Genomic DNA, 56431 nt, shown 5'->3' with positions numbered 1-56431 from the left:
ATACCGCATCCATGGCCTGACCAACGTGACCCGGCATGGTGGCCGGTTCACTGCCGCCTCCACCGCCGCCATGACGGTCGTTTCCGGTGAGCCCGGCCAGGGTGGCTTCCACGTAAAGCAGCGCGCCGGCGATATCCATCAGCAGGTCACGGTCGGCGGGACGTTTGCCGCCAACAATGTCTTCCATCACGCCGAGCTGTTCTTCCACCAGTTTGCGGGGCTGGCCGAGGCCGAGCACGGCTACGGTATCGGCCACCTGCTTGAGGGTCACGGTCTGTGGCTGCAGCTGGCTGGCATCCTGCTCGCCGTTGTGGACGAAGGTTTCCAGTGCGTCCTTGACAGTGGTGATCTCTTCGGAAAGCGCCATCACCACAGAGTTCATGGCTTCGGCATCCGGGCCGGTCATGCGCTCGCGTTCGGCGGTGACCAGGTCATCAGAAGGCAGTGCATCCTCAAGGCGGAATCGGGCCTTCACATCCTTGATGCGCGGGCTTTCCACTTCGGCCTTGGCGACGTAGTACAGCAGGTTCTTGAGCAGGTCGGTGGGGGCCGGCTCATTGAGGCTGGCGGCGCCGTTGGTGGTCAGTTCACGCAGGGTGCGGTCCACCTGGCCGAGCATCATTTTTACCGAGGTGCCGAGCACGATGGCGTCTTCGGCGAGACCTTCCACCAGGGCGTTGCTGATGCTCCACAGCGGTGCCCGGGGGGCATCGCCGGTGACCTGTTCCAGCTTGGTGAAGACCTTGGCCATGTAGCCCAGGTTTTCGCCCATGCGATCGTTGCGCAGTACGCCCAACAGGGCGATCTGGAACATCTGCCGGATCTTCTTTGCCAGAGCAGCAAAGCGGGGGTCGTTAAGAAGGGCTGGTGGGATCTGGCCACGACCGGTGGCGTCGGTAAGATCCGGTTTGAACAGGGAGGTTTCGGAGAGCAGTGATTCGCCACGGGCGGCACGCAGGTCATTGAGCAGCGGCAGCAGCACTACCGGCAGATCGCGTCGGTTGCTGGCGACACGGTCCAGATAGGGTGGCAGCTGCAGCAGGGCACGCATGAGCGTTTCCTGGCCATCGGCCACATTGCCGACACGGCCTTCCAGCAGGGCCTGGGCGAGCTTTTCCATTTCTTCGGCGAGCAGGGCTGCACCGTAGAATTCGACCATCTGCAAGGTGCCATACACCTGATGCAGGTGCGCCTGGCAAAAACGCATACGGGTGGCGTCGTTCGGGTTTTCCACGAACGCTTCCAGAGCCTGCTGCGCCTGGTTCAGGGTCTCCTGGATTTCCCCGCGAACCCAGTCCAGAGCCAGATAGTCGTGACGGTCACTCATGACGTCTCCTGTCATACATCAACCTGCCTTCTTTGTCGGGCAGGAATAAATACGCAACACGTAACATGTAGCAGGCTGCGGGCTGATCAGGGCTGGCAGGTGCTACAGGGCATTGTTGTTCTCGCGAGCCGCTTGTTGCGTGCAGCATGTTGCGTTCTTCTATTTCACGCGTCGGAATGCCAGCGTGTCGGCAAAATGCACCCGCTCCAGATCTGGGTGCTGCCAGTCGGTGACTTCGCCGGGGCCCAGTACCATCATGCCCCCGAGAGCCAGCCGCTCCGCCAGACGGTTAACAATCTGGCGTTTTCGCCAGCGGCGAAAGTAAATCAGCATGTTCTGACAAAAGATCAAATCCATGTTGTTCATGGGCGCATTGCCCAGGTCGAGCACATTGAGGCGGGCGAAACAGATGTGTTGCTTCAGTTCCGGTGCCACCATTACGGTCTGCCCGCTTTCCCCGGGCATGAAGTACTTTTCCCGCAATACCGGGTCCACCTGCAGGGCGCGTCGGGCCGCATATTCCCCTTTACGGGCCTTGGCCAGGGTGGGCAGGCTGATGTCGGTAGCAGTAATGCCGTAGAACATCTTGCGGCTGTTATCCGCCAGCTGCTCGTTGATCAGCATGGCCAGTGAGTAGGCTTCCTCGCCGGTGGAGCAGCCCACGCTCCAGACATCCAGATTGGCGCCCTCCGGCTGTTCAGCCACAAAGCCCTGGACGTACTCCTCCACCAGGGCATAGGAGCTCTGATGACGGAAAAAGCTGGTTTCCTGAACGGTGAGCCGATCCACCAGGATGGACCATTCCATGGCCCGGGATTCGGTGGTGCCCACCATCAGGTGTTCGTAATAGGTCTCGTATTCCTCGAAGCCCAGCTCGCGCATGCGGATGCTCAAGCTGGTCTCCAGGAAACTCTTGCGCGCATCGGACAGGGTCATGCCGGTACGATCTTCCAGTAGTGCCTGCCACAGCTGGAATTGCTCCGCATCCATGGCGGGCGTGCTTCTGATGGACCATCGGTCTGTCATTGCCACACCCATCTCCCTGTATCCCTAGCCGGCGCAGGCCGGATCAGGAATGCTCCGGCAGACGGAAGCCGGCAACGGAATTACGCATTTCCTGAGCCATCTCGGCGAGGTTACCAATGGACCGCGCAGTGGCGGTGGTACCGGCAGAGGTCTGAGAAGTAATTTCCTGGATCACGTTCATGGTGTTGGAAATGTGACCCGCGGAAGCCGCCTGCTGACGCGCCGCGTTGGAAATGTTCTGGATCAGGTCCGCCAAGGTTTTCGATACGTTCTCAATTTCTTCCAGTGCCACACCAGCGTCCTGCGCCAGGCGGGCCCCTTTCACTACCTCAGCGGTGGTCGCCTCCATGGAGATTACCGCTTCGTTGGTATCGGTCTGAATCGTCTTAACCAGGGTCTCGATCTGCTTGGTCGCAGCGGCGGAACGTTCCGCCAGTCGCTGTACTTCATCCGCAACCACCGCGAAGCCGCGGCCCGCTTCACCCGCCATGGACGCCTGAATCGCGGCGTTCAAGGCGAGGATGTTGGTCTGGTCAGCAATGTCGTTAATCAGGGATACGATGTCACCAATCTCCTGGGAGGATTCACCCAGACGCTTGATCCGCTTGGAGGTTTCCTGAATCTGTTCGCGGATGGTGTCCATGCCGTGGATGGTTGCCTGTACCACTTCGGCGCCCTTGTTGGCAATGGCTACCGCTCGTTCCGCTACCGCCGCCGATTCGGAGGCGTTGGCAGATACCTGGTCAATGGAGACCGCCATTTCGTTCACAGCGGCAGACGCCCCGGCAATTTCCTGGGCCTGATGCTCGGAGGCCTCGGCCAGATGCATCGCCGTGGACTGGGTTTCCTGGGCGGCCGATGCCACCTGTACCGCCGAGTTGTTGATGGTCTGTACCAGGCTGCGCAGCTGGTCAATGGAGTAGTTGATGGAGTCAGCGATGGCACCGGTGAAGTCCTCGGTTACCGTCGCCTGTACGGTCAGGTCACCGTCAGCCAGGTCGCCCAGTTCGTCGAGCAGACGCAGAATCGCGGCCTGGTTTCGCTGGTTCTCACTTTCCAGTTCGTCTTTCTTCTTGGCTTCCTGACGGTTCCGCTGGGCCATGATCAGGAAGAACAGCAATATCGCAATGGCGCCACACAGTGCCCCGAGGCCTACCGAGGGGAACAGGCTACCGGTGGAGCTTTCGAACTGCAGGTTGAGGTTGGTGGATTCCTGCAGCAGATCCTGAGAGCGGCGGAAGATGGTGTCAGCCGCGTTCCGCACCTGGAACAGTTCCGGGGCGGTTTCCAGGATCTCATCCACGGACTGGTTTACGAATTCGTCAAACAGGTCGGCAATCTCGGCCAGGTAATCCAGGGCGTCCGGGTCGTTCACCTGGTCGATGCCCATGGCGCTGTCGCCTTCGATCATGCCATTCATGACACGGCCGAACTGGCTGGCGTCACGGCCGAAGGAGTCCGCCGCGATGACCGCACCGTCGCCCCCTTCCAGTACTTTGGAGATAGATCGCACGATACGCTCGGCCAGCCAGGATTGGCGCTGCGCAAAGGCGATCTGCTCCGGATCGGCGCCGGTCATTACCAGAATTTCCACAACGCCTTCGTATTCGGCCTGGAGGGCAGGAATGGTCTGGGCCAGGGTGTCTGCCACTTCGTGCAGATCCAGAACCGTATCTTCCCCTTTCAGAATGGTACCGGTGTTCTGGTCAACCTCTTTCCAGAGGGTTTCCAGACGCTGGATCACCTGGGGATCGGCGACTTTTTCGTCCTTCACCTGATCCCAGGCTTCCTGGAAGCTCTTGCGGGAATTGTCCAGCAGCTCGAAGGCGTCGGCGTTACCCGCCGCGGCTTCAAGGGAGTTCTTGGCAATCTGCTGGGAGACAACGCGCATTTCCGAGGCAAAGGTAATGTTTTCCTGGGCCTGGTTCGCGGTGGTCGCAGAGAGAAGGAAGTTGACCAGTGCCAGTACGATAAAGATGGCAAGGCCGAAATACAGTGCAATATTCAGCGAATTGCCGCCGCTGCTCGCACCCCCCCGCAGTTTTTCAACAAATGCTCCCGGATTGAACTTCATAGTCTGGCTCCTGGCCTGGCGTTCACTCTTCTTATGTACCCCACGTACGCGTTCTGCGGTCAGCCGGTTCGGGCTACCTGCATGAAACGCGGGTCCTCTGCCAGCCGGGACAGGCTGAACACGGACCAGTACTCCCCGTCGCGCCGATAGGCCCCGCGCACATAACCTGTGACGCTGGGATCACTGACTGGCAGTGATTCGACAAACTCATCAATAGGGAAATGCTGCATCCCCATTACCTCATCAACGGTCAGGCCGGTGTAGAGGTCGTCCTGATCCAGTACCAGCAGCCGGCGGCGCTTTTCCTGAATCGGTGAACTTTTTTCCAGAAAGCCGCTGAGATCCATCACGGTCATCAAGCGGCCCCGTACGTTGGCGATACCTTTCATCCAGCTTTGTGCGCCGGGAATCCGGGTATAAGCCGGCACCGTGAGGATTTCGGAAACCTCATCCAGCGGTGCCACGTATTTCTTGCCATCGAGCACAAAGCCCACGCCACTCCAATAGCTGACCGCATCCTGCTGCATGGGCAGGTCTTTGGCCTGCTCCCGGCAACGCTGATGGTATTCGGCAAGCTTGATGTAGGCGGCGGAGGCGCTAGCGCTCATTCATGGCTCCTTGCAGTTCAGCTGTCGGCCAGCAGGCGGTCGACGGTTTGCAGGAGCAGATCTTCATCCACCGGCTTGGTCAGGTAGTCCTTGGCGCCCTGGCGTTTGCCCCAGACACGGTCAGTCTCCTGATCCTTGGTGGTAACGATCACGATGGGAATATGTGCGGTGTCCGGCCCCTTGGTCAGCTGGCGAGTGGCCTGGAAGCCATTCAGGCCCGGCATCACCACGTCCATGAGCACCAGTTCTGGCAGTTCGGAGCGGGCCGTAGCCACGCCGTCGGCACCGTTGGCGGCCTCGATTACCTCGTGGCCATGCTTTTCCAGAATCTCCCGCAACTTGTAGGTTTCGGTGGGAGAGTCATCAACAATCAGAATTCGAGCCATTTTTTCCTCTATCCGGTCAGCATGCGTGCTGCCTAACCTGCCATGTGCTGGCGAATGGCGCCGAGCAGTTCGTCCTTGGAGAACGGTTTGGTCAGGTATTCATCAGAACCCACGATTCGTCCCTTGGCCTTGTCGAACAGGCCATCCTTGGAGGACAGCATGATCACAGGGGTGGACTTGAAGGCACTGTTGTTCTTGATAAGCGCACAGGTCTGATACCCATCCAGTCGCGGCATCATGATGTCCACGAAGATGATATTGGGCTTGGTATCGGCGATTTTGGCCAAGGCGTCGAAGCCATCAGTGGCGGTGATCACTTCACAACCTGCTTTTTTCAACAAGGTTTCCGCGGTCCGACGAATCGTTTTTGAGTCGTCGATAACCATCACCTTGAGGTCTTGGAAATTGTCAGTCATGGAAACTGCCTTTAACCGTGAACCGTAATTGGCCGCAACTTGTTGTAATTTTTGGCCTTTCTAATAATACGATGGGCGGGGCCTGTGGCGGTGTCAGCCCAAGGAAAGTTTTTAACACAGATTCTACAATCAATCTATAAGGCCCTATGAAACTTGGGAAAACTCCTCCGCGCCAGGCGGAGGTTTCCCGCGTGGCGATCCCCTGCCGGCGCTGCTAATATTGCCCGGCCCACCCCTATGTCTGTGGAGATCCCATGAGCCTGAAAATCGGCGTGGTGATGGACCCCATCGCCAAGATCAAACCCTGGAAAGACAGTACTTTCGCCATGATGCTGGAGGCCCAGCGACGAGGCTGGTCGCTCTATTACATGGAGCCAGGTGATCTCTACGTGCGCGATGGTCGCAGCTTTGCGGCCACACGGGCAGTCACAGTGACCGACAATAACGACGATTGGTACCGTCTGGCCGATACCGTGAACCAGGACCTGGCCGATTTTGACATTATCCTCATGCGCCAGGATCCGCCGTTCAACACGGAATACATCTACGCCACCTATCTGCTGGAGAAAGCAGAGCGGGAAGGTGTGCTGGTGGTAAACCGCCCCGGCAGTGTGCGTGACAGCAATGAAAAGCTGTTCGCCACGGACTTTCCCCAGTGCTGCACCCCGACCCTGGTGTCCAGCCAGGCCGGCCTGTTGCGGGATTTTGTACGGGAGTTCGATGACACTGTCATGAAGCCCCTGGACGGTATGGGCGGCAGCAACATCTTCCGGGTGCGCAAGGACAGCCCGAATATCTCGGTGGTGATCGAAGTGCTGACCCAGCACGGCAAGACCCCGATCATGGCGCAGCGTTACGTGCCGGAGATCAAGGATGGGGACAAGCGCATCCTGATGATCAATGGTGAGCCCGTGCCGTATGCGTTGGCACGGATCCCCAAAGAGGGTGAATTGCGGGGTAATCTGGCGGCCGGTGGCACCGGTCAGGGACGGGAATTGACCGATCGCGATCGCTGGATCTGCGAACAGGTAGGTCCCACCCTGAAGCGCAAGGGACTATATTTCGTGGGGCTGGACGTGATTGGTGATTATCTCACCGAGATCAACGTGACCAGCCCCACCTGCATCCGTGAGCTGGATGCGATATTTGATATCAACATTGCGGGGCAGCTGTTCGATGCCTTGCTGGCGGTACGGGACGAGTCCTGACCGCCTCTACCGTAGGAGCCCTGCGTGCCCTTCAGGGTATGCCTGCAGGCGATAAGAAGTAACGAAAAGAAAGTAACGAGTCACGAGAAGCGAGTTTCGAAAGGCAAAACCGGGTGCCGGGAAGGTCAGGTTTTCGCAACTCGTGACTCGAAACTCGCTTTCACCAGCGTATTCTCATGTGATGGTATGCCCGGGGCACGGAGAGTACCCTCGGAAAAAACACAATAAGCAGTAGTGAAAAGAAGAATTCATGGCAGCCAATTCACCCGTCAGTGCTTCAGATCGCCTTACCTTTACCGTGTTTCTGGCGCTGGCCTTCCACGGCATCCTGATCTTCGGGGTTAATTTCGCCCCGGAAAAGCAGCGCGCCGCGCCACACACCCTGGAGGTGACCCTGTCCCAGTTCCGCAGCGATGAGGAGCCGGACGAGGCGGATTTTATTGCCCAGAGCAACCAGCAGGGCTCCGGGGATCTGGCCGAAAAGCAGGAGCTAACCACCACCGAGCAGGCCGACTTTGCCGACAGCAAGCTGGAAAACGTCCAGCTCAAGGAAAAGACCACCCTGCAGCAGCGTGATCGTCAGTCGCAGTTGCTGGTAATCACCACCGCCCGGGAAAGTGAGCAGAAGGTACAGGCCGAACAAAAGGAAAAGACTGAGCAGAAGCCGCTCAAGGTGGCCAAGCAGGAGAATCTGCTCGACATGAGCCAGCAGATCGCCAGCCTGCAGGCCCGTCTGGCCGAGCAGAAGCAGGCGTATGCCAAGCGCCCGCGCATTCGCCGTCTCACCTCGGTGTCCGCCAAGGCTCACTACGAGGCCCAGTACATTGATACCTTCCGCCGCGAAGTGGAAACCATGGGCACACGCAACTTCCCGGCCCAGGCCCTGAACAGCAATACCTTCGGAGCCGTGCGCCTGTTGGTGGCGATCCAGAAGGACGGCTCACTCAAGGAAGTGCGCGTGCTGAAGTCCTCCGGCCACAAGTTCCTCGACCAGGCGGCCATCCAGAGCGTGCGCATGGCGGCGCCGTTTGACAACTTCACCCCGGAAATGCGCAAGCATATGGATGTGCTGGAAATCATCCGCACCTGGAAATTCGACAGCAGCCGCAAGGTGTCGTCGAAATAACGCAGCACGCTTCACGCTTCACGCAACACGCCAGAACCGAAGCCGCCGTAGGAGAGCCAACTTGTTGGCCGAACCCGGGCCCTGGCGAGAAAATGGCGTAACGGCAGAGGCAAGCTTCAAGCTACAAGCTGCAACGCGAAGCCAGGGCGGAGCGGATTGCCAGATTGGCACTCCGCGTTGAAATGTCCAAAGACCGGAACATGGCGGCGGCGCGGCCCATGCGTTTGAGGAATGGCTCCAGATCCTTCCCCGCGTTGCAGCTTGTAGCTTGAAGCTTGCAGCTCTCCCCCCGTCCCCCGATACTGTGCCCATGGACAACACAAGCCTGAAACACCAGTTGCTGGTGGCCATGCCGCAGATGGCCGACCCCAACTTCGAACATTCCGTCACCTATGTCGTTGAGCACAGCAGCGAGGGCGCCATGGGCCTGACCCTCAATCGCCCCGTGCAGATCAGTCTCGGCGACATTCTTGCTGACATGGATATCGAGATCGAAGTGCCGCCGTCCGAGCGACATCGGGTGGTGGCCGGTGGTCCGGTGCAGCAGGAAGCCGGGTTCATCATTCATGCGGCGTCCACGCACTGGGATTCCAGCATCCTGCTCAGCGATGGCCTGATGCTCACCACCAGCCGTGACATCCTCGAAGCCATCGCCGTGGGCGAAGGCCCGGAACAGTCCCTGGTGTGTCTCGGCTACGCCGGCTGGGAAGCCGGCCAGCTGGAACAGGAACTGGTAGACAATGCCTGGCTCAGCACCCCAGCCAGCCGCGAACTGGTCCTCGACACCCCCTTCGAACAATCCTGGCACGCCGCCGCCGCGCGTATCGGCGTGGACATCAACCTGATTGCGGGTCAGGCGGGGCACAGCTAAAAACAGTTAATAGTGAATAGTTAACAGTGAACAGTTACGCGGGATTAGTTGGTTCTTTCTTCAAGGTGGCAGGCCGCGCCCGGAGTTTGTACGCGGCGGATATGCTTTCAAAAACACCATTAGCTTGTCGCGTCGCTGTTCACTATTCACTGTTAACTGTTCACTGCCCCTCATGATTCTCGCCTTCGACTACGGCACCCAGAAAATCGGTGTGGCCAGCGGTAATGAGCTGCTGGGCACTGCCTCTCCGCTGAAAGCCCTGCCCTGCAAAAACACCCAGCCCAATTGGGATGACATTGCCGCCCTGTTGAAAGAATGGCAGCCGGAGGCGCTGGTGGTGGGCTTGCCGTTGAACATGGACGGGACGGAAAGTGAATCCACGGCCCGCGCCAAGAAATTTGCCGGCCGCTTGAAAGGCCGTTTCGGAATGAAAGTCTGGCTGGTGGATGAGCGCCTCAGCACCCGGGAAGCGCGTGAGCGTACCGGTATTCAGAAGGCTGATCCGCGGGTGGATTCCATGGCAGCGGTGATTATTGCTGAAGGCTTTTTAGCCGGTGATGCACAGTGTTTTTGATGAAAAAATGTGGGTCTCGTTTTGCATAATACAAGAAGCTTTAAATTTTTAGTCTCTCCTTTGGTCTTTATGTTTATGGCTGTAGGGTGTGGTGGTGGTGGCAATAATAGCGGTGCATCAGGCTCCTATGAGCCCGTCCCTGCCACAGTTGAGTATCGCGAAGGTGGTGTTGTCAAAGGGATGCAGGTCTTTGATTACGGTACAAGCAATATGGTGCGTTCTCGCTTTGTCGTTGGCCCAGGCAGCGATGGTCAATGGAATACCCTGGATGATGTGCGTAAAGGTGGGCTGACCTGTAAGTATCAACAAGCGGATAACCCTGTTCCGCCAGCATTGCTGTCAGTAGTGCAGAATATGGGTACCAATGGGGATGGGAGTTTTGCGCTCCGGCAGTTGGGTCTGGAGAGCGATGGTCGGATTTCTATTTGTCCTTTTCTGCCAGGCAAGCAGTTGGTAAAAGAAGAGGTGCTCTGTAAAGGTGATTTTTGCCCGGCGAGATATCAGTTTGGCTACAGCATAACCATTAAAAATATCCCCGGTGAAGATGGTTGGTCGCAGACTCAGCATGTGGTTTTTTATGATGACAATGACCTGATTACTAGCGCCCCTCCTTTTCCTTCCCATATACAGACTACGACCCTTACCGGCGATGCGGAAACCGGGTTTGAGTTTCTTGTTACGGTAGATCCTTCCCCGGAATATTCAGATAGCGTTAGCCCGGTTGGGGCTTTTTGGTATGCGGGTAACGGTTACCAGAAAAAAGTTGTGCAGTGGCTGCCGGGTGAGCTTGAGAGTCGGATGGTGATGGACCGCTATGGTGAAAATGAAAGCTATGTAGATACTCGGTACCGCACCATGACGTGGCTTCCTGAAAAGGGTGAGCTGCTGGATAGTGATGCCAGCCAGAATCCGCCAGCGCTATACCCGCTTATGCGGCTTTATAAGTTTGATGAGGAAGGAAGACCTGCTGGGGAAGTGGTTCTTATGACCGGTGAGGATAATGCCTGGTTTACTGCTGACGATGCGGTATATGGGTTTCCGGAGTTTATTTATGATGAAGGCGGCTTGCTTAAGGAAATGAAAGATCCCGAGGGTAATACCGCAAGATCCTTTGATTATCAGGAGGGTCAATTGATCAGCGATATTGCTGTATTTGGAGAAAAACGAAGGGAATATCGTCATCTAAGTGGGAAAATCAAAAAAGTGAATTTGATTGCTTCTGATCCTGAAAAAGGGGTTGTTGAGCAGCGGATCACATTTCGGGATGACATCCCGGGTGTGGTTACTTTTATTCCGGATCGTCGCTTGCCGAGAGATGAAGAGGGAAGGTTCCTCGATCCGCTGATACCCAAAGAGAAAGACGAGATTATGCATCTGGCGCACCCCTTCTGATTGCTGGCCCCCTTCCGCAGGAATAAAAACCACCTCGGCACCTGGGTCGGGCGCAGGCCCTGCTTCTGAGAAATGGGAGGCCTGACCCTCGTTGCGTTGTTCGTAATTTATAGGCGTTACAACAGTGATTAATATATTGATTGCATTAATGTTTTTTTGTTTTGGCATTTTCCTAATTTATGCTGCCCTCATCATTAATAGCGTTACAAAATGCCTGGATGAGGAAATGTCATTCTGGAGGGTTTGGCATTTGACAGGAAAAATGACAGCGCTTGGAGCGATTTTGGTCCATGAAAAAAGCATAAAGGATCAAAAGTTGCTTATTGACGCGCATATAAAAATTAAGCGGGGAGTTATGATTTTTACAGGTTTCTTGCTCATTGTTTCGGTGGTTTCAACAGAAGTTCTATAAATGAATCTGAAGAAATCGAAGCGTTATTGGAGGGTGAATGAGCGTATTGAATGGGGCTAGGTCTTGCATTCTGGATATCGATGAAAGAATGTCATTATCCCGCATCGACGAACTAAGACTAATTGAGTCGTAGGGCGGAAATGGGCGTGAGCCCATCTCCGCCGTAACACAAACGCAATTACTTCTTGATACCTTCCACCGAAATAATAATGTCTACGGTTTCAGAGGCCGGGCCCAGATTCTTGGTGATGCCGAAGTCTGCCAGTTTCAGGCTGGTGCTGGCTTCCAGGCCCATGCGGTAGCCGCCCCACGGGTCGTCACCGTAACCAATCATTTTCGCGTCCAGTGTCACCGGCTTGGTGACACCGTGCAGGGTGAAGTTGCCGGTGATTTTGGCGGTGTCGTCGCCGGTCTGTTCGATGCTGGTGCTCTTGAAGGTGGCGGTGGGGTACTTGTCTACGTCCAGGAAGTCATCGCTGCGCAGGTGCTTGTCACGCTCGGCGTGGTTGGAGTCCACGCTGGCGGTCTGGATGGTGGCTTCTACCTTGCTGTTTTCCGGGTTGTCGGCATCCACGGTGAAGGTGCCGTTGAAATCATTGAAGCGACCATACAGCCAGCTGTAACCCAGGTGGGAAATCTTGAACATCACAAACTGGTGGGCGCCCTGCTTGTCGAACTGGTAGGTGCCTGCCGGTTCGGCAAAGGCCATGTTGCTGAGCAGCAGCGCGGCGGCAGCAATGCCGGTTTTTTTCATCAGGTTCATCATGGTGTCTTTCCTCAAGGGTTACAGGTGCATGTTCAAGGGGTTTGACGGGGTGACAGGCCCAGCATGCGGCGCAGGGTGTCATCCCGATCGAGAAAGTGGTGTTTTAGTGCCGCCAGGCCGTGCAGGCTGGCGAGGATGATGATGCTCCAGACCGCGATTTCGTGGATGTCGCCGGCGGTGTCTTCCAGGCCGGATTGATGACCGGTGATGGAGGGCACAGCAAACCAGTCGAACACGGAGACCGATGAGCCATCAGCACTGCTGATCAGATAGCCGCTGACCATGGCGATGAACAACAGGGCGTAGAGTGCCCAATGGGCCAGATGCGCCAGAATCACTTCCCAGCGCTGGTGGCTGGGCAGGGCTGAGGGAGGCGGCGAAAGCAGGCGCCAGGCGAGCCGGAACAGCATGGTCATAAACAGCAGGATGCCGATGCTGCGATGCAGGTCAGGACCTTTGCGATACCAGGCATCGTAATAGCCCAGATCCACCATCCACAGTCCGAGCGCAAACAGACTGAGCACGGTGGCGGCCACCAGCCAGTGCAGGCTGATGCTGAGCCATCCATAGCGTTGTTTGTCGTTGCGCAGCGGCATTCCGGATCCCTTGTTTATGCCCGTCACAATTTAGAGTCGCAGCGACCGGACAAGTTTCATCACTGTACAAAACTTACAGCGAGGGCCGGGATGACTCCCATCCCAAAAAACTGAAAGGTTTGATCGGATTGTTTGGTAAAGAGCGTAGCTGACTGTTGTGGGAGCGTGCCTGCACGCGATGGGGGTATCGTAGAAGATTGGTCTCCAGTGAGATTCGGTGTGGAGGTCATGGCCTGATCGCCCTGCGGTCGATTCCGCGCTGACGCGCGGTTCGCACCTCGAGAGATACTCCTACAGTCAGCACAAAAAGGCGCTTCTGGAATCCTTACCTCGCTTAGGCTCGGATCGCGAGCAGGCTCGCTCCTACAGCGGCTTCGTAGAAACCGCTAATTGAGGACATGCATGCCCCCCCGCCTTCACTCGCTTAGCCATGAAAACGTACCAATGCCATCAGCAAGTAGCTTCCCCGTTAGAGTGAGTCGAGGAACGGAGCCCTGTGACGGCGTAGAGCAAAAAACCTGTCTGAGCGGAGCGAGTCTTTTTTGCGTCCGTCACAGGGCGAGTACCGGAGTGTGCCTGCGGAGCAGGCCGAACGGAGTCGGGGTGGCGGGGAGTCCAGAGGGGGAGCCAGTTCCCCCTTTGGGCCCGTCCGGCGAGGACAAGCACGTATCATGGTGCGATGGCATCTCAGCAGATGCGGAGTCACCCAGGTGGGGACCACAATCACCGCAGGTTCGCACTTCACCGAGCGGAGGAATGCCTGCAAGGCGGCCCCGAAGGGGTGCGCGAAGCGAATAACTGGTGTACCTACAGCTGCCAGATCAAACGCGAGATGTGCCTGAGAGGCTTTATTCTTGGCACAACAGACGCCATGCTTGGTGTTTCGCCATGCGAGCATGGCGCCTACCGTGGAATGATGACTGGAGAACAGCCTTGAGCTGGGACGAACAACAATTGCAGACCCATCTGCAGGCCATGGCCGCAGCCCTGGATGAGCGCTTTGCCGATCAATCGCCGGTGCTGGTGGGGATCGAATCCGGTGGTGCCTGGGTTGCCGAGGCCCTGAACAGCAAGCTGGCGGCACCGTTGTCGCTGGGCACACTGAATCCGGCCTTCTACCGGGATGACTTCGATACCCGCGGTCTCAAGGCCACGGTGACGCCGTCGAAGCTGCCTTTCGAGATCGATGGCAAGCATATCGTGCTGGTGGATGATGTGCTGATGACTGGCCGGACCATCCGCGCGGCCATGAACGAGCTGTTCGATTTTGGTCGGCCAGCCTCCATCACTCTGGTGGTGCTGTTCGACATCGGCCACCGGGAATTGCCGATTCGTGCCGATATTTGTGGCGAAACTTTGGCATTGCCCCCCCATCAGCGGGTAGAATTACGCGGGCCCGCCCCCCTTGTGGCGGAGATACGAGACACAAGGCCTGAAGAATGACGCTCGCGCCATCCTCCCGCGTACAACTGACCGACGACGGCAAGCTCCGTCACTTCCTCACTACTGAGCACCTTCCCCGTTCCCTTCTGGAAGACATTCTCGACACCGCCGCCAGCTTTGTGGACGTGGGTGGCCGGTCGATCAAGAAGGTGCCGCTGCTGCGCGGCAAGACGGTGGTGAACCTGTTCTTCGAATCCAGTACCCGCACCCGCAGCACCTTCGAGCTGGCGGCCCAGCGTCTCAGTGCGGACGTGCTCAATCTGGATATCGCCAAATCGGCCACCAGCAAGGGCGAGACCCTGCTGGATACCCTGCGTAACCTGGAAGCCATGGCGGCGGACATGTTTGTGGTGCGCCACCAGGACTCCGGGGCGCCGTTCTTCATTGCCAATGAAGTGACCCCCAACGTGGCGGTGATCAACGCCGGTGACGGGCGCCACGCCCACCCCACCCAGGCCATGCTCGACATGTACACCATCCGTCACTACAAGGGCGGCTTCGAGGGGCTCAAGGTGGCCATCGTGGGTGACATCCTGCACTCGCGGGTGGCTCGCTCCCAGGTCCATGCCCTCAATACCCTGGGCGCCGGGGAAGTGCGATTGATTGCGCCGAAGACCCTGTTGCCGGTGGATGCCGAGGCGCTGGGTGCCACTGTCTTTACTGACATGGCCCACGGCCTGAAAGACGTGGATGTGGTGATCATGCTGCGCCTTCAGAAAGAGCGTATGGATTCCGCCCTGCTGCCCAGCGAAGGCGAGTTCTTCCGCCTTTACGGGCTCAACAACGAAAAACTGCAATACGCCAAAGAGGACGCCATCGTGATGCACCCGGGTCCCATCAACCGCGGTGTGGAGATCGCCTCGGAAGTGGCCGATGGCCCCCGCTCGGTGATCCTCAATCAGGTGACCTTCGGCATTGCCGTGCGCATGGCGGTGATGTCCATGGCCATCAGCGGCCAGGACAGCGCTCCGGCGGGAGGTGCTCATGGCAGCTAAGGCCCATATCCTGATTCGCAAGGGCCGGGTGATCGACCCGGCCTCCGGCCGCGACGACGTGGCCGACCTGCTGATCGAAAACGGCAGACTGGTGCGCATTGGTGCCAGCCTGGATGCCCCCGGCGCGGACATCATCGAAGCGGAAGGCCACTGGGTGCTGCCGGGGTTGGTGGATGCCTGTGTGCATTTGTCCCTGCCTGGCAGTGGCCGTACCGGTGACATTACCAGCGAGACCCGTGCGGCGGCGGCCGGCGGTATCACCCACATGGCCGCGCAGCCGGATTGTGGTCCGGTGGATTCTACTGCGGTGGTGCGGCTGATTCGTGAGCAGGCTGGTCAGGCCGGGTTCGCCCGTATCCTGCCTATCGCGGCCATGACCCAGGGCCTGAAAGGTGAGCAGCTGGCGGAAATGGCCACCCTGGCCAAGGCCGGTTGTATTGCCGTGGGCAATGCCGGAGGCAAGGTAGCTGATGCCCTGGTGCTGAAGCGTTGTCTGGAATACGCCGCCACCTTCGATATGCCGGTGATGTTCCGTCCCCAGGATGCGGCCCTGAGTGCCGGTGGCTGTGCCCACGAGGGGCCGGTGGCCACCCGCCTCGGCCTGCCGGGCATTCCGGCAGTGGCTGAAAGCGTGGACCTGTCCCGCGACCTGCTGCTGGTGGAGGCCACGGGCGTGCGCGCCCACTTCCAGCAGATTTCCAGCCGTGACTCCCTGCGCCTGCTGCGCGCGGCCAAGAAGCGCGGCCTGCCGGTGACGGCGGACGTGAGTATCCAGCACCTGTTGCTGGACGAATCCGCACTGGAAGGCTTCAACAGCCACTGCCATGTGATTCCGCCGCTGCGCAGTAGCGACGATCGCGAGGCTCTGCTGGAAGCGGTGGCAGATGGCACCATCGATGCCATCTGTTCCCAGCACACCCCGATTGGTTCCTCCAGCAAGGCCGCCCCGTTCCCGGCCACCAAGCCGGGTATGGCCGGGGTGGATACCCTGCTGTCACTGGTGCTGGGTCTGGTGGACGAAGGCAAACTGGATCTGGCGCGGGCGCTGGACGCGGTCACTGCCGCCCCGGCCCGCTGCCTCGGCATCCAGGCCGGCCAGCTGGAAACCGGCCGTCCGGCCAGCCTCTGCGTGCTGGATGCCAGCGCCGAAAAAGACTACGCCGAACACTGGCTCTCCGCCGGCAGCAACTCCCCCTGGCGCCGCAGCGTGCTCAAGGGCAGCGTCAAGCTGACGGTGTGTCAGGGGAAGGTGAGTTGGCTAACCGACTAGCAGTTAACAGTTAACAGTTAACAGTGAATAGTGAACAGCTCGCGATAGCGGGCTTCTGTTCCCGCAAAGCATTGGACCGCGGCAATCGCACTACAACACTGCCGGCGTTAGTTAACTGATCCCAACAAAAAGGCCGCACCCTGATCCTGGCGCGGCCTCCTGCCTTTCAGTAATCCCAATGCGCTACCGCGCACTGTTCACTATTCACTGTTAACTGTTCACTGAAGTCGAAACACTTTCTCCCGCAAATCCCCCTCACTGATTACCCCTGACGCGCTGTACCACTTGCCGCTGCGGCCGGGGTAGAACAGGGTCGGGGTGCCGCGCAGGCCGAGGGTGATCATCAGGCCGGTGTTGCTGTGGATCTGGCTGCGTACTGCCGGCGGCACCGGTTCCAGTGGGCGGATGCCGCCCTGCTGGAATTGCGTTTCGTGACGCGCCAGGGCATCGGCCGGGTTGCGGGCGGCGAGCACGGCGGCGCCCTGGGTGAAACTGCGTTTCGGGTGAATCAGGCCGACGATGATATGGCGTACCTGCAGGGTGTTGTCGGGGTCGTTCACCATCGGCTGCATGTTCTGCCACAGGCTTGCACAGTACGGGCAGGCCATGTCAGTGAACAGGTAGGCTACCCGCTCGGGCTTTTTCGGCCCCTCTGCCACCCACTGGCTCGCCTCAAGGCGTTCCAGCAAGGCATCCATGTCGGGTTCGCTGCTGGCCTGAGCCAGTAATGGCAGCAACAACAACATCAGCAGCAGGCGAGCAGGGGTCATCGAATGTCTCCGGGCAGATGGGGCAGGATAAAGTGATGCAGGCTGGCGGCGGACAGTGGTCCGAAGTGGCGCGCCAGTTCGTTGCCGTTGGCATCTACCAATAGTGTCAATGGCAGGCCGCTGCTGCCGGCATACTGGCCTAGCAGGGTCTGGGGGTCCATTAGCAAAAAATTGAATTGTAGCCCCTGCTCGGTCAGATAGCGGCGTACCAGGTCAGTTTCTTCGCCCTGATTGGCCAGTAGCACGCGTAGCTCGGGGTAACGTTGCTGGGCGGCCTGCAGTACCGGCATTTCCCGCCGGCAGGGTGGGCACCAGCTGGCCCACAGGTTGATCAGGGTAAGTTGGCCGGTGGTGAGGCTGTGCAGGCTGGCAGGCTCACCCTGCAGATTGTAGAGCGTAACGTCGGGAAGGGGCGCTGACGGCGAGCGCAAGGTCAGCAGCACGCCGGTGACCAGGGTGGCGCTGGCTACGGAAGCGCCCAGTGCGGTCAGCAGCCCAGGCCGCTGCTGCGGTCTTTTCCACAGCCACCAGCCCATGACGGGCAAAGCCAGCAGGACGCCGGGCCACCACCAGCCACCATCACGCACATCCAGCATGGCTCCCAAGCCGTCATACTGATCCTGATAGCGCCACAGGAAGGCCAGGCGCGCGCCCAGCAGGCCGCTCAGCGCGGTCAGCCAGAGAATCCCGTCACCCTGTTCTTCACGCTGGCGTTTTTGCCACCATTGCCAGGCCAGCAGGGCAGCGAACAGGGCAATCAGAGTGATAAAGGCGGGGGCAGGCAGGGCCAGGGGCCCGATGATTACGGCGTCCAAACGGGCTCCTAGGAAAAACAAGATATCGAGTTGAGTCGGCGCAGAGCTTACTGAAAGCGTTCGAACATGTCCTTCACGGCCTTATCGATGTGGGCCTGGCGCCGCTCACTGCTCATCTCGTCGTGTAGACGGTCACGACTGGTGGCCTGCCACACCACATTGTTGCTGGCCGGATCCACCAGTTGGACTACCAGTTTGAATTCCTCGGTCATTTCGCCTTCCACCGGGGTGGTGGCACCTACCGCGACATTGTTGAAGCCATAACCAAATCCGAACTGCATCACCGAGCCATCATAGCGTTGTTCGCGTTTGAAGAAATGGCGCACCTGAATATCTGCCTGCTCCGCTGCCGCTGGCGTCAGCCCCTTTTCCGCCAGGGCGGTTTCCAGTGCCTTGCGGGCCCGTTGATCGTCCAGGGCGCGCGGGGTGTCTTCATCCTGCTCAATGAAGGCGTAGGTCTGGTATCGACTCGGCGACACATCACCCTGCTGGTCGATCACCACCGGGCTGACGCAGGCGCTGAGCAACAGGCAGTTGAGTAACAGGATCAGTGATCGCATGGGGTTCTCCCTCTATCCAGTCGAAACATTATCGCCGGCGGGCAGTCAGGAAACCGTGACGCCGGAGCAGGGTTTGGCAGCAGCCTGACGAATCTGTTCCCCGAGAAAGCGGGCGGCCTGACCGGCGTACTGGCCATCAGCGTAGATCAGATGCAGATCCACAAAGCGTTCTACCCCCTCGCTGAGGGGCAGCACCTTGAGTTCGCCAGTGTCCAGGCTGTTGCCGATTTCCGCATCCGGCACCCAGGCAAAGCCCAGGCCGCGGCGAATAGCGGCGATCCGGGTGGAAGAATGGGACACCGTCCAGCGCTGCTCGGCCCCCAGCCAGCCGGCATCAATGCGGCGACTGCCGGAATCGCGAATCACGATCTGGCGATGCTGGCGGAGGTCCTCATGGGTCAGGCTTTCCGCCTGGTTGAGCGGGTGGTCCGCCGCTGCCACGGCAAGAAAGCGCACCCGCATCAGCGGCTCGCCAACAAAGCCCGGTGGAATCCGTGCGTTCACTACCACATCGGCTTCCTTGCGCAGCAGGGCCTCATCAGACCCGGACAGCACGGTCTCCACGTATTCGATCCGCGTCAGCGGACTTTGCTGGGCAAAGGCATCCAGCGCCGTGAGCATGCATTGCTGGGGGAACAGGGCATCCGCCGCCACCCGTACCAGCGGCTCCCAGCCCTGACTAAGCTGAATGGCGGTGCTCTCGATGCGTTCCGCTTCATCCACCAGAATCTTCGCCTGCCGATACAGCATCTGCCCGGTTTCCGTCAGCTTGGCCTTGCGGCCTTCCAGGGCAAAGGCGCGTACCCCCAGTTCAGTCTCGATCTTCTGCACCGCATAGCTGATGGCGGACTGGCTCTTGTCCAGTGCTTCTGCGGCATTGGCATAACCGCCTTCATCCACCACTGCGATCAGCGCTTGCCACTGATCCAGGGATATTTTGGCTGACATATCGAATTACCTGACCTAAACAAGCAAATTTACTCCGTTTTATATCGGTTAAACTGAAATCACAATAGCTTCATCGAATTAATACACCCCGGCCGCTCAGGTCGGCAGCACGTAGATGGAGCGAGTGTCATGAATATTCTGGTAATCAAAAGCAGTGTTTTCAGCGATGGCGGCAACTCCTCCACCCTGGTCAACGCCAAGGTCGAGGCCCTGAAAGCCGAGCATCCTGAGGCCACCATCGTGGAGCGAGATCTGGGCGCCAACCCGATTCCACATCTGGACGGCGACCGCGTCGGCGCTTTCTTTACCCCGGCAGACCAGCGCAGCGCCGAGCAGCAGCAGGTGGATGATTTCTCCATGACCCTGATCGACGAGCTGAAGGCAGCAGATCAGGTGGTGCTGGGCCTGCCCATGTACAACTTCGGCATCCCCAGCCAGCTGAAGAGCTGGATTGATCACGTGGCGCGGGCGGGCATCACCTTCCGCTATACGGAGAACGGCTCGATTGGCCTGATCGACGACAAACCAGTCACTGTTCTGGCTGCTCGCGGTGGTCTCTACGCCGGCACGGAGAATGATACGGTGACTCCGTACATCAAATTGTTCTTCAGCTTCGTGGGTATCACCGACCTGCACTTCGTATTCGCAGAAGGTCTGAACATGGGTGATGACATCAAGGCGAAGGCCCTGGAAGAAGCGAAGGCAGCGATTAGTTGAAGGTTCGTAGGGCGGAAATACCCGATAGGGTATCTCCGCCGAAAACGTCACGGCGGAGATTATTCACTGGCGTTCACCCCTGCGGGGCCAGCCTTCGGCTGTTCTGCGTTTTTCTTGTGGCTGACGCCAATTTCCGCCCTACGAAGCTGGCAACGAATGGAGTGAATCATGGGACTGTTGGTAGATGGCAAATGGCAGGACAAGTGGTACGACACCAAAAGCACCGGTGGTCGTTTCAAGCGTTCCGAAAGCCAGTTCCGCAACTGGATCACCGCCGATGGAGAGGCGGGTCCCAGCGGTACCGATGGCTTTGCTGCCGAAAGCGGGCGCTATCACCTGTATGTTTCCTATGCCTGCCCCTGGGCGCATCGCACCCTCATCGTGCGAGCACTGAAAGGATTGCAGGATCATATCGGTGTGTCCGTGGTGCATCCGCACATGCTGGAAAACGGCTGGGAACTGCGTGACGACTTTGACGATGCCACCGGTGATGACCTGTACGGATTTCAAAAACTCTATGAGTTGTACCTGAAAGCGGATGACAACTATAGCGGCCGTGTCACCGTGCCGGTGTTGTGGGACAAGCAACGGAAAACCATTGTCAGCAACGAGTCTGCTGAAATCATTCGCATGCTCAACACCAGCTTCGATGCACTGGGCGCAACGCCGGGTAACTATTATCCCGATACGCTGAAGGCAGAAATCGATGCCATCAACGAGCCGGTGTATCACGACGTCAACAACGGCGTGTACAAGAGTGGGTTTGCCACCAGTCAGGAAGCCTATGACGAAGCGGTGACGACGTTGTTTTCCCGTCTGGAAGAGCTGGAAAAGCGTCTTGGTGAACAGCGTTACCTGGTAGGTAACACGCTCACCGAAGCGGACATTCGTTTATGGACTACACTGGTACGTTTTGATCCGGTGTATGTCACTCACTTTAAATGTGACCGCAAACGGATCAGTGATTACCCGAATCTGCAGGGTTTTCTCAAGGATATTTACCAGCTGCCAGGGGTAGCAGAAACCGTGAATATGGCCCACATCCGCCATCACTATTTCTGCAGCCACCCGACGGTGAATCCCCATGGGATCATCTCCATCGGCCCGCAGCTGGATTGGCACACCCCTCACGATCGCGAGCGATTGGGGGAGCGAGAAATTATCAACCAGTAACGAGTTGCGAGTTGCGAGAAGCGAAAGGCAAAGACGTAGTGCTCATTTGATTTTCGAAACTCGGTACTCGCTTCTCGAAACTACTTATCAGGAGGTTCCCATGGAACGCACCATTCTCAATACGATTCGGGCTCTGGATACATCCGATGGCGCTGGCGTTCGTCTCAAGCGTGCGCTGGGATACAACCCGATGGTGCGCCTGGATCCGTTCCTGATGCTGGATGCATTCTCTTCGGATAATCCGGACGACTACATCGCCGGCTTCCCGGCCCACCCTCATCGCGGATTCGAGACCGTAACCTATCTGGTGGAAGGTCATATGCGCCACCGCGATCACCTGGGCAATGAAGGTGATCTCAAGCAGGGTGGCGTGCAGTGGATGACCGCCGGGCGCGGCATCATTCATGAAGAAATGCCACAACAGCAGGATGGTCTGCTGCGCGGCTTTCAGTTGTGGATCAACCTGCCGGCGGCAGAAAAAATGAAACCAGCTGGCTATAGGGATATTGCTGATACCGAGATGCCGAGGCTGGATCTGTCCACGGGTGGTCAGGTGAAGATCATTGCCGGGGAAGTGACCCTGGGTGATGAGGTGCTCATCGCGCCGGTAAAAGGTGGGGCAACGGATCCGTTGTATCTGGATGTGGTATTGCGTCCGGACGAAAGCCTGACGGTACCGGTCAAGACAGGTTATGGCAGTTTCCTGTATGTGTTCGAGGGCGAGCTGTTAGTGGCGGGTGAAACAGTATCCTGTGATCACCTTGCCACACTCACCGACGGTGATTCGGTCACCGTGCAGGCAGGAAAAAAGGGAGCACGATTACTGGTGCTGGCGGGAAAGCCTATTGGCGAGCCGATCGCGCAGTACGGTCCGTTTGTGATGAACACCCAGGACGAGATCAATCAGGCCCTGAGTGATTATCGCGATGGTACCCTGACAGCCTGATCTCAACGTATTGTGGGAGCGTGCTTGCACGTGAACGGGTTTGGTTGTTTCGTCATTTCGCGTGCAAGCACGCTCCCACAGCAGGAGACAGGAAAGGGGGCTGCACAAAGTTCAATCATGATGGCTAGCGAGAGGCGATCACCCACACCGCATGCACAATGCCCGGTAGATAGCCGAACAGGGTCAGCACGATATTGATCCAGAAATGTTTGCCCAGCCCTTCCTGAAGAAACACGCCCAGGGGAGGAAGCAGAATGGCAATCAGGATGCGTAACAGATCCATAAACAGGTCCTTGTTGGTTTTTATAGGTAAGCGGTGGCAGAAAATTGCCGTTCGCCCGATCAACTTCAGGTAATCATGGTTACCACGATCTGTCATTACTCAGACGTAAAAAGTGACAGGGTATTTGCAAAAAGTTTTCATGCCCAGGGTGGAATCCACGAAAGACACAGACAGGGAGGTGTCATATGAAAGTATTGGCGATTTCAGGTTCTTTGCGAAAGAACTCTTTCAACTCCGGGTTGATTCGTGCTGCGGCCGATCTGGCTCCGGAAGGCATGCTCATCGAGCAGGCAGATATTTCCGCTGTTCCGCTTTATAACGGTGACGAAGATGGCGACAGCAAACCGGCAGCGGTGGATCATCTGGCCGATCAGATCCGCAACGCTGACGCGTTGATTATTGCTACACCGGAATACAACTTTTCGATTCCAGGCGTGCTGAAAAATGCCATCGACTGGTTGTCACGGGTGCCGGGGAGTATTTTTGCCGGCAAGCCGGCGGCCATCATGGGGGCTGCCATGGGCGGCATGGGAACCAGTCGCAGCCAGTATCATTTACGCCAGGTGTTGGTCTACCTGGATGTGCATCCACTTAACAAGCCGGAAGTGTTCGTGTCTGCCGCACATCAGAAGTGCGATGAGAACGGTAATCTCACAGACGAGAAGACGCGGGAAATGATTGCCAAGCAGCTGCAGGCATTGAAAGAGTGGCATGCAACGCTGAAAGGGTAGTGTGAGAAAGGGCGAGAGTTACGAGGTACGAGTTTCGAGTTGCGAAAGGAAAAAGATCAAGAAAAAACCTTTCGGTTATCGTCGGGTTGGGTTTTTCTCTTCGAAACTCGAAACTCGAAACTCGAAACTCGAAACTCGAAACTCGAAACTCGAAACTCGAAACTCGAAACTCGAAACTCGAAACTCGCGATTGTGTTGCGTGCTGCATGAAGCGTGTTGCCTGCAGCGTTTCTTTTACAACTGATCCTTTTTCTCGATCCAGATATCCAGCAGCGGGGCTGGTTCGGTGAGAAAACTGTCCAGCAAATCCCCGGTTGTTTCGGAGACCCTCAATAGCTTCCGGTGCTGCTGGCGCAGCAGTCCCTCATCAACAGCGTGGTTCAGAAAGCGTAGCAGATGATCGTAGTAACCGTTGATGTTGAGCAAGCCAACGGGTTTGTTGTGAAAGCCCAGCTGGGCCCAGGTAAGAATTTCGAACAGTTCTTCGAAGGTGCCCATGCCACCGGGCAATGCGATAAACCCATCGGACTGCTCCGCCATGGCGGCCTTGCGTTCATGCATGGAAGCTACCACCTGTAATTCGGTCAGGTGATCACTGCCGATTTCCCGGCTCATCAGTGCTTCCGGCATGATGCCGATCACTTCGCCGCCGCGCTCCATCACCGCTTTCGCCAGTGCGCCCATAACGCCAATGCTGGCACCGCCGTAGACCAGTCCCAGCTCGCGTTCCACCAATGCCTGCGCGAGGGAATCCGCCGCTGAAAGATAGGCGTCACCCTTGCCGGAACTGGAGCCGCAATACACACAGATTTTTTTCATGGGAGACAGTTTAAAGTTGAAAGTTCAAAGTTGAAACGCGGACCAGGCCAGCAGGTTTTGCATGGCTGTGCCCGCGCTCGCCGGTAAGGGCGCGGGCACAGAGATCCGGAACGGCAAAACCTGCCTCGCGCCTTTTCAACTTTGAACTTTAAACTTTCAACTCAACCCGCCACGGCTGTCGGCTTGCTGACCAGTCTTTCCGGCGGGAAGTGACAGGTGAAGGTGCTGCCCTGCCCCAGCTGGCTCTTGATCTCCAGCTTGCCACCATGGCGGATCATTACGTGCTTGACGATGGCCAGGCCCAGGCCGGTGCCGCCGGTCTGGGTGACGCGGCTGTTATCCGGACGGTAGAAACGTTCGGTGAGGCGCGGGATATGGGCGGGGTCGATGCCAAGGCCGTTATCATTGACCGACAGATGGGCGCCCTTGTCATCCTGCCACCACTGAATGCGGATGCGGCCCTCTGCCGGGGTGTATTTCACGGCGTTGGTGATCAGGTTGCCGAAGGCGCTTTCCAGTTCTGCCGGGTTGGCCACCAGACGGGCGTCTTCCGGCACATCCAGTTCAATCTGGTGTTGTTTGTCGGCACTCATGGCCAGGGCATTTTCACGCATACGGTTGAGCATGCCATGCACCGCCACGGCCTGTTTGTCGTTGTCGGAATCGGTGTTCTCCAGCCGCGACAGCAACAGCAGGTCAGTGACCAGGGCTTCCATGCGGTTGGACTGGCTTTCCATCTGGGTGAGTGCCCGGCGTAGCCGCGCTTGTTCATCTGGCACGATATCCAGCAGGGTTTCCAGATAGCCCTTGAGTACCGTCAGCGGGGTTTTTAATTCATGGCTGACGTTGGCCACGAAATCCTTGCGCATCTGCTCAAGGTGATGGAGCCGGGTCACGTCCCGGGCCATCAGCAACTGTTCGCCGATACCGAACTCGGTGACGCGGAATTGCAGGATGCGGTTGTCATCCACCGGAGAGGGAATCTCCAGGGCTTCGCGGAAATCACCGGCATGCAGATAATCAGTAAAGCCGGGATGACGTATCAGGTTGGTCAGTGGCTGGCCCAGATCCTGGGCCGCGTTGAAACCCATGTAGCGTTCTGCCGCGGCGTTCCAGTATTCCAGATAGCCATGCTGATCAATAAGAATGACCACATCTTCCAGGGCATTAACGGATTGCTGCGCACGATGAATGATGCCCTGCAGGGTTTCCTGGGCGCGGCGTTCTTTCTGAAAGAGATGTTCCAGGCGGGTGTAGAACTCACCCCACAGGCCAATGCTGTCCGGTGGTTCGGTATGATCATCACGCACCAGCCAGCTGTACAGGGCGAATAGCTGCCGGGTACTCCAGAAGATATAACCGACCAGGCCCACCAGCAGTGGCCAGATATGGCCAACAGCCAGCGCGGCAACGGCGGCCAGGGTGACAAGGCCGGCAATGCGGTTAACTTCTTTGGCCAGGCTGGCTTTCATGTGATCGTGCTGCCCTTGTCGGGAATCTTCGGGGTACGGCGAACAAGCTGCACCCTATCACATTTTCTGTTTCAGGACGCCTTGGCAGCCTTGACCGAAAAGCGGTATCCGGTGCCACGAACGGTCTGGATAAAACGATCAAACCCGAACGGTGCCAGTGCCTTGCGCAGACGCCGGATATGCACATCAATGGTCCGGTCTTCCACGTACACGTTGGCGCCCCAGACCTGATCCAGCAACTGGGTACGCGAGTAGGCCCGTTCCTGGTGGCTCATGAAGAATTCCAGCAGGCGGTATTCGGTGGGGCCCATGTCTACCGGTTCGTCGTTGGCGCTGATGCGGTGGCTCACTGGATCCAGGCACAGACCTTCCACCTCGATGGCTTTTTCAGCCGCAGCACTGGAGGCGCGGCGCAGTACCGCCTTGATACGGGAGATCAGTTCACGGGTGGAAAACGGCTTGGTGATGTAGTCATCGGCGCCCACGTCCAGCCCCTGCACCTTGTTGTCTTCCTCGCTCTTGGCGGTGAGCATGATGATGGGGATTTCGTTGGTGGTCTCGTCGCGCTTGAGGCGGCGGGCCAGCTCGATCCCGGTCACCGAGGGCAGCATCCAGTCCAGCAGCACCAGGTCCGGGCGCTCATCAACGATGATCTCGTGGCCACGTTGGGCATTTTCTGCCTCAAGCACATCAAAGTCGGCCAGTTCCAGGGCGACGGCAACCATCTCGCGGATAGCGGGCTCGTCATCAACAATCAAAATTCGGTTACGGGACATGGCTTCCTTCCTTCGCCTGTCGTTCTAGGTATGGTCACCCATTAGATTGCTCTTTTATGACATGCGTATGACAAGTTGAGCCGGATTCAGAGGAAATGCAAGGATAGAGACAAGCTTCAAGCTGCAAGCTACAACGCGGATCGATGGAGGTGCCACCCGAAGACCCCGGGAGCCGCGATTCAGGGGGGCAAGAAGCAGAAACAGGTTTGCATTGCCTGACGCTTTCAGCGCGGGCACGGCATGGCAGAACCTGAAACCCTGGCCCGCGTTGTAGCTTGCAGCTTGAAGCTTAAAAGTATTGGAAGAACAGCCCCACAAACACGCACGCCCCGCTCCAGTGATTGTTCAGGAAGGCATGGAAGCTTGGCCAGCGTTCGCGGTAGCGGATCAGGCTGTGCTGATAGAGAAAGGTCAGCGACATGGCGGCGATGCCGGCGTACCAGGGCCAGGTAAATTCCAGTCGCTGGCCGACCATGATCAAGGCCAGCAGGGTCAGCCCCTGCAGCACGCCAATCATCAGACGGTCCGCATCGCCGAACAGGATGGCGGTGCTCTTGATGCCCATCTTCAGGTCATCTTCCCGGTCGCACATGGCGTACTGGGTGTCGTAGGCCACCGTCCACACCACGTTGGCCACATACAGCAGCCAGGCGATCTCGGGCACCTCGCCGGCTTCGGCGGCAAAGGCCATGGGAATCGCCCAGCTGAAGGCGGCGCCGAGAAACAGCTGGGGCATGAAGGTGAAGCGCTTGGTGAACGGGTACAGCACGGCGAGGCCAAGGCCGCCGAAGGACAGCCAGAAGGTCAGCTCATTCAGAAACAGCACCAGCACAAAGGCCAGCAGCCCCAGTCCGGCAAACAGGGCCAGTGCCTTCTTGCTGCTGATGGCACCGGTGGCCAGCGGTCGCCCCTTGGTCCGTTCCACACCGCCGTCAAAGTCCCGGTCGGCGAAATCATTAATCACGCAACCGGCGGCGCGCATGATCACCACCCCGAGAAAGAAGATCACGATGGTCTTGAAGCTCGGGGTGCCGTTGCCGGCAATCCACACCGCCCACAGGGTAGGCCACAGCAGTAGCAGGGTGCCGATGGGCCGATCCAGGCGCATCAGCTGTATATAGGGCCACAGGGCGGGGTAGCGGTGTTCAACGAAGGCAAACATGGGACATCCGGTTGTCAGGGCGGGGATAAGTTTCAAGTGACAAGATGCAAGTTGCAAGGAGACAGTATCGAGTTGCGAGACGCGAGTTACGAAAATCAAAAACCTGGCCCGATTGCAGGGTTGTTGCCTTTCGCAACTCGAAACTCGTTACTCGCCATCACCGCTATAGTTGATTAGGCAGATGCGTGGTCCGCGCCTTGCAGCTTGAAGCTTGTCGCTTGCAGCTCTGCTCCCGCCTTCTCCCACAGTGCCGGCAGGAAGTACTCCGCCACCAGCAAGGGTTCGCCGCGTTTGATGAAGCGGGACTGGCGGCCCCAGCATACCGGGTGGCCGTGGCCCGGGGAGGCCATGCGTGCCCAGATCTGGTCGCGTTGGCAAATCGGCCGTTTGTACAGCTCCAGGCCCAGGGAGCGACTGCCCATGTGGCCCAGGGAGCGGTTGGCACCGCGCAGACTGTTCACCGGGAGGATGCTGCGCGCGGCCACCACCGGGGTGTTGTCGAGCAACAGGGTAACTTCACGGATCAGTGCAGCCTGTCGCTCAGGCAGACCGAGTAGCAGACGCTCCTGCAGAGCTGGCACGGCCATGGCATGGAACCCGGGGACCACGCGAAACTGGCCATGGCGCTTCAGGCGCAGGGTCAGGGAATCCGGGTCGGCCATCCAGTTCCGGATCACGGCGGGCATCACCAGCTGTTCCAGCGGGCGCCAGTGGTGGTCAGGATGGAGGGCAGCAGGCAGCATTCAGGTCTCTGTGGATCGGCAAACACGGGCGGCAGGACTATGGCCCATGGCGGCCACAAGGGCAAGCCAGCCCGCGTTCCCTGTATTCCAGAGACGAACCTGACAGTGCCCACTGTCATTGATTTTTGGCGCTGGCACCGATAGGTTAGGCTCCCCCGAGAAACGCCCTGTATGCACCCTTGTAAGTGGGTGCTTACTTTTTAATTTGATGAGGTTCACCATGAAGAAGTGGGAATGTGTTGTGTGCGGTTTCATTTATGACGAAGCCGAAGGTCTGCCGGAAGAAGGTATTGCCCCGGGTACCGCCTGGGATGACGTGCCGGAAGACTGGGTTTGCCCCGACTGCGGCGTCGGCAAGGAAGACTTTGAAATGGTGGAAATCTGAGTCCGGTCTGATCCGGATTCTGCCCCGCAACGGAAGCGGGGCCCACAACATCACGTCCTGCCCATCCATCGCACCCTAAAGGATCATCCATGAACCCTGTAGTCATCATCGGTACCGGCCTGGCCGGCTTCAATACCGTCAAGGAATTCCGCAAGCTGGACAAGGAAACCCCCATCGTCATGCTCACCGCCGACGATGGACGCAACTATTCCAAGCCCATGCTTTCTGCCGGTTTTACCAAGGAAAAGACCGCTGATGACCTGTGCATGGCGACTCCGGAAAAGGTGGCTGAGCAGTTCAATGTGGATGTGCGCACCGGTATCCACGTCGCCGGTATCGATACCGCTGCCAAGCGCGTGCTGCTGCCGGATGATCATCTGGACTACAGCAAGCTGGTGCTGGCGCTGGGCGCGGATACCTGGACCCCGCCGCTGGAAGGCGATGCGGTCGGCAAGGTGTTCTCCGTTAACGACCTGATGGACTACGGCAAATTCCGTGCGGCCCTGGAAGGCAAGAAGAAGGTCACCATTCTGGGTGGCGGCCTGATCGGCTGTGAATTTGCCAATGACCTGTCCAACGGGGGTTTCCAGGTAGAGCTGGTCGAGCCCATGGGTCGCTGCCTGCCGCTGCTCCTGCCGGAAGCGGCCTCCGAGGCCGTGGGCAAAGGGCTGGCAGATCTGGGCGTGAGCTTCCACTTCGGCCCGCTGGCGAAAGCCGTGCATCACGGTGACGGCGATACCCTGGTCACCGAGCTGTCCGATGGCAGCAAGATCGAATCCGATGTGGTGCTGTCTGCCATCGGTCTGCGCCCGCGTATCAGCATGGCCCAGGAAGCGGGCCTCGACACCAATCGTGGCATCATCACCGACCGCACCCTGCGCACCAGCGCCGAAGACGTTTATGCCCTGGGTGACTGCGCCGAGGTGCAGGGCCATGTGCTGCCCTACGTGCTGCCGCTGATGGCGTCTGCCCGTGCCCTGGCCAAGACCCTGTCCGGTGAAACCACCGAGGTGAGCTACGGGGTGATGCCGGTAACCATCAAGACCCCGGCCTGTCCGGTGGTGGTTTGCCCGGCCGCTGACGGTAGCGAAGGCGAGTGGGAAATCGAAGCCGATGGCGCCAACGTCCAGGCCCTGTTCCGTGGCAAGGATGGCAACCTGCTCGGCTATGCCCTCACCGGCGACGCGGTGAAAGAAAAGATGAAGCTCAACAAGGAACTGCCGGCGGTAATGCCGTAGGGACGCAACAGGCAACACGCTTCACGCATCACGCGCGTGGTGCGTGTAGCATGCAGCGTGTTGCTGATCTGATTAAGGACGTTTCATGAAATTTGCTCTGGTGCTGTTGATCCTCGGCTGGCGGTTGCGCTGGCTGGCCTGGCGTAATGAAGGTTTTCGCAAGCAACTGGAAAACCGCGATGTGGTGATGCAGTGGCGGACGTTTTCCGGCAAGCCGGCGCGCTGGTTCCAGTTCACTCCCGGCAAGGTGGTGGCGAGAGGTGGCATCAACCCGTCACCCACCGTGACCCTCAACTTCAAGGATGCGGACTATGCCTTCGCCACCCTGAAGCAGGCCGGCAAGAACCAGATGGCGTTCATGGAAGGCATGCAGGCGGGTGACATCAAGATCGAGGGTGATCCGGGCCAGCTGATGTGGTTCATGACCCTGATGAAATTCATCATGCCCGGCGGAAAGAAATAACCAGTTTCGAGATACGAGAAGCGAGTTTCGAAAGGCAAAACCGTTCCTGCAGCAGGTTTTCGCAACTCGGAACTCGTTACTCGCTTTCCACTACCTGGCAATAGCGACCAGGCATACGTTTCTGTAACGGTCACTGATATCCCCCTGGCGTGGACGCATTTTCGCTGTGGCCTCTGTGTTTAAAACGCCTTACCCTGTCAGCATTCATTCCCTTGCATACCGAAGGATTCTCCATGCATCTGGTTCAACGTGCTTTCCTCTTCTGTGCAGTGCTGTTGCTGGCGGCCTGTGCTACCACCACGGAAACCCATTCCACCTGGCAGACCAAAACCGGTGAACCGCGCCCGACCTTTGGCCACCTGTTCGTGATTGTGCTGGCGGAGTCCGCAGTGACCTCCGCTACCGTGGAAAAGGAAGTGGGCAAGAGCCTCGCCAAGCGTGATGTGAAGGCCACCCTGTCTTCCGAGAGCCTGGGCGGCGAAAGCCAGAAGGCCGAGCAGTATCGCGCCCATGTGGAAGCCGCAGTGAAGGAAAGCGGTGCCGATGGCGTGATGGTGGTGAGCCTGCTGAAAGTGGAAGAGCGTGACGAGTATGTGCCGCCCCAGGTGGACTACCTGCCCATGACCTCCGCGCCACTCTATCTGGGTTATGGCCCCTATGTGGGCTACAGCTACAGTGCCGTTTACCAGCCGGGCTATTATCAGAACGCCACGGATTACTACCTGCAGACCCAGCTCTACAACGTGGCTAACAAGAAGCCGGTTTGGCAGGCCCAGTCCCGCAGCATGAACCCCTACAGCCTGGATGCCGGTGCGGCCGGGTATGCCAAGAGCGTGATCGGGCAACTGGATCGCGACGGCGGCCTGAAGCGGTAAATAATGAGTTCATAGCGAAATTGCGGGCATGGCAGATGGGGTGAGGGTTCGCATCTGAATCTGCCCCAGATTGCTAGACGCCTGAAGCCCGACGCCTGACGCTGAAGAACCAATACTCCTCTGGGCACCGCAGGCAAGGGCCCTTTCCTTTGAATCTCTTCCAAATACCAACACACCATACAGACTCGCATGGCCTGAGGGATGTTTGATGGCCTTTACAGACCGGATGCTTTTTGAGCGTCGGGCATCCGGCGTCAGGCGTATTGCTACGAGTCGCGGGAGAGAGGGTGTTATGCGAATAGCGCTCTCGCCGCGCCACTGCCGACGACCACATGTCGGGGTGTGGTGAAAACCCTTTAGCTGCAAAGGCACTCCTTACCCTCCTCTCCCTTCTCACGCATTTCGTAACTCGAAACTCGTACCTCGCTACTGCTTCCCAAAAGCAACTCCGCGCACATCAAAAAATGTGAACCGCGTCACCTTTTCCCCTGAACGGTATCCTGGGCCGGATATGCGTCAGTTCGTCCTATAGTGTTCATTTGCCATCAGCGTATTATGAAAAGACAACCGTTCGCATGGGGCCAGGAAGGCTCGCGGGGGCGAGGGAGACAACATGCCTACCATGAAAACGCTGCTGGAACAGCTGCGCGTGACGGAAACGGAGTTACGTGTCCGCAAGCGCCTGCTGGACTTTGGCGATGATGATATTGATGCCTTGACCGAGTGTTGTTCCCTGGTGGAACAGCGCCTGGACACCATTGTGGATACCTTTTACGGCATCCAGACCAGCAATCCCGAGATCGCCGCCTTGATCGGCGATGCCGACACCCTTGATCGCCTGCAGGCCGCCCAGCGCCGCTACATCCTCGATCTTTTCACCGGTGTCTATGATCTGGAGTATGCCAACAACCGGCTGCGCATCGGCCTGGTACACAAGCGCATCGGTGTAGAACCCAAATACTATCTGTCGGCGGTGTACTTGCTGCGTCGTTTACTGGTGGAAAACCTGAACGATCTGGTTAGCGACAAGGACCGGCGCAAGCGGGTGATCAAGGCGTTGGACAAGCTGATCTATTTCGATGTGACGCTGGTATTCGAAACCTACATCCAGAGCATGGTGTCGGAAATCGAAGCGGTGAAGAACCGCACCGAAGACTATGCTCGTGCGCTGGAAGAAACTGTCGCCATGCGCAACGGCGAGTTGCGTACCGATGCTCTCACCGGGTTGACCACCCGGCGCTTTCTTCATGAAGCCCTGCACCGTACTCTCAAGGCGGCCCAGCGCCGCGGTGAGCCGGTTTCCCTGATCTTTGTGGATGTGGATGACTTCAAGCATCTCAATGATGAGCGCGGCCATGCCTATGGTGACCAGGTGCTGTGCGAGCTAGGCAAGGTGCTGCAGGATGCCGCTCGGGGTGAAGATACCTGTGTGCGTTACGGTGGCGATGAATTCTGTGTGGTGCTGGCCAATAGCACCGAGCAACAGGCCATGGCCAGTTATTGCCAGCGCATCAAGAGTCTGTTGGCGGAACGTTTACCCAACGTGCATATCAGTCTTGGAGTCGTGCAGACCGGGCCCGGGAAATTTGAAAAAGCCGAAGAGCTGCTCAAGCATGCGGACCACCGCATGTATCAGGAAAAGACTGTCAAGAAGAACGGGCTGGCGAAGCATTGATGGGACGCAGGATGCAGGACGCCTGACGCAAAACTCTTGCCGATAGCTGCTGTAGGAACGTAGCGCAGCGGAGTAACGCACGCAGTGCGGCCCCGAAGGGGTGAGCGTAGCGAATAACTTGCCTGCAAGCGATCCGAGCCTTGGCGAGGTAAGGATTCCAGAAACGAGTTTCGAGTAACGAGTACCGAGTTTCGAAAGGCAAAAAGATTAAGGAAAAAATCTTTCGCTTACAGGCAGGTCGGGTTTTGATCTTCGAAACTCGAAACTCGCTTTCGTCTTTATCGCCATGCAGGCATGAGCTTCTACCGAGACGGGCGGTTAGCGTCTGGCATGCGCAGTCGTTTCATCAACACCCACCCCATACACATTCCCCGTGCCGCCATGAAGCCGTTCATGGTCAGCCACAGGCCATGGTTGTCCCAGCCGCGGGTGAGCGCCCAGAGCAGGAAAAACACCGCTACTGACGCCAGCATGGTGTTACGCATGGCGGCGCCCCAAGTGGCGCCAACGAAGATGCCGTCCAGCCAGAAGCCGGCGCTGGCGGTGAGCGGCAACAGCAGGATCCAGGGCAGGTAATGGATGGCGGTGTCGCGAATACCGGGAAGATCGGTGAGCAGGCCGATCAGGGGCGCGCCGCCCAGTGCAAACAGCGCCAGGCCGATCACCGCGCAACCCAGGGTCCAGCGACCGGTGGCGGCGATGGCGAGCCTCAGGGCATGCTGATCGTCCTTGCCCCGGGCCTCGCCCACCAGTGCCTCGGCGGCGTTGGCAAAGCCATCCAGCAAGTTGCTCAGGATCAACAGGAAGGTGATCAACACCGCGTTTGCGGCCAGTACCGCATCGCCGAGGCGAGCGCCCTGGGCGGTGAAGAAAAAGAAACAGCTGAGCAGAGCCAGGCTGCGGATAAAGATATCCCGGTTCACACTCATTAGCGCCAGGATAGCGGGCAGCTGCCAGACCGGCTCCCGATGCCGGGGTGGGCGCAGGGCATGGCGCAGCCAGAACAGCCCGCCTGCCAGGCCGATGTACTCGGCGCAGGCGCTGGCGGTGGCGACGCCACGCACATCCCAATCCCACACCTGCACCAGCAGTACATCCAGCAAGGCGTTACTGCTGTGCATCAGCAGGGTCATCTTCAGCGGCACGCGGGTGTTGTGGGTGCCGATGGCAAAGCCGATCAGGGCAAAATTGGCCAGTGCCGCTGGCGCGCCGAGAATACGGATGTTGATGTAGTCCCGCGCCAGCCCCTGCACCTCGTCACTACCCCCGAGCAACCATAGGCCGGTTTCCCGCAACAGCGGTGAGAGCAGGATCAGCGCCAGACCGAGACCGCAGGAGAGCAGCAAGCCGCGCAGCAGCACCACCCGGGTGTCCCGTTCGCCTCCCTTCGCCTGGGAAGCAAAGCCGGTGGTGCCCATGCGCAGGAAGTTGAACGAGAAGTACAGAAACATGAAGAAGTTGCCACCCAGCGCCACCGCCGCCAGATAGCGCGGATGCGCCAGATGTCCCACCACCGCGGTATCCACCAGTCCCAACAGCGGCGCGGTCAGGTTCGACAGCAGCAACGGCCAGGCCAGCATCCAGATGCGTTGGTTAAGGGAAAGACTCATTCACACTCCGGCAAACCTTTTTACGAAGCCGCTGTAGCACCACTTGAGGTGCGAAAAGCAGTGACGAGTTTCGAAAACCTTAACCCTTCACCCTCCACCAATTGGTAAGGTTTTGATTTGAGGTTTTGCCTTTCGCAACTCGAAACTCGTTACTCGCTGACGCTCGTTTCGCACCTCCAGTGGTGCTCCTACAAATAAAAAGCGGCGTTAGGCGGGCTTTCTCAGCAACGTCAACACAAACAACCCGCTGGCCGCGACCACGATGGACGGCCCTACCGGCGTGTTGGCAAACCAGCTCACCGTCAGCCCGGCCAGTACCGCAAGCGTGCCGAGCAGGCTCGCCACCAGGGCCATCTGCGCCGGAGTGTGGGTCAGGCGACGGGCGCTGGCGGCAGGGATTACCAGCAGGGAGGTAATCAGCAGTACCCCCACGGTACGAATGGCGCCGGCAATCAGTAGCGCCAGTAACAGCATCAGCAGTAGGCGGGTGGCTTGCACGGACACGCCTTCCACCTGGGCCAGTTCCTCGCTCACCGTGATGCTGAGCAGTGAGCGCCATTGCCACAGCATCAGTGTCAGGATCACTACGGCACCGCCCCACAGGCCGATCACATCCTGCCAGCCCACCGCCAGCAGATCACCGAATAGATAGGCGAACAGATCCACCTGGATACCGGTTTGCAGACTGATGGCAATCACACCGAGGGCCAGGGTGGTATGGGCGACGATGCCCAGCAGTGTATCCCCGGCCAGCTGGCGCTGATGCTGCAGGGCGGTGAGAGCAGCCGCCAGACCGAGACATACGGCGACCACCGCCAGATACAGGTTGATATCCATGGCCAGTCCCAGTGCCGCGCCCAGCAACGCGCCATGGGCCAGGGTGTCACCGAAGAACGCCATCCTGCGCCACACTACAAAGGCGCCCATGGGGCCGGACACCAGCGCCACAGCGAGACCGGCCAGCAACGGTGGCAGCAGCAGTTCAATCATGGTTGCAGGGGCCTTCGTGGTCGTGGTGATGGTGATGATGGGCGTTGCCGTGCAGATCATGGTCATGATCATGATCATGGGTGTACAGCGCCAGGTTGGGGGTGCCGGCGGCGGGGCCGAACAGTTCGTGGTAGGCCGGGTCGCGGCTGACGGTTTCCGGATTGCCAGAGCAGCAGACATGGCGCTGCAGGCAGATCACCTCGTCAGTGGCCGCCATCACCAGGTGCAAATCGTGGGAGATCAGCAGGATGGCGCAGCCCAGCTCGTCGCGTACATCCTTGAGCAGGCCATACAGGGCATTCTGGCCGGCCACATCCACCCCCTGGGCGGGTTCATCCAGTACCAGCAGATCAGGCTTGCGCAGCAGCGCCCGGGCCAGCAGCACCCGCTGCATCTCTCCGCCGGAGAGCTGTTGTACCGCGCGGCGGCGCAGATGGGCCACTCCGGCCCGTTCCAGTGCGGCACGGCGGGCCGACGTCGGGCCTGGCGCAGCCAGCCACAGGAAACGGTCCACGGTCAGCGGCAGACTGTCGTCCACCTTGATCTGCTGGGGCATATAGCCGATGCGCAGGCCGCGGCGACGCGTCACGGAACCACTGTCCACTTTCACCAGTCCCAGTACCACCCGCGCGAGGGTGCTCTTGCCGGCGCCATTGGGGCCGATCAGGGTGGTGATCCGCCCGGGTGCCAGACTCACGCTCACCTCAGACAGCACCGAGGTGCCACCCAGGGTGACCGAGACTGAATCGACTTGTACCAATGGTTCCGACATAACCGGGGCCCGAATAACAAAGGCGCAATGATATACTGCCCGCCTTTCGCCTGCACTGAAGGGCGAGCGACAAGCCGCAAGCTTCAAGCTACAAGGCGCGGTGAAGTCTGTGCAAACGGCCTTGTTGTCGCCGCGTTTCAGGCCAAGGGAATGCGGCGCGGTAGAAGCCTCAGACGGGTGGCTCCGGATGGGGCCGAGCCTTGTAGCTTGAAGCTTGTAGCTTGTACCTCCCAACATCATTTGAATTTGAGGAATTTCATGCGCCGTTTCTGGCTGACAACCCTGCTGCTTATTTGCTCCCCCGCCTGGAGCCAGACCATCGTCGCCAGTGTGGAGCCGTTGGCTAAGGCGCTACGTGGCCTGTATGGCCCCGAAGTGGAGGTGGTGACCCTGTTGCAGGCCAACCAGAATCCCCATCAGCTGGCCCTGTCGCCGCGGCAGGCGTTGTTGGTGCGGCAGGCGGACCTGATGGTGTGGCTGGGGGCGGCGGTGGAAGCGCCGCTGGCACCGCTGGTGGCCCGCCGCGACAAGGCCTCGGTGGCACTGCTGGATCTTGACGGGGTGGTGCGCCGTGAAGGCGATGCCCATGAGCACGGCCATGATGACCACGATCACGAGGCCCATGGTGAGGATGATGCCTATCTGGATCCGCACCTGTGGTTGTCGGTAGACAACATGGTGCTGCTATCTGAGGCGGTGGCCAGCGCCCTGCCCGCAGGGCTGGCTGAACAGCAGCCGGCGCTCTGGCAACAGCAGGCCCGGCAAATGGGCGAGCAGCTGAAGGCACAAATGGTGTCGCTGACGCAGGTGCCCTGGCTGACCTACCACCATCCCTGGGGATATTTCACCGCGCCGCTGGGGCTGGCAGAGCCGGTGGTGGTCAGCCAGCAGTTGGACGCGGGCCCCGGCAGTCGTCGATTTGTGGCGCTGGCAGGCGAAATCCGGGAGCGTAATGTGCAGTGCATGATCCGCGAGCCGGAAGCCCGCACCGCCATGCTGGCGCGGCTGTGTCCGGATTGCCGGGTAGAAGCCCTGGACCCGCTGGGCCGGGACCAGCCCGAGCTGGGATATCTGGATTGGCTGGCGCACCTGGGCTCAGGCTTCGAGCGTTGTCTGCAGGGCCCTGCAGGAACCGAGTGATTGCAGGGGCCCTCTGTGCCCTTGAGGTAAGCCTGGGGTGGGGCCTCTGTGGGAGCGTGCTTGCACGCGAAGCCTTTATTCCAGGGGCTCGATTCGCGTGCAAGCACGCTCCCACAAAAACCGGAACACTGCTATGTCCGACCCAGTGTCGGGTTTTCGCTTTTCGAAACTCGTTGCCAGAAGCCGGTATGTTGCATGAAGCGTGCTGCGTGCAGCATCTCTCTGCTACAGATCCCGCACTGGCATCAAGGTAGGCGGCGGCGGCGGTGGGGCTTCTTCCGGGGTGGGGATAACCTGCACCGTATCGCGCTGGCGCTGCAGTAGCTCCTGGTCGTTTTCCAGATAGCGCGACTCCGAACTGATGGCATTCAGCCCCTTGCTTTCATCGGTGGTATCCAGCTCCACGGGGGATTCCAGGTACAACGATTCCAGCTCATGGCTTTCCATTGCCTTTGCCGGCCCTTTTTCACTGGTTTGTGGCGCCTGTTCATCCGGTGGCGCAGAGTCTGGCAGCTGCTCCGCTGCGGGCAACGTCAGGGGGGCCAGTGAGGCCATCATCAAGGTATGCAGTATTATTCTTTTCATGGCATTGATCATAGCCCGGCTGACCAGTGAGGGGAATTGACAGGGCCGGGCTTGTGTCAAGGTGGGTCATTCTGCCGATAACAGGACGCACAGCCATTGAGGCCGGTTAGGAAACCGGTATGCTGGTGCGCTTGATTGGGAGACTTCACCGATATGCCTCAACCCTTGGCAATAGCTCGCTGGGATTTATCCTGGCTACTGCACCGCGACTTGCGCGACGGTGCCTTTGCCTCGTTGGAGCGTGTCCTCGACGAAACCCAGCTGCGTGGTTTCAATGCCCTGCGTCTGGATCCCTGCCCACACTTGATCGCCACCCCGGAAAACGGCATCCACCTGGATCGCTGTGAATTGCTGCCCGCCGGTGGCCGCCCGGTGGAAGTGAAGATCCGCAATGCGCTCCAGCACCTGATGCAGTCCACCCATGAGCGGGGCATGAAGGTCTGGTTCAGCAGTCGTTTTATCAATGACAGCCGTGCCCGCCGCTCCTTTGTGCGTCGCCCGGAGGACTTTGTCTCGGTGTGGAGCGACACCCTGTCACTGGTGTCGGACTGGGGTTATCTGGATGATGTGGCCGGGCTCGATTTCTGCCACCAGTTTCCCTCTTTGCCGGCGGCACATGGGGTTACCCGGCGGGTGTTCCAGCGCTCCCCGGAGCGGCCGCTGCCGTCGCACTGGTCGGAGCAGGCCAACCGCCGGCTGGAAGATTACCTGCTGGAAATTCCCCGCTCCCTGCATGCCCTGTTTCCGTCGGTGCCGGTGGGGCTGAGTACCACGGTGGCGTTGAGCGAACACCTGCGCCAGCTGGATACCAGCGAGCTGGATTTCCTGGATTTCAGTCTGTGGCTGGATGATGACCCGCGCTATCGGCTGGCCAGTGGCGAGTCCATGCCCATGTCAGGCTTGCTCAGCAAGTTTGCCAGCCCGGTGAAACAAATATTGCTGGATGCGGCGGGCAACCACTGGCAGCGGCGGCTGGAAGACCAGCTTAACCGGCGAATGGCCTTTACCCGCCTGCGGCGCCTGCATCCGGTGCTCAGCGAGGGCTTCGTCAACCAGCCCCGTCATTTGCGTCGCTTGCCGACGGGCTGGGCGGATCTGCATGAAATGATGGTGGTCAACGCTCTCACCCAGGGCGTGGAGGCGCTCACCCCCAGCTCCCTGGCCTGCCCGGATTACCCCTGGCTGTGGCAGGAACAGGAATATCTCGCCCACCTCAACCAGATGATTCTGGCGGGGAGTGCATGATTTGACGCTGGACGCCGGAGGCCTGACGCACAACCGTTACCAATAGCTGCTGTGGGAACGTAGCGCAGCGGAGTAACGCACGCAGTGCGGCCCCGAAGGGGTGAGCGTAGCGAATAACTTGCCTGCAAGCGATCCGAGCCTCGGCGAGGTAAGGATTCCAGAAGCGAGTTTTGAGTACCGAGTTTCGAAAACCTGAAACCGGTGGAAAGGAACCCGGTTTGGGGGTTTTGTCTTTCGAAACTCGTCTCTCGCACCTCGAATACCTCGCCGAGGCTCGGATCGCTTGCAGGCAAGCTCCCACAGGAGGTTTCCTTGGGCTCTGGCATGCAATCAGATGTTTCTGACCCGCCACCCGTAAATCCTGGCGAACTCCTCCGGGTCCTTGCTGCCCTGGCCTTCGCTGTGCTCGGCCACCGGGCCGGCGAGGCGGGATAACCAGAAGCGCAGGGCGGCCACGGCCAGGGCCTGTTTCAGGCGGCCAGGGTCGAATTGGCCGCCATTGGCCTGATAGGCCTCCAGCAGGGCCTGCTCGCGTTCAGGCAGAGGTTTGCCATCGGGGGCGACACACCAGTCATTCAGCGTCACCGCCAGGTCATATTCCGGGTCATCCAGGCAGGCATTGTAGAAATCCAGCAGTGCGCTGATCCGGCCGTCCTTCCAGAGCAGGTTGTCTCGGAACAAGTCCCCGTGGATCAGGGTGCGGCCGGCAGGACTGGCCTGCCAGCGGTCCAGCAACTGGCGCGCGCCTGCCTGCTGGCTCGCAGGCAGCCGTGTCAGCTGGTGGCGCAGGGAGTCCAGCCGCTCACGTTCACTGGGCAGTGGCAGCAGGGCAGCCGTATCGCACTGGTGAAGTCGCGCCAGCAAGGTGCCCACCTGGGCGCAGCGGCCCTTATCCACTGCAAAATCATGATCGCCGGGGAGGCGCGGCATCAATACGGCGGGCTTGCCTGCCACGCGGATCTGCCAGTTGCCCTGAGCATCTGTAAGGGGGCCGGGTACCGGGAGTTGCGGATCGTTGGCCAGCTCTGCCAGCAGGTGCAGGTAGGGGCGTACCGCCTCATTGTCCAGACTTTCGAATACCGTCAGCACCAGTGCGGCCGCGTTGCCTTCACCTTGGCTGGCGTCAATCAGGAAGGTGCTGTTCTCGATACCATGGCTGGCGCCCCGAAAAGCCACCAGCGTGAAGCCAAAGGGGGCCAGGACCTGGGCCATCTGAGTGGAATCGAGCGGCGTATAGACTGACATGAATGCGTTCCTGGTTCGGCGTGCAGGGCGTAATTCAGCGGCTCCCCGGCAAAGACTCTGTTATCCAGCGATGGTATAACAGGCAGCCGTGATACCTAGAATAACAAAAAGGACGACCTTCCATGCGTTACTGGATGCTTTTCGGGTTGTTGCTGAGTCCTGCTGTGTGGGCGGCGGAACCGGCAGAGAGCGACCCATCTTCCCGGGTGGCCCATTTTCAGGATTCCCGCTACGGCTACGCCGCGGCCAACCTGATGCAGCTCAATCTGGATTACAACCGGTATGAGACTACGCCGTCCGGGCTGGCGCTCAGACTGGGCGGCATGATTGATGAAAATTGGGGTGTGGAGCTGCGGCTTGGTACCGGTCCTTCCCCGGACACCCGTCGGGCACAAAACAGCCGCAACAAGGTGGATTACACCGTGGACCATGTGGGTGCCCTGTTGGCCACCGGCAAGTGGTCATTCGACTCGCCCGTGGCCAAGCAGCAGGTGGACAGCTTCTTTGTGCAGGGCTTTGCCGGCATTGCCGACGTGAAGGTCAAAACCGAGGCGCGCCGTTGTAATGCCCTGGGCTGCAGCAGTGATGTGGAGCGTGACGACGACACCAGCCTGGCCTTTGGCGCCGCCATTGGCCTGCGCACGGTCTGGGATATCGGTCTCAGCCTGCAGTACATGCAGTACGTGGACAAGGAATACATTACCGTCACCGGTATCGAGGGCGGTCTGGAGTGGTATTTCTGATACACTCGCGCTGGTTCTGTTTCCAGTCTGCCAGTGAGATTGTCACCCAAGGAGTCCTGATGAATCCCGTTGCCCTCGAGCGCGCTGCGCTGAAGTCCCTGATGTTGCTGCCGCGGCCGATATTGTCCCGGTTGGCCGCTGGTCTGGAAACCCGAGGCCGTGATCATCTCGACCCCCATATCCGTTTTCTGCTTGCCCTCAGTGCGGCAAAGCCTTCACTGAATACGGTGCCGGTGGCGGAAGCCCGCAAGCTCTACCGAGACATGATTGCCTTGCTGGATGTGGCCGAGCAACCGCTGCCTGTAGTGGTGGATCATCAGGTGCCAGTGGAAGGTGAAACCACCGTGCTGGTGCGCCGCTACCGCCCGGAAAATGCGCCGCGACTGGCCCCGGCCATCCTGTTCTTCCACGGTGGTGGTTTCACTGTCGGAGGCGTGGAAGAGTACGACCGCCTCTGTCGCTATATCGCCGAGCGCACCAATGCCGTGGTGCTGAGCGTGGACTACCGGCTTTCACCAGAGCATCCCTCCCCCACTGGTGCCAATGATTGCCTGGCAGTATGGCGCTGGTTACTGGATAACGCGGCCGCTCTGGGGCTGGATGCCGGGCGTCTGGCGGTGATGGGCGACAGTGCCGGTGGCAACCTCAGCGCGGTGGTTTGCCAGCAGGCCAAACTGGCAGGGTTGCCACTCCCTGCGCTGCAAGTGCTGATTTACCCCACCACCGATGGCGCTCTGGAGCACCCTTCTGTGCAGAGCCTTGGTCAGGGTTTCGGCCTCGACCTGCCACTGCTGACCTGGTTCCGTAGCCACTTCATACCCGATCTGGCACTGATCGAAGACTATCGTGTTTCTCCGCTGCGCAACCCGGATCTCAATGGTCTCCCGCCGGCCATCCTGATCACCGCCACGGATCCTCTTCGGGATGAAGGTCTGGAATACGGCGAAAAACTCCGCGCCGCCGGTGTCGATGTCATCAGCCTGGATTACCCGAAGCTGGTGCACGGTTTCATCAGCATGGGCGGCGCCATTCCGGCGGCGCGCAAGGCGGTGGACGAGATTTGTGATGCGGCGGTGAAGCAGTTGAAAGTTTAAAGTTGAAAGTTAAAAAGGCGCGAGACAGGTTTTGCCGTTCTGGATCTTTGTGCCCGCGCCCTTACCGGTGAACGCGGGCAAGGTATTGCAAAACCCGCTGGCCTGGCCCGCGTTTCAACTTTGAACTTTTAACTTTCAACTCGCCTTCAAAACTCCCCCACAAACTGATTATAAAACTGCCTTGCCGTGCGCCCGGATCGCACACCCTTTTCGATGGAGAACCGTCGCGCTCGAATGTGCAGTTGCTGGCTGTCGTTCACCTCGCCGAACAGGTGATCCACGATGGCGAAATACTGTGGCTCACTGATCGGATAAAAACTCAGCCCGAGACCGAAACGGTCCGCCAGGGAAATTTTTTCTTCCACGGCATCGCCGTGATGCAGCTCGCCATCCACCACCCGGGACTGGGCATTGTCTTTCATGTATTCCGGCAGCAGATGACGACGGTTACTGGTGGCATAGATGCGCACGTTCTCCGGCGGTAATTCCAGTGAGCCTTCCAGCACACTTTTCAGATGTTTGTACTGGTTTTCACCGTCTTCGAATGACAGGTCATCACAATAAATGATGAACCGCTGCTGGCGGTCACGAATGTCATCGACGATCTCCGGCAGGTCGTGAAGATCATCCTTGTCCACCTCGATGACGCGCAGTCCCTTGCGGGCATATTCATTCAGTAGCGCCTTGACGATAGAGGACTTGCCGGTGCCACGGCTGCCCCACAGCAGCACGTGGTTGCAAGGTTGGCCAGCCAGAAAGCGCTCGGTGTTCTGGATGATTTTCTGTTTCTGGGTATCGATGCCGAGCAGGTCCTCCAGACGCACAGGATCCGGTTTGGGCACCGGTCGCAGGGTGCCGGTTCGGCCTCGCCAGATGGCGGCAGGCAGGGTGCGCCAGTCGATGGGCTGGGTCGTTGTCATAGGTTCCTCGCGGGCCAGAAAAATACTCAGCGTAAATTTTAAAGAATTTCGTTCAGCCAGGCATGCGTTGGCGCGTCGCTTTGTCTATGCTTGCAGCAGGAGATGATTCCCCCACCGCTTGAGGAGAACCCGGATGAAAGCTGCGTACCTGGCATTGCCGGCACTGGCACTGATGTTTGCTGGCTGCACCTACAAGTACGACACCGATTACCCCATGGGCCTGCCGGCCGATACCGAGAGCTGTCCGGAAGATCCGCCCAAGATGTGCACCCAGGATTACCGCCCGGTGTTTGGCTATGGCGAAGAGGGCGGCATCCTCGGTGAGTTCAGCAATGCCTGCATGGCCTGTGCCCAGGACGGGGTGATGTACACCTCGCCGAAAAAAGAAGCGTTGCCGGCGCCGGCTTCGGCTCCGGAAGCGGCTCCCGAATAAGCGAGCCTGCCGTTGACGTCATCCCTGACCCGGCTGCTGGACTTCGATGATCAGTTTCGTCGTGACAGCCAGCAGTCCCAGGCCTTTCTGCATCGCCGCGACCGGCGTTTTGCCCAGCAACAGCAAGAGCAAAAACGCCCCCTGACGGTGCCGGCGTGGCTGGCGGAACTGCATGCCCTCAACGACCAGCGCCAGAGTAAAGGTCCAGATCCGCGACTGCGCCGCTGGCGTCAGGCGCGCTGGATCTTTGCCGTGTTGGGTGCCGTGCTGGGCGCGGTCTTCATGGCGGGGCTGCTGGTATACGATGGTAGCCGGCAGATCAATGTGACCCTGTTGCTGGTACTGATGGGGTTGCAGCTGGCGTTGGCCTTGCTCACCAGCCTGCAGGCAGGGTTGGGATGGCAGCCCTGGGGTGGTCTGCTGGGTCGAACCGGCGAAGAGGGAGATCCGCTGCAAGCCCTGCGCCCTGCCCTGTCTGCGCGCATTGCCCATACCGGTGGCCTGATGTTTGCCATCAGCGGTCTGCTGACCTTGCTGATCATGGTGCTGGTGCAGGATCTGGCCTTTGGCTGGAGTACCACGCTACAGGCCTCTGCGGACAGCTATTACCGTCTGGTTTCCCTGGTGGCCCTGCCCTGGCAGGCCCTGTGGCCGGATGCCGTCCCCAGTGCGGAACTGGTGGCTGCCTCGCAGTATTACCGGCTCAATGAAACGCCGGTCAGTGATCCTGCCCTGCTGGGTACCTGGTGGCCTTTCGTGCTGATGGCCTGGCTCACCTACGTGTTGTTCCCCAGGTTGTTGCTGTTGCTGCTGGCGGCCCTGCAGGTGCGTGGCCGGGCGGGCAGCGCCCTGCGCAATCACCCCGGTTATCAGCCGCTGTTCTACCGATTCGACACGCCCTGGGTAGAAACCCGCGGTGAAGAGGAAGTGGCGAGGGAGCCGGCGCCGGCGCAGGTTAATGTCTCTCCGCTACCTGCCAGTGGCACCCTGATCCACTGGGCCGGTGCGGGCCAGACCAGCGATGAACTGATCCAGCGGCTGAGTCATGATGCTGCGCCTCTGCAGTTGCGGGCTGGCGGTAACAGCAGTCTGCAAGACGATGCGGCCACCTTGCAGCAGGCCGGCGAGCGGAGACAGCCCGTGATGCTGGTGGCCCGGGGCTGGGAGCCGCCCACCGGTGAGCTCAGTGACTTCCTGTTTGATGCCCGTGAGCAATGGCCTGCCGGTACCCTGATTGCGCTGGTGCCGCTGGCCGATGAACAGGGCGGAGAGCTGGCTGATGAGACCTTGCTGGCCCAGTGGCAGCGCTTTATTGAGCGTCAGAAAGACGCCAACCTGCTGCTTTGCGCGGCGACGCACCCGTAGGGCGGAAATCGGCGAAGGCCAATCTCCGCCGCTTGAAAATTGATGCACACAACACGCTGACACCATGGACGACAACGGCAAGACACAGACCCCTGACGATCGCCACAGCGACAGCCCCCTGCCCCGTTTTGCGGTGGTGGGTCACCCCAACAAGGGCAAGTCCAGTGTGGTCGCCACCCTGGCGCAGAACGACTCCATTGCCATCGCCATGGAGCCTGGCACCACCCGCGACAGCCACCGTTATCCCATGAAGGTGGATGACGTCACCCTCTACGAGTTGATCGATACCCCCGGTTTCCAGCGCCCGCGCAAGGTACTGGCCTGGTTGCAGGGCCACAGTCTGTCCGCCTCGGATCGCCCGGATACCGTGGCTGCCTTCGTCAACCAGCACAGCGATGATCCGCGTTACCACGACGAATGTGAGCTGCTGCGTCCCATCGTGGAAGGCGCTGGCATCATCTACGTGGTGGATGGCTCGGTGCCCTATAACCGCGAGCACGAAGCGGAGATGAATATCCTGCGCTGGACCGGTCGGCCCAGCCTGGCGCTGATCAACCAGATCGGCAGTGATGATTACAGCGCCGACTGGGAGGCGGCCCTCGGCCAGTACTTCCAGATCGTGCGCCGCTTTGATGCGGTACGCGCGCCCTTCGAGAAACATCTGGAATTGCTACGCAGTTTTGGCGAGCTGGAACCCAACTGGCGCGAGCCTCTGGATGCCGCGCTGGAGTACCTGCAGGCGCTCAAATTTGGCCGTGATCACCAGGCGCTGGAATACATTGCCGATGCCCTGATCGAAATGCTTGGTCACCAGCAAACCGCACGCCTCGGCGAACATGAAAGCGCTGCGCCGTTGCTGCCCACCTTGCGCCAGCGTTGGCAGGCCTGGCAGCGCGAACGGGAACAACGCCTGCGACACAGCGTGGAAGACCTCTACCAGCACCGCCGCCTGCAGCGTCAGGAATCCGACCTGTCGCTGCCGGACGGCGATGACCTGTTTGGCGAACGCACCCGACAGCTATGGGGGATCAGCAAGGGCCAGCTGGCTGCCGCCGGGTTTGGTGCCGGGGCGGTGGGCGGTGCCGGCCTGGATGCCGTCACCCTCGGGCATTCACTGGGGACCGGAGCCCTGATCGGTGGCTTGCTGGGGGCCGCGGGCAGTTACTACTACAGCGACAAGCTGACCAAGGTGAAGCTGGGCCCTCTTAGCGGAGGCTTCCGGGAGGCGATCTATGGTCCGCTGAAGGATCCGCAGTTCGGCTATGTGGTATTGGGCAGGGCCCTGGTGCACTGGTATCAGATCAGTCAGCGGAATCATGCGGGCCGTGATGTGCTGGTGGTCACAGATAGCCAAGACCACTGGCTGGAGGAGCTGTCGCGCACTGATCGCAATGGTCTGCAGAAGTCGTTGCAGGCGCTGGCGCGCCGTCGTTTCGAACCGAGCAAACGGCAACGCCTGATCGAGCAATTGGAGCTGGCTCAGCAGGCATTCGCCCAGTGGCAGCTGGCGAAATTTTCATCACTTCACTAGTGCAATTTTAGTCACAAAGTTGGCGAGAACCCTGTCACAAGAACAAAAATTGCACGCCGCTCAGCCCTTAAAAAAGGCCTGGTAGCGGTTAGTGAAGGTTGTTCGGAGCCGTTACTGGCATGGTGGAATCGAGAGAACGAGGACACCCCATGCTACCCGAAGAAATCAAACTCAGACTGGCTTCCTTTTCCCGCCCTGCCTGGCGTCCCCAGGCCGGTCCTGCGGTACCGGGTGCCATGTCCAAGTTCGGTGGCCTGCCGTTATTGAAGCCAGGTGAATCCTGGCCGTGCTGTGGCCACTGTCATCAGCCCATGCAGCTGTTCCTGCAGCTGGAATCCCGGGATTTGCCGCGCAACTCGCGCTCTCCCTTCGGTGATGGTGTCCTTCAGGTGTTCTATTGCACCAATGGTGAAGAAGATTGCGAAGTGCTGGGTCAGTCCCACCTGCCCTTCTCCGATTCCACCCTGGTACGGGTGATTCCCCGTGAGCAGGCCAATGGTTTTGATGCCCTGCCGGTGCGGCAGCCCGATGCGGTACCGGAACGGGCCCTGACCGGCTGGATTCCCCTGTCCGACTACCCGGATCGCAAGGAAACCGCTGCCATCAATGACGAAGATCGTGATGGCACCCTCGCCCTGCTCCACGCCCATCGCCCGGCACCACGCCCCGGTGACAAGCTGATGGGCTGGCCGCACTGGACCGCCGACGTGGCTTATCCCTCCTGCCCGTGCTGTCAGGAGCCCATGCAGTTCGTGATGCAGCTGGACTCCGTGGACGCCCTGTCGTTCCGTTTCGGTCACTACGGCTGCGCGCACATTTTCCAGTGCGACACCCACCGCGACGTGATGACCCTAACCTGGCAAAGCCGCCCGGTTTAAGAGGCGCATCAAGCAACACGCTGCACGCACCACGCGGAAGCAAGCTCCGTGCCCAAGGTGCTTTTACGAAGCCGCTGTAGGAGCTTGCCTGCAAGCGATCCGAGCCTTGGCGAGGTAAGGATTCCAGAAGCGAGTTTCGAGTACCAAGTTTCGAAAACCTAAAACGGTGGAAAGGAACCAGGTTTGGAGTCTTGCCTTTCGTAGCTCGCCTATCGCAACCCGAAACTGCTCACCTTCCCAAAGCTCGGATCGCTTGCAGGCAAGGTTTAGCCCGCTTTTGATTTTCGGAACTCGAAACTCGAAACTCGAAATCCCCCTACTGCCCCCTTTCCTGCCGATACCGTTGTGGCGACACCCCCATCACCCGCTTGAACAGCCGGGAAAAATAATACGGATCATCATGACCCAGCCGAGAAGCAATCTCGGCCACGGTGTCTTCGGTGATATCCAGAAGATAGCAGGCATGACTCACCTTGATGCGCTGGAATGCCTGCATGGGGGTCTGCCCGGTCTGACGCTTGTATTCGCGAATGAAGTGATAACGGGACAGCTCACTGGTGGCTGCTGCCAGTTCATCCAGCGAAAGCCGGCGATGCAGGGCCGTCTGCAGGTAACCGTTCACCCGGTTCACATCCAGGGTGGCATGGCGCACGTCATGCTGGTGGCGCATCAGGGCCGCAAAGGCCAGCAGGCTGCGCAGCAGGTTGGCGGCATACACCAGGTGTTCCGGCTGCACGCGGGTGGCGGCGGCCAGCAGGGCCTGAAACTCCTCCGCCAGCCGCGAATGCACCCCTACCCGTACCTTTCGCCCTCCGGCACGCCCGGCAATTTCGTCAAAAAAGCGCGGCACCTCATGGCCACCCAGGTGCACCCAGTAAATGCTCCAGGGATCGCGACTGTCAGCCTGGTACCGATGGGCGAGGGCGGTGGGCAGCAATACCAGGTCGCCACCCTCCACGGCATAAGTGTTGTCTTCTACCTGTAATTCACCGCGCCCGCTGATGCAGTAGATCATCAGATAATCCGCCGGATTGTCACGCAGCATCCGGTGCCCACGGGCCTGTGGATAGAAGCCCACGCCATGGGGCATGCAGCCTTCACAGAGAGGGTGTCCGGCAATGCTGTCCAGCACAGCGGGAGGAATGATGGTGCGCTGGCCGGTGGCCGGGAGCGGCCAGCTCGAAGGTTCGGCCGGGGCGTGTGGAAGATGGGTTTCCTTGCTCATAAACAGCAATATAATCCATTAAGCGCAACAGAGGCTATCTGTCATGAGACAGTGCTGTGCTACAACAGACCCATACCGATAACGACTGACTTTCCGGAGAGCCCCATGAGCCGTCGCATGCCCCTGCTGATCAATGGTGAATTTGTCACCAGCACCACCGACCAGTGGATCCCGGTGACCAACCCCGCCACCCAGGAGGTGCTGTGCGAGGCGCCTGCCGCCACCCCGGCAGAAATGGAGCAGGCAATTGCCGCCGCCAAGGCAGCGTTCGAAAGCTGGAAGGAAGTGCCGGTATCCGAGCGGGCGCGGCTGATGCTGCGTTACCAGGCGTTGCTGAAGGATCATCAGGAAGAGATTGCCGAGATTCTCAGCCAGGAAACCGGCAAGACGTTTGAAGATGCCAAGGGCGATGTCTGGCGCGGTATCGAAGTGGCCGAACAGGCCGCCAACATCGCCTCCCTGATGATGGGCGAAACCGTGGAGAACGTGGCGCGCAGCATCGACACCCATTCCTGGACACAGCCGCTGGGTGTGTGCGCCGGTATCACTCCATTCAACTTCCCGGCCATGATCCCGTTGTGGATGTTCCCGCTGGCCATCGCCGCGGGTAACACCTTTGTGCTCAAGCCGTCCGAACAGGATCCCATGACCCCCAATCGGCTGGCAGAACTTTTCCTGGAAGCCGGCGCACCTCCCGGTGTGTTGCAGCTGGTGCACGGTGGCAAGGAACAGGTGGACACCCTGCTCACGCATCCGGATATCAAGGCCGTCTCCTTTGTGGGCTCGGTGCCGGTGGGCCAGCATGTGTACCGAACAGCCACCGACCACATGAAGCGCGCCCAGTGTTTTGCCGGTGCGAAGAACCACATGGTGATCATGCCGGATGCCAACAAGGAGCAAGTGGTCAACAGTCTGGTGGGCGCTTCTTGTGGTGCCGCTGGCCAGCGTTGCATGGCCATCAGCGTGGCGGTGTTCGTGGGCGATTCCAAAGCCTGGATTGATGAACTGAAAGACGAGTTTGCCAAAATTCGCCCCGGTGCCTGGAACGACCCGCAGGCCGCCTACGGCCCTCAAATCAGTCCGCAGGCAAAACAGCGTGTACTTACCCTGATCAAGCAGGGCAAGGGAGAAGGCGCCACCTGTTTGCTGGATGGCTCTGACTGCACCGTGGACGGTTTGCCCGATGGCAACTGGGTTGGCCCGACGCTATTCACCGATGTGACGGCGGAGATGTCCATCTACAAGGAAGAAATTTTCGGTCCGGTATTGTGCTGTGTGTGTGTGGATTCCCTTGAGGAAGCCTTGCAGCTGGTGAACAACAGCCCCTATGGCAATGGCACTTCCATCTTCACCGCCAGCGGTGCAGCGGCGCGTAAATACCAGCATGAAGTGGAAGTGGGGCAGGTGGGCATCAATGTGCCGATCCCGGTGCCGCTGCCGTTCTTCAGCTTCACCGGCTGGAAGGGCTCTTTCTACGGTGACCAGCATGCCTACGGCAAGCAGGCCGTGCGTTTCTACACCGAAACCAAGACGGTCACCAGTCGCTGGTTCGAAGATGACATCCCGGCCAGCGGCCCGAACATGAGTATTCATCTGAAATAAGTAGCCCGACACCGTAGGAGCTTGCCTGCAAGAGATTCTGCCATGCCAGTAGAACCTCGCTTGCAGGCAAGCTCCTGCGGAGAAGAACGAAAACCGAGCGAGAAAAAACCGTGGATTTTTCTTTTACTGAAGAGCAGCAGGCATTTCGCGAAACAGCGCGACAGTTTTCTGAAAAGGAACTGGCGCCGTTTGCCGCTGAATGGGATGCGAAAAGTATTTTTCCCAAGGACGCGATACGCAAGGCGGGCGAGCTGGGATTCTGTTCCCTGTACTGTTCTGAAGAGCTGGGCGGGATGGGCTTGTCACGTCTGGACGCGGCGCTGATTTTCGAGCAGCTTTCCCAGGGCTGCACTTCCACTACGGCCTTTATCACCATTCATAACATGGCCACCTCCATGCTCACCCGTTATGGCAACGAGGCCATCCGCGCCCGCTGGGCGGATGACCTGATGAGCGGAGAGAAACTGGCGTCTTATTGCCTTACCGAGCCCAATGCCGGTTCCGATGCCGCGTCATTGGCAACCACGGCAAAAAAAGAGGGCGACAGTTATGTCCTGAACGGCGCCAAGGCATTTATTTCCGGCGCCGGGGATACCGATGTGCTGGTGTTGATGGCGCGTACTGGTGGGCCCGGTGCCGGAGGGATTTCCTGCTTCGCAGTACCGGCAGATACGTCCGGTATTTCCTATGGTCGCAATGAAGAAAAAATGGGTTGGAAGAGCCAGCCTACTCGTGCGGTGATCATGGAAGATGTGCGTATTTCTGCCGAATGTCTGATGGGCGAGGAAGGGCAGGGATTCAAGATCGCCATGGGCGGGCTGGACGGTGGCCGTATCAATATTGCCAGTTGCTCGCTGGGTGCTGCCCAGGCAGCCTTGAAGCAGGCGCAACAATACGTGCAGGAACGCAAACAGTTTGGCCAGACCATCAGTGATTTCCAGAGTGTGCAGTTCACTCTGGCAGACATGGCTACGGAACTGGTGGCAGCACAACAAATGGTTCGTCTTGCCGCCTGGAAGCTGGATCAGAATCACAGCGACAAAAGCATGGTTTGTGCCATGGCCAAACGCATGGCCACGGACCTGTGTTTCAACGTCTGCAACCAGGCGCTGCAGTTGCACGGTGGCTATGGCTATATCCGCGAGTATCCGCTGGAGCGTTACCTGCGCGATACCCGCGTGCACCAGATCCTGGAAGGCACTAACGAAATCATGCGCGTGATCATTGCGCGTAATGTGTTGAAGGATTTGTCGTTCCTTTAAAAAAACGCCGTAGGAGCCTGCCTGCAGGCGATCTTTTTTGGAGCAAGAAGGGACGTCTGAACTCGGAAGTGTCCGCAAAAAAACGAGAGTAGAAAGTCTTGCTTCCGACGTCAGACCCTTTGCTAAACGCATATCAATATCCAACCGTGAAAGCGGCAGGGAGAGATAACAATGAAAATCGGATTCTTCGGTGTCGGACATATGGGCGGCCCCATGGCGGCTAACCTGGTCAAGGCAGGTCATGAGGTCTCGGCCTTTGATCTGGTCCCGGAGCTGCTCAAAGGGGCGGTGGAAACGGGCGCCAAAGCAGCAGACAGTGCCGCACAAGCAGTGCAGGGTGCTGAAGTGGTCATCAGCATGTTGCCATCGGCAGGTGCCGTACGTGGGCTTTATCTAGGCGAAACGGGCGTGTTGAAGCAGGTCGATCCCAGCGCCCTGATTATCGACTGCTCAACGATTGATGCCGACACAGCCCGCGATGTGGCAGCCATTGCCAGAGAGCAGGACAGGGTAATGATTGACGCACCTGTATCCGGCGGTGTCGGTGGAGCAAAAGCCGGCACGCTGACGTTTATCTGCGGTGGTCCGGAAGATGCCATCCAGCGGGCTCGGCCAGTACTGGAATGCATGGGCGCCCAGGTGTTCAGAGCCGGAGATAACGGCGCGGGCCAGCTGGCGAAGATCTGCAACAACATGCTGCTGGCGATTCATATGATTGGCACTGCAGAAGCCCTGCAGATGGGCGCAGACCACGGACTGGATCCGGCGGTACTGTCCGAGATCATGAAGGCCAGCTCCGGTGACAACTGGTCCCTGGACAAGTACAACCCCTGGCCCGGGGTGATGGAAAATGTGCCAGCATCCAATGAATATGATGGTGGCTTTGCGGTGAAATTGATGAACAAGGATCTGGGGCTGGCGTTGCAGGCAGCACTTAGCACCCAGTCAGCCACCCCCATGGGTAACCTGGCGAAATCCCTGTATGCCGCCCACGGAAATCACGGCTATTCCGAGAAAGACTTTTCCAGTATTCAGCGGTTCTTTCGTCACAAGGACGGCGGTTAGCAGTTAACAATGAACAGTTAACAGTTAACAGTTAACAGTTAACAGCTAACAGCTAACAGCTAACAGCGAAAAAAGAAGGGGGCTTCCGGGGTTGGGTGCGCCCTTCTTTATTTCAGTATTGGCAGGATCCGCAGTAGCTATTTTCCGAGAATCTCCGGCTTCATGTCGTACAGGATTTTCAGTACTTCCGCCTGCTCCTGATCGCCCAGCCCCTGCGCTTTCATGGCATCCATGATGTCATCCAGCGCGGCAATCAGTTCGTCAGCGGTAATATTCATGCCGGCGTGGGCGTCAGGCATGGGTTTGCCTTCATAGGTTTCCACACCACTCAAGCCGGTGCAAAAAAATTCTGTGGCACTGTTGACCATGTCTTCCCTGGACATCTTTGCATGGGAGAAGCGGGTGCCGATCAGGGCATTGTCAAAATGGTTGGCAACGGCCTTTTCAGTGACGGCGCGAACACCCTCGCGTCCGCCCATCCGTTCATAAAGGGAGGGGGTTTCCATGTCCATCTCCTGTCAAAGTTGTGCATTCACATTTTTCTGTACAACCCTTTAACCCTAACGGCAGGGGCTTTCCTGGTCTCAAGAAAAATAGCTATAGAAATCAGATTCACAAGATTGAATGGCTATGACCGGGAAGAGAAAAATGCATGCTGGGCAGTCGGAGGTGGGTCTGGTAATGATTCAGGTTGTTCTGGGAGGCAAAAAAACGCCCGCATAAGCGGGCGTTTTTTTATATCGCGAGCGAACTAGAGGCTTTCCAGCCACTGCACCAGCTGCGTAGTGTTGTAGCCGTTCTGAGGATATTCGGAAGCAAACTTGTTGATGTCCTGCTTCACTTCATCCAGGTAACCTGCGATGGACAGCGGGCTGCCATCCAGCAAGCCGGAGATCAATGCTGTCAGCAGAATATCGGTGGCTTCGGTCTTTTCGCTCACACCCGGGAAGGCATCGATGCTCAGCATGACCTCACCCAGCTCTTCCGGATCACCGAAGACTTTCTTCAGCATCTCGTCAATCAGGTCGGTGAGAGCAATGGCTTCCGGTACCTCTGCCAGAAGATCAATGGCCGGCTGCAGCAAGCTGCCACTGGTTTGTCCCAGCAAGGTGTCCAGAAGACGATTGAGTAGCTCGGCCAGTTCCGGCTCGTGCAGCAGCACGGTGTTCAGATCCGCCAGGGAGGCCTGGGCGTTGGCCAGGCAGGTGCTGGCATCGCTGCCACACTGGAAGGCGCCAAGAATCTCGTTGAGCAAAGGCTTAACGGTGGGCATGGAGTCCAGCAGTGGGCTGATCAGGGCCAGGGCTTCCGGACTCAGGTTGTCCAGGAGTTCATCCACATCCAGCGGGATGTCATTGTTGCCGTCGTCACCCAGCAGATCATCGATGATGCCGCCCAGCGCGGGCAGGGTGTCGATGATGTCGTAGGCAGCCAACAGTTCGTTGAGGAATTCGAACAGGTCGAAATTGGCGGGATCCTCGTCGTAGGCACTGTTAATCAGGTCTGCCAGGCCGGGAATGGCGTCAAGCAAGTCACCCAGGCCCTCCAGAAGGTCCAGATTGCTGGGCTCAGACAGGTCTGTGTTCGGGTCAAGATCCGCAACCAGATTGTCGATGAACGTCGGATCCAGCGGTTCGCCACCGGTGGACTCCACCACAGGGCCGATCAATTCACCGCTGTTGATCAGGCAGGTGAGGGCGGCGGTGTCGCTGCCGCAGATCGCCGCCATACCGCCACCCAGATTCAGGGTCGCGTCGGTGTTGCCAACGATTTCCGCCAGACACAGCTCAGCGTTCGCTTCACTGGTATCCACCATTGCATCAGCAGCAGCAGGGCATAGTGTCTGGGACAAGGTGTTGTCATTGCTGATCAGCTGCATGGCATTTTCAAGATCCTGGCCCGCCGCGACCAGGCACTGGTACAGGGTCTGCCCCTCTTCGCAGTCCAGCAGCTCAATCACTTCTTCCGGGGTGGTCTCGGGATCGCTTTCGATGATATCGACGATGCAGTCTTCCACGGTTTCAGCATCCGGACACACCAGATCCACCAGGTCGTTGTCATCATCCAGCAGATCATCCAGATCGCCGCCGGCACCACTCAGGCTTTCTTCAAGACAGGCGGGGAGGAAGCTGATTTCGGTAACCAGCGTAATCGCCGTGGTATCAAGCTCCGCCTGGGCGGTGGCGACCGGACACAGTGCTTCCAGGTGCTGATCGTTGTCGTTATAGATCACGCCCAGCGCTTCATTCTCACAGGCCACCACATCGGCAGCAGTGAGAGAGGCGCCTACCGCAAGCGTGGCGCTCAGCGTCGGGCAGACAGTGGCGATAAACTGGTTGTTGGTAAAGACAAGGTCGTTGATCAGCGGATCGTCACTGACTTCTTCACCGGAATTGCCAGTGGGCTGATTAGACGATTTTTTGCTGACGAAAGCATCACTGCCACCGCCGCCGCCACAGGCGACCAGCGCAGACAGGAGCAACATCGCCAGAACATAGCGAAGAATGGACATAAGCAAGCCTCAATCCATGAGTAGATGTGTGCCCCGTTGCGATTTGTCGCGCTTACGGGACAGTCGTTCCCAAGGCGGAGAATATAACGGCTTCTCCTGAAAATCCGCAGATTTGTGAAGTGGTTCCGTTCGGTTTGAGTAATGGGTCGCGGTTGAATTTGCTGATTTTCATCAGTCCAAATTCTTAATTAAAGGACGGTATGAGAGATGCGTGGGGGGAGGGGGAAAATAGATTTCCCCGAAGAATTATGCGTCGCTGGATCGTGAAAGAATAAGAATAAAGTACTGGCCTTAAAATGCCCTTAAGTAGCAAAAAAACGAGTGTCTGGTAGCCGCCCAGTATATAAATAATTTTTCTTTTGGTCGGACAATCCGGGCGGTGTTGAGGGTTCAGCGATGTTGCAAGGGCATCCATGGATGCAATCATGTTGGTTTGACAGGTATTAATTCTCCGAGCCTTTGTCCTGCTTTATTTTCTTCACTTCCTTGACCATCCTGGCAAAGCTGCGGCCCTGGGCCCGTTTTTCGGCCAGGCTGGCGGTGGCCTGGGCGTTTTCCCGCAGCAGCTTCTGGTAGTTGTGCAGGCGGCGCGGATCAAGCTGGCCATCTTCAATGGCCTGACGCACAGCACAGCCCGGTTCGGATTGATGCTGGCAATCGGCAAAACGGCATTGCCCGGCCAGTTGCTCGATGTCATCGAACACCGTTCCAAGGGAATGTTCCACTTCTGCCACCCGTAGTTCACGCATGCCCGGCACATCCACCAACAAGCCACCTTCGGGAAGAATATGCAGCTCACGGTGAGTAGTGGTATGGCGGCCCTTCTTGTCCTGTTCACGAATGCCGCCGGTAGCTGTGAGGGAGGCCCCGGCCAGACTGTTCAGCAGGGTGGACTTGCCCACCCCGGAAGAACCCACCAGCGCTACTGTGGTGGTGCTGTCGATCCAGCTGCGCACCCCGGAAAACGTGTCTGGGTCCAGGGCGTTGATCGCTTCCACGGCCACCCCGGCCTGAGTGGTACGGGCACGACGTACATAGTCATCCACATCATCCGCCAGATCCGTCTTGGTCAGCACAATCACCGGCAGGGCGCCGGCTTCAGCGCACAAAGCCAGATAACGTTCCAGCCGGGACTCGCGGAACTCGTCATTGCAGGAGGTGACGATGAAAAGA

The 56431-nt window shown here is 58.8% G+C and carries 57 protein-coding genes (2 of these 57 running past the window's edge); 29 read left to right on the top strand and 28 right to left on the bottom strand.

The genetic code is table 11. The annotated features are described in order from the left end of the window. The 6 genes from MWU49_RS12080 to pilG all read right to left on the bottom strand — a co-directional run. Positions 1-1327: the 5' portion of an Hpt domain-containing protein gene (locus MWU49_RS12080; protein WP_246972635.1), read on the bottom strand. The gene continues 5951 nt to the left of window position 1, outside the view; 1327 of the gene's 7278 nt are visible here — the first part of the coding sequence; it begins with the start codon at positions 1325-1327; its stop codon lies off the left edge, out of view. Positions 1328-1486: 159 nt separating this feature from the next. Further along, entirely contained in the window at positions 1487-2365 is an 879-nt protein-coding gene (locus tag MWU49_RS12075) for a CheR family methyltransferase (protein WP_246972630.1), read from the bottom strand. Positions 2366-2396: 31 nt separating this feature from the next. Next, entirely contained in the window at positions 2397-4427 is a 2031-nt protein-coding gene (locus MWU49_RS12070; protein ID WP_246972628.1) for a methyl-accepting chemotaxis protein, read from the bottom strand. Positions 4428-4486: 59 nt separating this feature from the next. Then, on the bottom strand, positions 4487-5035 hold the full coding sequence (locus tag MWU49_RS12065; RefSeq protein WP_246972625.1) for a chemotaxis protein CheW: 549 nt from the start codon (positions 5033-5035) through the stop codon (positions 4487-4489). Between the two features lie 17 nt (positions 5036-5052). Then, positions 5053-5421 carry a twitching motility response regulator PilH gene (gene pilH / locus MWU49_RS12060; protein WP_246972622.1) on the bottom strand — a complete coding sequence of 123 codons (369 nt, stop codon included), beginning with the start codon at positions 5419-5421 and terminating at the stop codon, positions 5053-5055. 32 nt (positions 5422-5453) lie between these two features. After that, positions 5454-5837 (bottom strand): twitching motility response regulator PilG, encoded by a 384-nt coding sequence (pilG, locus tag MWU49_RS12055; protein WP_246972619.1) that lies wholly within the window; start codon positions 5835-5837, stop codon positions 5454-5456. 254 nt (positions 5838-6091) lie between these two features. Here pilG and gshB point away from each other — a divergent pair, with 254 nt between their 5' ends. From gshB to MWU49_RS12025, 6 genes are all read left to right on the top strand, one after another. Further along, positions 6092-7045, top strand: a complete 954-nt coding sequence (gshB, locus tag MWU49_RS12050) for a glutathione synthase (protein ID WP_246972611.1) — start codon at positions 6092-6094, stop codon at positions 7043-7045. Positions 7046-7295: 250 nt separating this feature from the next. Further along, positions 7296-8171, top strand: coding sequence for a TonB family protein (locus MWU49_RS12045; RefSeq protein WP_246972609.1), 876 nt, complete (start codon positions 7296-7298; stop codon positions 8169-8171). Between the two features lie 310 nt (positions 8172-8481). After that, positions 8482-9042 (top strand): YqgE/AlgH family protein, encoded by a 561-nt coding sequence (locus MWU49_RS12040; protein WP_246972606.1) that lies wholly within the window; start codon positions 8482-8484, stop codon positions 9040-9042. Between the two features lie 172 nt (positions 9043-9214). Further along, on the top strand, positions 9215-9616 hold the full coding sequence (gene ruvX, locus MWU49_RS12035) for a Holliday junction resolvase RuvX (RefSeq protein ID WP_348646703.1): 402 nt from the start codon (positions 9215-9217) through the stop codon (positions 9614-9616). Between the two features lie 9 nt (positions 9617-9625). Beyond that, the gene (locus MWU49_RS12030; protein ID WP_246972603.1) at positions 9626-11008 is read left to right on the top strand and encodes a hypothetical protein; all 1383 of its coding nucleotides are present in this window, start codon (positions 9626-9628) and stop codon (positions 11006-11008) included. Positions 11009-11132: 124 nt separating this feature from the next. Then, positions 11133-11420 (top strand): hypothetical protein, encoded by a 288-nt coding sequence (locus MWU49_RS12025; protein WP_246972600.1) that lies wholly within the window; start codon positions 11133-11135, stop codon positions 11418-11420. A gap of 178 nt (positions 11421-11598) precedes the next feature. Here the strand turns inward: MWU49_RS12025 and MWU49_RS12020 are convergent, their stop codons facing one another. Together MWU49_RS12020 and MWU49_RS12015 are read right to left on the bottom strand one after the other, a co-directional pair. Beyond that, positions 11599-12186, bottom strand: coding sequence for a YceI family protein (locus MWU49_RS12020; protein WP_246972597.1), 588 nt, complete (start codon positions 12184-12186; stop codon positions 11599-11601). A gap of 32 nt (positions 12187-12218) precedes the next feature. Beyond that, on the bottom strand, positions 12219-12782 hold the full coding sequence (locus MWU49_RS12015; protein WP_246972595.1) for a cytochrome b: 564 nt from the start codon (positions 12780-12782) through the stop codon (positions 12219-12221). A 933-nt stretch (positions 12783-13715) separates the two neighbouring features. Between MWU49_RS12015 and pyrR the strand changes: the two genes are divergently transcribed. Genes pyrR through MWU49_RS12000 form a run of 3 tightly spaced genes read left to right on the top strand, consistent with a single transcriptional unit; the run spans position 13716 to position 16490 of the window. Beyond that, positions 13716-14225 carry a bifunctional pyr operon transcriptional regulator/uracil phosphoribosyltransferase PyrR gene (pyrR, locus tag MWU49_RS12010; RefSeq protein WP_246972593.1) on the top strand — a complete coding sequence of 170 codons (510 nt, stop codon included), beginning with the start codon at positions 13716-13718 and terminating at the stop codon, positions 14223-14225. Next, positions 14222-15220, top strand: a complete 999-nt coding sequence (locus tag MWU49_RS12005) for an aspartate carbamoyltransferase catalytic subunit (protein ID WP_246972591.1) — start codon at positions 14222-14224, stop codon at positions 15218-15220. The genes pyrR and MWU49_RS12005 overlap by 4 nt, the downstream gene beginning before the upstream one ends. Continuing rightward, a complete protein-coding gene (locus MWU49_RS12000) occupies positions 15210-16490 on the top strand; it encodes a dihydroorotase (protein WP_246972589.1) in 1281 nt (426 codons plus the stop codon). Before MWU49_RS12005 ends, MWU49_RS12000 begins: the two co-directional genes overlap by 11 nt. A 218-nt stretch (positions 16491-16708) precedes the next feature. On the opposite strand, the gene dsbG is transcribed toward MWU49_RS12000, so the two are convergent. Genes dsbG through MWU49_RS11980 form a run of 4 tightly spaced genes read right to left on the bottom strand, consistent with a single transcriptional unit; the run spans position 16709 to position 19583 of the window. Beyond that, the gene (gene dsbG, locus MWU49_RS11995; protein ID WP_246972587.1) at positions 16709-17260 is read right to left on the bottom strand and encodes a thiol:disulfide interchange protein DsbG; all 552 of its coding nucleotides are present in this window, start codon (positions 17258-17260) and stop codon (positions 16709-16711) included. Further along, a complete protein-coding gene (locus MWU49_RS11990; RefSeq protein WP_246972584.1) occupies positions 17257-18075 on the bottom strand; it encodes a TlpA disulfide reductase family protein in 819 nt (272 codons plus the stop codon). Before MWU49_RS11990 ends, dsbG begins: the two co-directional genes overlap by 4 nt. Before the next feature lie 47 nt (positions 18076-18122). After that, complete coding sequence (locus MWU49_RS11985; RefSeq protein WP_246972581.1) at positions 18123-18635, bottom strand: DUF4136 domain-containing protein; 513 nt, start codon at positions 18633-18635, stop codon at positions 18123-18125. Positions 18636-18680: 45 nt separating this feature from the next. After that, positions 18681-19583 (bottom strand): LysR family transcriptional regulator, encoded by a 903-nt coding sequence (locus tag MWU49_RS11980; protein WP_246972578.1) that lies wholly within the window; start codon positions 19581-19583, stop codon positions 18681-18683. Between the two features lie 129 nt (positions 19584-19712). On the opposite strand from MWU49_RS11980, the gene MWU49_RS11975 reads away from it, so the two are divergent. From MWU49_RS11975 to MWU49_RS11965, 3 genes are all read left to right on the top strand, one after another. Then, on the top strand, positions 19713-20300 hold the full coding sequence (locus tag MWU49_RS11975; protein ID WP_246972576.1) for an NAD(P)H-dependent oxidoreductase: 588 nt from the start codon (positions 19713-19715) through the stop codon (positions 20298-20300). A gap of 168 nt (positions 20301-20468) precedes the next feature. Further along, positions 20469-21473 carry a glutathione S-transferase family protein gene (locus MWU49_RS11970; protein WP_246972567.1) on the top strand — a complete coding sequence of 335 codons (1005 nt, stop codon included), beginning with the start codon at positions 20469-20471 and terminating at the stop codon, positions 21471-21473. Between the two features lie 100 nt (positions 21474-21573). Continuing rightward, entirely contained in the window at positions 21574-22419 is an 846-nt protein-coding gene (locus MWU49_RS11965) for a pirin family protein (RefSeq protein WP_246972564.1), read from the top strand. Between the two features lie 124 nt (positions 22420-22543). Here the strand turns inward: MWU49_RS11965 and MWU49_RS11960 are convergent, their stop codons facing one another. Then, positions 22544-22702 (bottom strand): YqaE/Pmp3 family membrane protein, encoded by a 159-nt coding sequence (locus tag MWU49_RS11960; RefSeq protein WP_153498813.1) that lies wholly within the window; start codon positions 22700-22702, stop codon positions 22544-22546. 185 nt (positions 22703-22887) lie between these two features. On the opposite strand from MWU49_RS11960, the gene MWU49_RS11955 reads away from it, so the two are divergent. Then, positions 22888-23433 (top strand): NADPH-dependent FMN reductase, encoded by a 546-nt coding sequence (locus MWU49_RS11955; protein ID WP_246972555.1) that lies wholly within the window; start codon positions 22888-22890, stop codon positions 23431-23433. Positions 23434-23667: 234 nt separating this feature from the next. On the opposite strand, the gene MWU49_RS11950 is transcribed toward MWU49_RS11955, so the two are convergent. From MWU49_RS11950 to MWU49_RS11930, 5 genes are all read right to left on the bottom strand, one after another. Then, positions 23668-24252 carry a TIGR00730 family Rossman fold protein gene (locus MWU49_RS11950; RefSeq protein WP_246972552.1) on the bottom strand — a complete coding sequence of 195 codons (585 nt, stop codon included), beginning with the start codon at positions 24250-24252 and terminating at the stop codon, positions 23668-23670. A gap of 161 nt (positions 24253-24413) precedes the next feature. After that, the gene (phoR, locus tag MWU49_RS11945; protein ID WP_246972549.1) at positions 24414-25724 is read right to left on the bottom strand and encodes a phosphate regulon sensor histidine kinase PhoR; all 1311 of its coding nucleotides are present in this window, start codon (positions 25722-25724) and stop codon (positions 24414-24416) included. A 71-nt stretch (positions 25725-25795) separates the two neighbouring features. Beyond that, positions 25796-26500, bottom strand: coding sequence for a phosphate regulon transcriptional regulator PhoB (phoB, locus tag MWU49_RS11940; RefSeq protein WP_246972546.1), 705 nt, complete (start codon positions 26498-26500; stop codon positions 25796-25798). Positions 26501-26789: 289 nt separating this feature from the next. Further along, a complete protein-coding gene (gene ubiA / locus MWU49_RS11935) occupies positions 26790-27662 on the bottom strand; it encodes a 4-hydroxybenzoate octaprenyltransferase (protein WP_246972533.1) in 873 nt (290 codons plus the stop codon). A 173-nt stretch (positions 27663-27835) separates the two neighbouring features. Next, a complete protein-coding gene (locus tag MWU49_RS11930) occupies positions 27836-28405 on the bottom strand; it encodes a chorismate lyase (RefSeq protein WP_246972530.1) in 570 nt (189 codons plus the stop codon). 220 nt (positions 28406-28625) lie between these two features. On the opposite strand from MWU49_RS11930, the gene rd reads away from it, so the two are divergent. The 5 genes from rd (at position 28626) to MWU49_RS11905 (ending at position 33041) form a co-directional block, all read left to right on the top strand. After that, positions 28626-28790 (top strand): rubredoxin, encoded by a 165-nt coding sequence (rd, locus tag MWU49_RS11925; RefSeq protein ID WP_246972528.1) that lies wholly within the window; start codon positions 28626-28628, stop codon positions 28788-28790. A gap of 89 nt (positions 28791-28879) precedes the next feature. Then, positions 28880-30028, top strand: a complete 1149-nt coding sequence (locus MWU49_RS11920) for an FAD-dependent oxidoreductase (RefSeq protein ID WP_246972526.1) — start codon at positions 28880-28882, stop codon at positions 30026-30028. An 85-nt stretch (positions 30029-30113) separates the two neighbouring features. Further along, a complete protein-coding gene (locus tag MWU49_RS11915) occupies positions 30114-30491 on the top strand; it encodes an SCP2 sterol-binding domain-containing protein (protein ID WP_246972524.1) in 378 nt (125 codons plus the stop codon). A gap of 233 nt (positions 30492-30724) precedes the next feature. Next, entirely contained in the window at positions 30725-31366 is a 642-nt protein-coding gene (locus tag MWU49_RS11910) for a hypothetical protein (RefSeq protein WP_246972522.1), read from the top strand. Between the two features lie 613 nt (positions 31367-31979). Continuing rightward, a complete protein-coding gene (locus MWU49_RS11905; RefSeq protein ID WP_246972520.1) occupies positions 31980-33041 on the top strand; it encodes a GGDEF domain-containing protein in 1062 nt (353 codons plus the stop codon). A gap of 302 nt (positions 33042-33343) precedes the next feature. Here MWU49_RS11905 and MWU49_RS11900 read toward each other — a convergent pair whose 3' ends face one another. The 3 genes from MWU49_RS11900 to znuC all read right to left on the bottom strand — a co-directional run bounded on the left by MWU49_RS11900 (position 33344) and on the right by znuC (position 36413). Continuing rightward, positions 33344-34651: an MATE family efflux transporter gene (locus MWU49_RS11900; RefSeq protein WP_246972518.1), complete on the bottom strand. Its 1308-nt coding sequence runs from the start codon at positions 34649-34651 to the stop codon at positions 33344-33346. Between the two features lie 207 nt (positions 34652-34858). Next, complete coding sequence (gene znuB, locus MWU49_RS11895; RefSeq protein ID WP_246972924.1) at positions 34859-35641, bottom strand: zinc ABC transporter permease subunit ZnuB; 783 nt, start codon at positions 35639-35641, stop codon at positions 34859-34861. Beyond that, positions 35634-36413 carry a zinc ABC transporter ATP-binding protein ZnuC gene (gene znuC / locus MWU49_RS11890; RefSeq protein WP_246972516.1) on the bottom strand — a complete coding sequence of 260 codons (780 nt, stop codon included), beginning with the start codon at positions 36411-36413 and terminating at the stop codon, positions 35634-35636. Before znuC ends, znuB begins: the two co-directional genes overlap by 8 nt. 258 nt (positions 36414-36671) lie before the next feature. Here znuC and MWU49_RS11885 point away from each other — a divergent pair, with 258 nt between their 5' ends. Next, positions 36672-37553: a metal ABC transporter substrate-binding protein gene (locus tag MWU49_RS11885; protein WP_246972513.1), complete on the top strand. Its 882-nt coding sequence runs from the start codon at positions 36672-36674 to the stop codon at positions 37551-37553. A gap of 225 nt (positions 37554-37778) precedes the next feature. On the opposite strand, the gene MWU49_RS11880 is transcribed toward MWU49_RS11885, so the two are convergent. Continuing rightward, positions 37779-38138: a hypothetical protein gene (locus MWU49_RS11880; protein WP_246972511.1), complete on the bottom strand. Its 360-nt coding sequence runs from the start codon at positions 38136-38138 to the stop codon at positions 37779-37781. Between the two features lie 153 nt (positions 38139-38291). Here MWU49_RS11880 and MWU49_RS11875 point away from each other — a divergent pair, with 153 nt between their 5' ends. Next, positions 38292-39383 (top strand): cellulase-like family protein, encoded by a 1092-nt coding sequence (locus MWU49_RS11875; protein WP_246972509.1) that lies wholly within the window; start codon positions 38292-38294, stop codon positions 39381-39383. Between the two features lie 330 nt (positions 39384-39713). On the opposite strand, the gene MWU49_RS11870 is transcribed toward MWU49_RS11875, so the two are convergent. Further along, positions 39714-40628 (bottom strand): homoserine kinase, encoded by a 915-nt coding sequence (locus MWU49_RS11870; protein WP_246972507.1) that lies wholly within the window; start codon positions 40626-40628, stop codon positions 39714-39716. A 122-nt stretch (positions 40629-40750) separates the two neighbouring features. On the opposite strand from MWU49_RS11870, the gene MWU49_RS11865 reads away from it, so the two are divergent. Beyond that, positions 40751-41371 carry an outer membrane beta-barrel protein gene (locus MWU49_RS11865; protein ID WP_246972505.1) on the top strand — a complete coding sequence of 207 codons (621 nt, stop codon included), beginning with the start codon at positions 40751-40753 and terminating at the stop codon, positions 41369-41371. A gap of 59 nt (positions 41372-41430) precedes the next feature. Then, positions 41431-42465: an alpha/beta hydrolase gene (locus tag MWU49_RS11860; protein ID WP_246972503.1), complete on the top strand. Its 1035-nt coding sequence runs from the start codon at positions 41431-41433 to the stop codon at positions 42463-42465. 146 nt (positions 42466-42611) lie between these two features. Here MWU49_RS11860 and MWU49_RS11855 read toward each other — a convergent pair whose 3' ends face one another. Next, positions 42612-43385, bottom strand: coding sequence for an ATP-binding protein (locus MWU49_RS11855; RefSeq protein ID WP_246972501.1), 774 nt, complete (start codon positions 43383-43385; stop codon positions 42612-42614). A 133-nt stretch (positions 43386-43518) separates the two neighbouring features. On the opposite strand from MWU49_RS11855, the gene MWU49_RS11850 reads away from it, so the two are divergent. The 4 genes from MWU49_RS11850 (at position 43519) to MWU49_RS11835 (ending at position 47592) form a co-directional block, all read left to right on the top strand. After that, positions 43519-43818, top strand: a complete 300-nt coding sequence (locus MWU49_RS11850) for a hypothetical protein (RefSeq protein WP_246972499.1) — start codon at positions 43519-43521, stop codon at positions 43816-43818. A gap of 12 nt (positions 43819-43830) precedes the next feature. Then, on the top strand, positions 43831-45183 hold the full coding sequence (locus tag MWU49_RS11845) for a DUF2868 domain-containing protein (RefSeq protein WP_246972495.1): 1353 nt from the start codon (positions 43831-43833) through the stop codon (positions 45181-45183). Positions 45184-45247: 64 nt separating this feature from the next. Continuing rightward, complete coding sequence (locus MWU49_RS11840) at positions 45248-46714, top strand: GTPase/DUF3482 domain-containing protein (protein ID WP_246972491.1); 1467 nt, start codon at positions 45248-45250, stop codon at positions 46712-46714. A gap of 149 nt (positions 46715-46863) precedes the next feature. Next, entirely contained in the window at positions 46864-47592 is a 729-nt protein-coding gene (locus MWU49_RS11835) for a DUF1963 domain-containing protein (protein ID WP_246972489.1), read from the top strand. A gap of 316 nt (positions 47593-47908) precedes the next feature. Here MWU49_RS11835 and MWU49_RS11830 read toward each other — a convergent pair whose 3' ends face one another. Next, on the bottom strand, positions 47909-48817 hold the full coding sequence (locus tag MWU49_RS11830; protein WP_246972486.1) for an AraC family transcriptional regulator: 909 nt from the start codon (positions 48815-48817) through the stop codon (positions 47909-47911). Positions 48818-48922: 105 nt separating this feature from the next. Between MWU49_RS11830 and MWU49_RS11825 the strand changes: the two genes are divergently transcribed. The 3 genes from MWU49_RS11825 (at position 48923) to mmsB (ending at position 52746) form a co-directional block, all read left to right on the top strand. Then, the gene (locus tag MWU49_RS11825) at positions 48923-50419 is read left to right on the top strand and encodes a CoA-acylating methylmalonate-semialdehyde dehydrogenase (RefSeq protein ID WP_246972484.1); all 1497 of its coding nucleotides are present in this window, start codon (positions 48923-48925) and stop codon (positions 50417-50419) included. Positions 50420-50529: 110 nt separating this feature from the next. Beyond that, a complete protein-coding gene (locus MWU49_RS11820) occupies positions 50530-51681 on the top strand; it encodes an acyl-CoA dehydrogenase family protein (RefSeq protein WP_246972482.1) in 1152 nt (383 codons plus the stop codon). Between the two features lie 171 nt (positions 51682-51852). After that, positions 51853-52746, top strand: coding sequence for a 3-hydroxyisobutyrate dehydrogenase (gene mmsB, locus MWU49_RS11815; RefSeq protein ID WP_246972480.1), 894 nt, complete (start codon positions 51853-51855; stop codon positions 52744-52746). A gap of 137 nt (positions 52747-52883) precedes the next feature. Here mmsB and MWU49_RS11810 read toward each other — a convergent pair whose 3' ends face one another. From MWU49_RS11810 to rsgA, 3 genes are all read right to left on the bottom strand, one after another. Beyond that, on the bottom strand, positions 52884-53252 hold the full coding sequence (locus tag MWU49_RS11810) for a group 1 truncated hemoglobin (RefSeq protein ID WP_246972475.1): 369 nt from the start codon (positions 53250-53252) through the stop codon (positions 52884-52886). A 245-nt stretch (positions 53253-53497) separates the two neighbouring features. Beyond that, positions 53498-55258 (bottom strand): hypothetical protein, encoded by a 1761-nt coding sequence (locus MWU49_RS11805; RefSeq protein WP_246972473.1) that lies wholly within the window; start codon positions 55256-55258, stop codon positions 53498-53500. A gap of 443 nt (positions 55259-55701) precedes the next feature. Continuing rightward, on the bottom strand, positions 55702-56431 hold the 3' portion of the coding sequence (gene rsgA / locus MWU49_RS11800; protein ID WP_246972471.1) for a ribosome small subunit-dependent GTPase A. 329 nt of this gene lie beyond the right edge of the window; the window shows 730 of its 1059 coding nt (coding positions 330-1059); its start codon lies off the right edge, out of view — the gene reads right to left on this strand; it ends in the stop codon at positions 55702-55704.

This window comes from Alcanivorax sp. S6407, assembly GCF_023016115.1.
GTDB lineage: Bacteria > Pseudomonadota > Gammaproteobacteria > Pseudomonadales > Alcanivoracaceae > Alcanivorax.
The sequence above is the reverse complement of the archived record's forward strand: the minus strand, read 5'-3'. Positions and strand labels throughout refer to the sequence as shown.

Bases quoted from the DNA above. Each gene is read 5' to 3' on its own strand.
- dsbG (WP_246972587.1), bottom strand. From the start codon at position 17,260: ATGACCCCTGCTCGCCTGCTGCTGATGTTGTTGTTGCTGCCATTACTG.
- MWU49_RS12005 (WP_246972591.1), top strand. From the start codon at position 14,222: ATGACGCTCGCGCCATCCTCCCGCGTACAACTGACCGACGACGGCAAG.
- MWU49_RS12040 (WP_246972606.1), top strand. From the start codon at position 8,482: ATGGACAACACAAGCCTGAAACACCAGTTGCTGGTGGCCATGCCGCAG.
- rd (WP_246972528.1), top strand. From the start codon at position 28,626: ATGAAGAAGTGGGAATGTGTTGTGTGCGGTTTCATTTATGACGAAGCC.
- phoR (WP_246972549.1), bottom strand. From the start codon at position 25,724: ATGAAAGCCAGCCTGGCCAAAGAAGTTAACCGCATTGCCGGCCTTGTC.
- MWU49_RS11810 (WP_246972475.1), bottom strand. From the start codon at position 53,252: ATGGAAACCCCCTCCCTTTATGAACGGATGGGCGGACGCGAGGGTGTT.
- pilH (WP_246972622.1), bottom strand. From the start codon at position 5,421: ATGGCTCGAATTCTGATTGTTGATGACTCTCCCACCGAAACCTACAAG.
- MWU49_RS12075 (WP_246972630.1), bottom strand. From the start codon at position 2,365: ATGGGTGTGGCAATGACAGACCGATGGTCCATCAGAAGCACGCCCGCC.
- MWU49_RS11970 (WP_246972567.1), top strand. From the start codon at position 20,469: ATGGGACTGTTGGTAGATGGCAAATGGCAGGACAAGTGGTACGACACC.
- mmsB (WP_246972480.1), top strand. From the start codon at position 51,853: ATGAAAATCGGATTCTTCGGTGTCGGACATATGGGCGGCCCCATGGCG.
- MWU49_RS11840 (WP_246972491.1), top strand. From the start codon at position 45,248: ATGGACGACAACGGCAAGACACAGACCCCTGACGATCGCCACAGCGAC.
- MWU49_RS11960 (WP_153498813.1), bottom strand. From the start codon at position 22,702: ATGGATCTGTTACGCATCCTGATTGCCATTCTGCTTCCTCCCCTGGGC.
- MWU49_RS12015 (WP_246972595.1), bottom strand. From the start codon at position 12,782: ATGCCGCTGCGCAACGACAAACAACGCTATGGATGGCTCAGCATCAGC.
- ubiA (WP_246972533.1), bottom strand. From the start codon at position 27,662: ATGTTTGCCTTCGTTGAACACCGCTACCCCGCCCTGTGGCCCTATATA.
- MWU49_RS11905 (WP_246972520.1), top strand. From the start codon at position 31,980: ATGCCTACCATGAAAACGCTGCTGGAACAGCTGCGCGTGACGGAAACG.
- MWU49_RS11930 (WP_246972530.1), bottom strand. From the start codon at position 28,405: ATGCTGCCTGCTGCCCTCCATCCTGACCACCACTGGCGCCCGCTGGAA.
- MWU49_RS11920 (WP_246972526.1), top strand. From the start codon at position 28,880: ATGAACCCTGTAGTCATCATCGGTACCGGCCTGGCCGGCTTCAATACC.
- MWU49_RS11900 (WP_246972518.1), bottom strand. From the start codon at position 34,651: ATGAGTCTTTCCCTTAACCAACGCATCTGGATGCTGGCCTGGCCGTTG.
- MWU49_RS11980 (WP_246972578.1), bottom strand. From the start codon at position 19,583: ATGTCAGCCAAAATATCCCTGGATCAGTGGCAAGCGCTGATCGCAGTG.
- MWU49_RS11885 (WP_246972513.1), top strand. From the start codon at position 36,672: ATGCGCCGTTTCTGGCTGACAACCCTGCTGCTTATTTGCTCCCCCGCC.
- MWU49_RS11805 (WP_246972473.1), bottom strand. From the start codon at position 55,258: ATGTCCATTCTTCGCTATGTTCTGGCGATGTTGCTCCTGTCTGCGCTG.
- MWU49_RS11965 (WP_246972564.1), top strand. From the start codon at position 21,574: ATGGAACGCACCATTCTCAATACGATTCGGGCTCTGGATACATCCGAT.
- znuC (WP_246972516.1), bottom strand. From the start codon at position 36,413: ATGTCGGAACCATTGGTACAAGTCGATTCAGTCTCGGTCACCCTGGGT.
- MWU49_RS12045 (WP_246972609.1), top strand. From the start codon at position 7,296: ATGGCAGCCAATTCACCCGTCAGTGCTTCAGATCGCCTTACCTTTACC.
- MWU49_RS11825 (WP_246972484.1), top strand. From the start codon at position 48,923: ATGAGCCGTCGCATGCCCCTGCTGATCAATGGTGAATTTGTCACCAGC.
- gshB (WP_246972611.1), top strand. From the start codon at position 6,092: ATGAGCCTGAAAATCGGCGTGGTGATGGACCCCATCGCCAAGATCAAA.
- MWU49_RS11835 (WP_246972489.1), top strand. From the start codon at position 46,864: ATGCTACCCGAAGAAATCAAACTCAGACTGGCTTCCTTTTCCCGCCCT.
- MWU49_RS11985 (WP_246972581.1), bottom strand. From the start codon at position 18,635: ATGCGATCACTGATCCTGTTACTCAACTGCCTGTTGCTCAGCGCCTGC.
- MWU49_RS11830 (WP_246972486.1), bottom strand. From the start codon at position 48,817: ATGAGCAAGGAAACCCATCTTCCACACGCCCCGGCCGAACCTTCGAGC.
- ruvX (WP_348646703.1), top strand. From the start codon at position 9,215: ATGATTCTCGCCTTCGACTACGGCACCCAGAAAATCGGTGTGGCCAGC.
- MWU49_RS12000 (WP_246972589.1), top strand. From the start codon at position 15,210: ATGGCAGCTAAGGCCCATATCCTGATTCGCAAGGGCCGGGTGATCGAC.
- MWU49_RS11915 (WP_246972524.1), top strand. From the start codon at position 30,114: ATGAAATTTGCTCTGGTGCTGTTGATCCTCGGCTGGCGGTTGCGCTGG.
- MWU49_RS11870 (WP_246972507.1), bottom strand. From the start codon at position 40,628: ATGTCAGTCTATACGCCGCTCGATTCCACTCAGATGGCCCAGGTCCTG.
- MWU49_RS12070 (WP_246972628.1), bottom strand. From the start codon at position 4,427: ATGAAGTTCAATCCGGGAGCATTTGTTGAAAAACTGCGGGGGGGTGCG.
- MWU49_RS11860 (WP_246972503.1), top strand. From the start codon at position 41,431: ATGAATCCCGTTGCCCTCGAGCGCGCTGCGCTGAAGTCCCTGATGTTG.
- phoB (WP_246972546.1), bottom strand. From the start codon at position 26,500: ATGTCCCGTAACCGAATTTTGATTGTTGATGACGAGCCCGCTATCCGC.
- MWU49_RS12065 (WP_246972625.1), bottom strand. From the start codon at position 5,035: ATGAGCGCTAGCGCCTCCGCCGCCTACATCAAGCTTGCCGAATACCAT.
- MWU49_RS11875 (WP_246972509.1), top strand. From the start codon at position 38,292: ATGCCTCAACCCTTGGCAATAGCTCGCTGGGATTTATCCTGGCTACTG.
- MWU49_RS12020 (WP_246972597.1), bottom strand. From the start codon at position 12,186: ATGATGAACCTGATGAAAAAAACCGGCATTGCTGCCGCCGCGCTGCTG.
- MWU49_RS11880 (WP_246972511.1), bottom strand. From the start codon at position 38,138: ATGAAAAGAATAATACTGCATACCTTGATGATGGCCTCACTGGCCCCC.
- znuB (WP_246972924.1), bottom strand. From the start codon at position 35,641: ATGATTGAACTGCTGCTGCCACCGTTGCTGGCCGGTCTCGCTGTGGCG.
- MWU49_RS11850 (WP_246972499.1), top strand. From the start codon at position 43,519: ATGAAAGCTGCGTACCTGGCATTGCCGGCACTGGCACTGATGTTTGCT.
- MWU49_RS11975 (WP_246972576.1), top strand. From the start codon at position 19,713: ATGAATATTCTGGTAATCAAAAGCAGTGTTTTCAGCGATGGCGGCAAC.
- MWU49_RS11950 (WP_246972552.1), bottom strand. From the start codon at position 24,252: ATGAAAAAAATCTGTGTGTATTGCGGCTCCAGTTCCGGCAAGGGTGAC.
- MWU49_RS11865 (WP_246972505.1), top strand. From the start codon at position 40,751: ATGCGTTACTGGATGCTTTTCGGGTTGTTGCTGAGTCCTGCTGTGTGG.
- MWU49_RS11855 (WP_246972501.1), bottom strand. From the start codon at position 43,385: ATGACAACGACCCAGCCCATCGACTGGCGCACCCTGCCTGCCGCCATC.
- pilG (WP_246972619.1), bottom strand. From the start codon at position 5,837: ATGACTGACAATTTCCAAGACCTCAAGGTGATGGTTATCGACGACTCA.
- MWU49_RS11955 (WP_246972555.1), top strand. From the start codon at position 22,888: ATGAAAGTATTGGCGATTTCAGGTTCTTTGCGAAAGAACTCTTTCAAC.
- MWU49_RS11910 (WP_246972522.1), top strand. From the start codon at position 30,725: ATGCATCTGGTTCAACGTGCTTTCCTCTTCTGTGCAGTGCTGTTGCTG.